The following is a 55,016-nucleotide window of genomic DNA, read 5'->3' as shown; positions in this document are numbered from 1 at the left end:
TTCAACGGCAAGCCCTTCCTGACCAGCGACTTCGGCTACCTGCACTGGCCGCCGCTGGAGGAGTTCGAATGGGCCACCGCCGCGCTCTTTGACCTCGGCGTCTTCCTGGCCGTCGTCGGCGCGGTGCTGCTGGCGCTCGAAAGCCTGTCGCGCTTTGCCTGGCAGCCGGGGATGAGCACCGAACACGCAATGGACATCAACCCGGCACGCGACGAAGCGGCCAAGACCGGGACGGAGGGATAAGCATGGAACTTCTCGTTGCCTCGGCCGTGGGCATTCTGACGGCGGCCGGCATCTACCTGATCCTGCGCCGCCGCAGCTTCCCGGTGATCCTGGGCCTGTCGCTCCTGACCTATGCGGTCAATGTATTCCTGTTTGCCACCGGCAGGCTGGTCACCGGCGCACCGCCGATCCTGAACAAATACGAAGAGGTCGCCTATACCGACCCGCTGCCGCAGGCCTTGGTGCTGACCGCCATCGTGATCTCCTTCGGCATGACCGCCGTGGTGGTGATGATCGCGCTGGGAGCGTATCTGTCGTCCCGCGATGACCGCACTGCCATGCCCGTCGAAGCCGACGGCGCAGAGGAGGACGCATGATGGAACACCTTCTGATTGCGCCAGTGGTGCTGCCTGCCCTTGTTGCGCCCTTCATCATCATGGTGCTGCGCCACCACCTGGACTTGCAGCGGATCTTCTCGCTGGCCAGCGCGGTGCTGCTGGCAGGTGTCACACTGACCCTGGCCGCACAGGCCGCAGACGGCACCGTCAAGGTCTATGAGCTGGGCGACTGGCCCGCGCCCTTTGGCATCGTGCTGGTGCTGGACCGGCTGTCGGCGATGATGATCGTGCTCACGTCCCTCTTGGCGCTGCCGGTTCTGCTTTATGCCATCGGTTCCGGCTGGGACACCCGCGGCAGCAACTTCCACGCGCTGTTCCAGTTCCAGCTGATGGGCATCATGGGCGCCTTCCTGACCGGCGACGCCTTCAACCTGTTTGTCTTCTTCGAGGTGCTGCTGATTGCCTCTTATGGCCTGATGATCCACTCCGGCGGCACCCGCCGGTTTCAGGCCGGGGTGCAGTATGTGGTGTTCAACCTCCTCGGCTCCACCCTGTTCCTGTTTGCGCTCGGCACGCTCTATGCGGTGACCGGCACGCTGAACATGGCCGACCTCGCCGTAAAGGTCGCCCAGATCCCGGCAGAGGACACGGCGCTCCTGCGCGTCGGCGCGGTGATGCTGCTTCTGGTGTTTGCCATCAAGGCATCCCTCCTGCCGCTGCATTTCTGGCTGCCTTCGGCCTATGCCAACGCGCCAATGCCGGTGGCCGCGCTGTTCGCCATCATGACCAAGGTCGGCGCCTATTCGATCCTGCGCATCTACACGCTGGTCTTCGGGCCTGAGGTCGAGGCCACAGCCGGCCTCACCGAAAGCTGGCTGCTGCCCGCTGCTCTCCTGACCCTTGGCGCAGGTGCCATCGGCGTTCTTGGCTCCAAGAAGCTTGGCCGTCTGGCCGCCTTCGGCGCCATCGCCTCCATGGGCACGCTCTTGATCGCCATTTCGCTGTTCACCCAGACCGCCGCCGCGGCTGCGCTCTACTACCTGGTGCATTCCACCCTCGCCGCTGCCCTGCTGTTCCTGGTCGCCGATCTGGTGATGGAGCGTCAGGGCCAGTGGATCCTGCCGCAGCTGCCAATGCCGCAGACCGGGCTGATTTCGGCGCTGTTCTTTGCTGCCGCCATCGCGCTGGCGGGCATGCCGCCGCTGTCGGGTTTCCTGGGCAAACTGCTGGTGCTGGACGCCACCCGCGGCGCTGCTCTGGCGCCCTGGATCTGGGGCGTGATCCTGCTGGGCTCGCTCATCACCATCATCGGCATGGCCCGCGCAGGCTCGCTGCTGTTCTGGAAGGGCCACGGGCTGGAGCCTGAAGAACCCGCCACCATCGAGGAACCGCCCGTGGGCACCCTGCCCGCCAGACCGGCACCGCTGCCCTTCGTGGCCTGCTTCGGCCTCCTTGGCGGTCTGGTGGCGCTCACCGTGTTTGCAGGCCCCGCCACCCGCTATGCAGAGGCGACGGCAGCGCAGCTCTATGCGCCTTCGGCCTATATCGACACAGTTCTGGGGAGGACTGCAGAATGAAAATCGTCTGGCGCCTGTTCCCGCACCCGCTGCTAACCCTTCTACTGACCCTCACCTGGCTATTGATGGTAAACCGCTGGTCGCTGAACTCGCTGCTCTTCGGCTTCATGCTGGGGGTGGTGATCCCCTTCGTGACCCAGCCCTACTGGCCCAACCGGCCCCGGCTGCAGCACCCGCTGAAGATCGCGGAGTACATCCTGGTGGTGCTGCTGGACATCGTGCAGGCCAATATCATCGTCGCCCGCATCGTGCTGTTCAAACCCAACGCCGACCGCCGACCGAACTGGATCACCATCCCGCTGGACCTGAAAACGCCCGAAGCGATCACCGCCCTTGCAGGCACCATCACCATGACCCCCGGCACCCTGTCGGCGGATGTCTCGGATGAGGGCCACGCCCTGCTGGTCCACTGCCTCGATGCCCCCAACCCCGACGCGGTGCGGGATGAGATCAAACAGCGCTACGAGCGCCGGCTGATGGAGATTTTCGAATGATCGAAAGCGCCGCAACCTTCGCCTTTGCCTGCTTTGCGCTTGCCATGCTGATGAACCTCTGGAAGGTCGTCACCGCCCCCGATGTGGCCGACCGCATCCTGGCGCTCGACACCATGTTCATCAACGCCATCGCCCTGATGGTGCTCTACGGCATGGCACTGGGGACCGAGATTTTCTTTGAGGCCGCGATGATCATCGCCATGCTCGGCTTTGTCTCAACCGTGGCCTACGCGCGCTTTATCCTGCGCGGCAACATCATCGAGTGAGGCAGACATATGGAAACCCTGTTTGAATTCCTCGTTGCCGCCTTCCTGGTGATTGCCGGGATCTTCGGCATTGTCGGCTCCTTCGGCCTGATCAAGCTGAACGACCCGATGTCGCGCCTGCATGCGCCGACCAAGGCCACTACTCTCGGCGTCGGCGGCGTGCTGCTCGCCTCGATGCTGCACGCCGCCGCGTTTGAGAAGTACTTCTCCTACCATGAGCTGATGATCACCCTTTTCCTGTTCCTCACCGCTCCGATCACGGCCAATTTCATTGCCAAGGTTCATATCCACCGGCAGGAAACCCGCGACACCATGCCCGAGGCCGGCGGCGACGATCACTGGGCCACCCATGACACGCCCGAGGATGAGGAACGCCGCCACGCGTCCCAAACCCCGCCCGCCGAAGACTGAAACGCACTGCACTCAGGAAGGCATAAACCGTGATCGACACCTCCCGCCTGCCGCTGACCCGTGACCTGGTGCTGGTGGGCGGCGGCCACACCCACGCGCTGATGCTGCGCAAATGGGGGATGAAACCCCTGCCCGGCGCCCGGCTGACCATCATCAACCCAGGCCCCACTGCGCCCTATTCCGGCATGCTGCCGGGTTTTGTCGCAGGCCACTACGGGCGCGAGGAGCTGGACATCGACCTGGTCCGCCTCGCCCGTTTTGCCGGGGCCCGCGTGGTTCTGGGCGCGGCTGAACATATCGACACCGCAGCCCGGCTGGTGCATGTGCCGGACCGCCCGCCGATTGCCTATGACGTCGCCTCCATCGACATCGGCATCACCTCCGCCATGCCGGATCTGCCGGGCTTTGCAGACCACGGCATCCCCGCGAAACCCCTCGGCCGCTTCGCCGCCCGCTGGGCCGCCTTCCGCGAAAACGACGGCCCCGCCCATGTCGCGGTGATCGGCGGCGGCGTTGCTGGGGTGGAGCTGATCCTCGCCATGGCCTATGCGCTGCGCGCCCGCGGCCGCCTCGCCCAGGCAACACTGATTGACAGCGACGAGGCATTGCGCGCAATTGGCACAAAGGCGCGCCAGACCCTGTGCCGCGCCCTGGTGGAACACGGTGTGCGGCTGGAGGAAAACGCCAGAATCGAACGCATTGATGACGGCTACATCACGCTGCAGGACGGCCGCGAGATCCTGTCGGACTTCACCACCGGCGCCGCCGGCGCCCGCCCTTATGACTGGCTGGCGGACAGCGGCCTGGACCTGCAGGACGGCTTTATCCGCGTCGGCGAAACCCTGCAAAGCTCCGCCGCCAATGTCTTTGCCGCCGGCGACTGCGCCCATATGGCGTTTGCCCCGCGCCCCAAGGCGGGCGTCTATGCCGTTAGGCAATCGCCGGTGCTCTATCACAACCTCCGCGCCCTGCTGACCGGCGATCCCCAGCGCAAATACCGTCCGCAGAAGGATTATCTGAAACTGATCTCCATGGGCTCCAAGGAGGCGCTTGGCGAACGTTTCGGCACCACTCTCTCAGGCCCGCTGATGTGGACCTGGAAAGACCGCATCGACCAGGCCTTCATGGACAAGTTCCGCGACCTTCCCGCCATGGACCCGCCGGACCTCCCCGCCGAGCACACCCTCGATATGGTGCAGGCACTGGGGGACAAACCCATGTGCGGCGGCTGCGGCGCCAAGGTCGGGCGCGACGCGCTGCTTGGCACGCTCGCAGGGCTTGGCAGCACGGACCGCAAGGACATAACGCCCTTGCCCGGCGATGACGCGGCGCTGCTGATAACCGGCAACACTAAACAGGTGATCAGCACCGACCATTTACGCAGCTTCACCAACGACCCGGTATTGATGACCCGCATCGCCGCCGTCCACGCGCTCGGCGACATCTGGGCAATGGGGGCAGATCCGCAGGCCGCCACCGCCAACCTGATCCTGCCGCGCATGTCGCCCGAATTGCAGGCCCGCACCCTGCAGGAAATCATGCGCGCCGCCTCGGAGGTCATGCAACAGGCCGGTGCCGCCATCGTTGGCGGCCATACCTCGCTGGGGGATGAGCTGACCATCGGCTTCACCGTCACCGGCCTCTGCCCCCGCCCCGCCATCACCCTTGCCGGCGCCAAACCCGGCGATGCGCTGATCCTGACCAAGCCCCTCGGCTCCGGCGTTCTGATGGCAGCGGAGATGGCCGGCGAAGCCAAGGGAGACTGGGTGGCGGCTGCGCTGGAGCAGATGAGCCAGCCGCAGGGCGCCGCCGCCCGCATCCTGCAGGACGCCCATGCGATGACCGATGTGACCGGCTTTGGCCTGCTCGGCCATCTCCTTGGCATTTGCGAGGCGTCCGGCACAGGGGCAGAGCTGTCCGCCCGCAAGATCCCATTGATGCAGGGTGCCGCAGAGCTTGCCGACCGCGGCATCCGCTCCTCGCTGTTCCCCGCGAATCAGGCCGCCCTGCCCGAGCTCCGCACCACCGGCTGGCAGGACCTGCTGTTCGACCCGCAAACTGCCGGCGGCCTGCTGGCAGCGGTTGCCGCAGATCAGGCTGATGAGGTGCTGGAGCAGCTCACGGCTTCCGGATATCCCGCAGCCAAAATCGGCAAGGTTACAGGAGCTATCGGTACGATCACACTCAGCGCCTGACCCGCTGCGCGCCAGCGCAGCGCCGCGCCCAACGGGAGCGGGGCATCGCAGATGCACCAGCGACGGGCGGGAGATCCCCGCACCGTCCGCCTCAAAGCCTGGTCATAATTTCCGCAACCTGCGCCGCGGCGGCATCCAGTCCGGTCTCATCCAGCGCCCCGGCAGCGACTGTGGCGGCGACCTCAGCCCCGATGGCCGCGCGGGATTTGCGGTAAGCAGGGTCGTAGTGCTGCGCCATCAGCGCCTCGGTCAGCCCCGCCTTGTCTCCAGCCTCGATGCTGGCAAACCAGCCGTCCACCACCGCGCCGGACCGATGGGCGCGCAGCGGACCCAGCTTGTCCCGCAGCTGCTCCGCGTCCGACAGGATATCGTCATAGGCCGCCACCAGATACCGGCAGCGCGCCGCAACCGGCACCTGCAGTTCAATCCGCGGCGCCTGCTTCATCGCGTCCCAGACCGACGGCGGAATGATCCGCTGGCCGATCTTGCTCGATTCCGCCTCCACCAGCACCGGGCGGGCCGGGTCCAGTTTCATCAGTGCGCCCGCCAGGGCCGATTCAAACCCCTTCTGCGCGGGCTGCGGTGTCGGCATGTCCCCCAGAAGCGAGCCGCGGTGATTGGCCAGCCCCTCCAGGTCCAGCACCTGCACGCCCAGCTGCCCGGCCCGTTTCAGCACCTCGGTCTTAGCCGAACCGGTGTAGCCGTCCAGCGCCACCAGCCGGTGCGGCAGCGCGGTCTGATACAGCGCCGCGTTCACCAGCCGCCGGTAGCTCTGATAGCCGCCCTCCACCACCTCGGCGCGCCAGCCGATCTGCTGCAGCATCCAGGTGAACGACCCCGACCGCTGGCCGCCGCGCCAGCAGTAGACCAGCGGCTTCCAGCCGCCCTCGTGATGGCTCAGGCTCTGTTCAATGTGGTTCGCGGCATTGCGGAACACCAGCGCCGCCCCCAGCTTGCGCGCCTTAAAGGGGCTCTCTTGCACATAGATGGTGCCGACCTGCGCCCGCTCCTCGTTGTTCAGCACCGGCAGGCTGATGGCGCCGGGCACATGGTCCTCGGCATGTTCCGCCGGGCTGCGCACGTCGATCACAGTATCGAATCCGTGGGCATAGAACTCTTGCAGGGAGGTGAATGTCAGCGCCATGGCCCATGCCTACCGCGCCCTATGCGCAAGGAAAAGCCGCAATAGCCCTGTTTGCGGCAATATTACTTGCGCGCAATGCGCACGGGGCGCTAAGGCAAACCTTGCAAACAGACCTGCCCGGGCAGACGCCCCGGCGCACTTCAACCGGCAAGGACCGAAAGGCCATGATCAGCGACCCTTTGGACATCCACACCCTGCCCGGCCACCTGATCCGGCGGCTGCACCAGATCTCCGTGGCCCGGTTCATGGACCATATGGCAGCAGAAGGCACCGACCTTACCCCGGTGCAGTTTTCCGCCATGGCCGCCATCCGCCGCCACCCCGGCATCGACCAGGCCTCGGTTGCGGGTCTCATCGCCTATGACCGCGCCACCCTGGGCAAGGTGGTGGACCGGCTGGTCGACAAGGGGCTGGTGGAGCGCCGCGTCTCCCAGGCCGACCGCCGCGCCCGCGAGGTCAGCCTGACCCGGGATGGCGCGGCGCTGCTGGACCGCATTCTGCCCATCGTGCGGGAGTCCCAGCCCGGCATTCTCACGGGCCTCACCGCGGCGGAGCAGGAGACCTTTGTGGCCCTGCTGAAAAAGGCGACCCTGGCCGGAAACGATCTCAGCCGCGCTCCACAGCGCGACCTGCCCGTCCGCCACGCCGCCGAGTAACCCTCAGATCAGCCGCCGCGCGGGATACCATCCTGCCCGAACGGCGCGATCAGCAGCGGTCCGGCGCTCTCGCCCTTGTACCAATGCGGCAGGCCCCCCCAGCGCATGGCGGCCAGCTGCCGCCCCGTATCGCCTGCCTGCACTACATGCACCGGATTGGCCGGGCAGACGTTGTCATCCGGCACCTTGGGCAGATCATTCGCAGGCTGCGCCGCAAACAGCTGCGCCATTGCATCCGTGGGCAGGGTTATGGCAAATCGTCCGCACATGCTGATTTCCAACCCAGCCCCGGGCCGGCTTGCAAAGCGTCCCTTGGCCACCGTATTTCAGCCGCCCCGACAGGATGATAGATAGGCCCAATGACTCTTCAGAACGATCTCCAGTCCGCCTTGGGCTTTCTCAACCAGGGCAAGTTCAAACAGGCGCTGAAACAGTCCAAGGGCGGCATGAAGCGGCACAAGAGCCACCCGGATTTCCCGAATATCGCCGGCATTTCCCTGTCCGGCCTGGGCAAGCACCGCGATGCCGTGCCGTACTTCAAGAAGGCGCTCGCGCTGGCCCCCGGCTTTCACGACGCTCGCAAGAACCTGGCCCAGACGCTGCTGTTCATGCAGCAGGGCGAACAGGCGATGAAGCTGCTGGAGCGGGTGCTGAAGGACCAGCCCGGCGATCAGGCGGCGCTGTATCTGCAGGCGCAGGCGCATCTGGTAATGAACGCGCCGGAGGCCGCGATTGAGACCGCCACCGCAGCACTGGCCCGCGATCCCCGCCAGCCGCGGATGCTGCGCCTGCGCGCCACCGCCTGGAACACGCTAGGCGATGAAAAGGCCACGCTGGCGGATTACCAGGCGGCGCTCAAGGTGAACCCCAACGACGCCGACGCGCTGCAGAACGCCAGCCTGCTGCTGGCCCGGCTGATGCGGCAGGAGGAGGCCACCGCAGCCGCGCAAAAGGCCGTCGCCGTGGCACCGCAGAACGCCGAGGCGCGCAGGCGTCTGGCCAGCCAGCTGATCTCCAACGGCGAAAGCGGCGCGGCGCGCGAACAGTGCCTGGCGCTGCTGGAGCTGGCCCCCAAGGACACCCAGGTGCTGGAAATGCTGGCCCGCATCAGCAGCCGCGAACAGAACGCTGAGCTGCTGCCCGCCGCGCAAAAAGCACTGAAGGCCGCCGCCCCCCGCTCGCTCGACCGCGCCAACGTCAGCTTTGCCCTGGCCCGGATCGCCGATCAGGCGGGCGACAAGGAGGCTTTTGCCGCCCACAATGACGAGGCCAACGCCTGCATGGCGGCGCAGACCCCCTATGACTACGAGGAAAGCGAGCGCCAGTTCAGCCGCCTCATGGCGGCCTTCCCAGAGGTGATCACCCCGGCAGAGACCGCAGCAGACGGCCCGCGCCCGATCTATGTGGTGGGGATGCCGCGCTCCGGCACCACGCTCACCGAAACCGTGATCGGCCTGCACCCCGACGTGTTCCCCTTGGGCGAACGCGGCGTGCCGGCCTTTCTGCTGCATCCCTTTATTGACAAGGATCAGGACTTCACCGCCGAGGCCGCCCGCAATTTCGTGGCAGAGGACATCAGCCGCCTGCCGCAAATGCCCGAAGGCACGGCAGCCTATGTTGACAAGATGCCCGACAACTACCGCCTTTTGGGCCACCTTGGGACCGCCTACCCGGATGCACGGTTTGTTCATCTTTGCCGCGACCCGCGCGATGTGGCGCTGTCGATCTGGCGCGGCTATTTCTCCGGCAGCTCGCTCACCTATGCCTACGACCTCAAGGCGATGGCGCACCGGTTCAACCTCTATGGCCGGCTGATGCAGCACTGGCGCCAGGTGATGCCGGGACGGATCTATGACCTGCGCTACGAAAGCTTCGTTGCCGATATCGAGGGCGAAAGCCGCAAGCTGGCCGCCTTCTGCGGGCTGGACTGGGTTGAGGACATGGCCCACCCGGAACGGCACGAGGGCCAGGTGCTGACGCTGTCGAACACCCAAGTGCGACAGACCGCGCACACACGCTCGATTGGAAAGTGGGAGAAATACGCCGATGTCCTGGCCCCCTTCATCGACGGCCTCAACCCGGAAATCTGGCCGGAAGTCAAAGGGTAACGGGGCCTACTTGGTGTAGGCCTTGCGCGCGATCTCGATCCGCGCGTCCATCATCGACATCTCTTTCAGGATCTCCTGCCGGCGGCTGCGGTCGCCGGCCTCGCGCAGCTCGGCCCGCAGGCGCTGCAGCTCACGCGACAGGCTCACGAACTCCGGCACCCCGCCGCTTTCGCGCACCAGCCGGTTGACCAGCTCATTCTCCGGGTCGTCGCAATGCGGCAACGGCCTGCCGGCGCCAGCTAGATTGTCAAAGGCACCGTCTTTCTCGGCGGCTTCGACGCGGGCATTGATGAGGTCGATCAACGGGTGGTCCATGCCCCGCATTCTGCCATTTGCAAACGGTCGGCGAAAGCCCCTGGCGGCTGTTAACAAACAGGCCGCAAAGCTGAACAAACCCTGAAAATAATGCGGCAGCCTCCCTGTCCGAATGTTTCGCGCGCGAAACATCCGGACAGCAACTCTGACCTATTTCAGCCCGCCTATTTAACCTGCGAAATCCGCCCATCGGTATAGGGCGTATAGGGCCCTTTGGCCGCCAGATACTCCGCCAGCACATCGGCCAGATCGGGGCCGAAATCATAGGCGTTCTTGTCGTCGCCCTCGAACATCGCATAGCCGTCGCCGCCATTGCGGACATAGTCATTTGTGACCACCACATAGGTCTTGGCCGGATCAACCGGCACGAAGCCCGCGCCCTCTGCCACCAGCACCTCGGTGACGCGGCCCGCATTCGGTGCGGCAGAACTGTCCCAGCTGAATTTCAGCCCGGCCACCTGCGGGAAACGGCCCTTGACGTCCTCCACCTGGCTGACGCCGTTTTCCAGCGCCGCAACCAGGGTTTCGCCGTCGATCTGGAATGTAGACAGCGTGTTCTGAAACGGCAGGATGGTCAGCACCTCGCCCATGGTGACCTGGCCTGCATCCAGGCTGGCGCGGATGCCGCCGGAGTTGGCAATGGCAATCGTCACGCCCTGATCCTTCACCCGGTCCAGCATCGCATCAGCCACCAGATTGCCCATCTGGCACTCCTGCACCCGGCACACATCGCGGCTGCCTTCGACGGGTTCAGCCGCCTCTGCCACCACCTTGTTGCGGATCTCATCCAGCGGCTGCGCCAGCTCGGCAATGCGGTCCAGTGTGGCCGCATCCTCGCTGACCGCGGCATCCATGATCAGCGGCTCACCGGTGGCGCTGATAACCTTGCCTGCGTCGTCAAACGTCACGTTCAGCTCGCCCAGAAACTTGCCATAGGCATAGGCCTGCACGATCTGCACCCCATTCACCACGGTCGGATACGGCCCTGCGGCCTTGTCCGAGGTGTTGGACAGATAGGTGTTCGAATGGCCGCCGACGATCACATCCACCCCGGTGGTCTCTGCCGCCACCCGCTGGTCGACGCCATAGCCGGAGTGGCTGAGCACCACGATCTTGTTCACGCCCTCGGCGGTCAGCCGGTCCACCTCCGCCTGCACCGCCGCCACGGGGTCAGAGAAATGCACGTTCTCGCCGGGGCTTGCCAGCTCATGCGTGTCCTCCGGCGTCAGGCCGATCAGACCGATCTTCTCGCCGCCGCGCTCGATCACCGTGGATTTCTTCAGCATATCCGCCAGCGCAGGCTCGGCGGAGACATCCGCGTTGGACATCAGTACCGGAAAGCCCACCGCATCCATGAACCCGCGCAGAACCTCCGGCCCGTCGTCGAATTCGTGGTTGCCGACGGTCATACCGTCATACCCCAGCTTGGTCATAAACGCCGCCGCGGCCTTGCCCTTGTAATAGGTATAAAACAGCGAGCCCTGAAACTGGTCGCCGCCATCCACCAGGATCGCGTTTTCCGCCCGCCCGCGCGCATCGGCGATGGCCGTCACCAGCCGCGCGGTGCCGCCGAAACACTTGCCCTCGGCCTGATCCTCTGCGTCGCAGGTGCTGTCGTATTTGTTGACCGGCTCAAACCGCGAGTGGAAGTCGTTGGTGTGCAGGATGGTCAGCTTGTACTCCGCCGCCGCGGCGCCGGCAGTCAGGGCCAGGGCTGCAACCGATGTGAGAATGCGTGCAATCATGAGGAGCGCTCCCGTTGTTCTGTTTTGAGGAAAGCCTGCGCCCAAACCCCGCGCCGGTCAAAGGGGAAAAGCCGGGCCGCCGCCTCCCCTTGCGTCAGCTTTGCGCGGCCGCATGCTGCCAATCCCCCTTGATTCCTTTGCAAACGCAGGGCATCAGGCGCTCATGCTGATTTACAAGATTTTCCGGGCGGACGAATGGGCCGCGCTGCAGGCCAAGGGCGAGACCCAGGGCGCGCCGATTGATGTGGCGGACGGATACGTCCATTTCTCCACCGCGACACAGGCAGCTGAGACGGCGGCCAAGCATTTTGCTGGGGCCGAGGGGCTAACCCTCCTAGCCTGCGATGCGGACGCGATGAGTGCAGACCTGAAGTGGGAAGTCTCCCGCGGCGGCGCCGAGTTCCCGCATCTTTACCGCAATATCCGCATGGCGGATGTGGTCTGGGCCAAGCCGCTGCCGCTGGTCGGGGGCACCCATCAGTTCCCTGAGGAAATGACATGAAGCTGACCGAGAAACTGGCGCTCGCCGCCATGCACCGGATCGACCCGGAGGCGGCGCATGGGCTGTCCGTGAAGGCGCTGACCATGGGGCTGGCCCCTGCCCCCGGCCCGGTCACCTCTGCCCGGCTGAAAACCTCGCTGGCGGGGATTGAGCTGCCGAACCCCGTGGGACTAGCGGCAGGCTATGACAAAAACGCCGAGGCGCTGGCGCCGCTGGCGAAATCCGGCTTCGGTTTCATCGAGGTCGGCGCCGCCACCCCGCGCCCGCAGCCCGGCAACCCCAAGCCGCGCCTGTTCCGCCTGACAGAGGACAAGGCGGCGATCAACCGCTTTGGCTTCAACAACGAGGGCATGGAGGCGATCGGCGCGCGGCTGGCGCAGCGGCCCCCGGATGCGGTCATCGGCCTGAACCTCGGCGCCAACAAGGACAGCGAGGACCGCGCCGCGGATTTCGCCAAGGTGCTGGCCCATTGCGGCGCGCATCTGGACTTTGCCACCGTCAACGTGTCCTCCCCCAACACCGAAAAACTGCGCGACCTGCAGGGCAAGGCGGCGCTGTCGGCGCTGCTGGCGGGTGTGATCGAAACCCGCGAGGGGCTTGCCCGCCGGGTGCCGGTGTTCCTGAAAATCGCGCCGGATCTGGACCGTGCGGGTATCGAGGATATTGCCGCCGTCGCACTGGAAACCGGCATCGACGCGGTGATTGCCACCAACACCACGCTGTCGCGCGACGGGCTGCAAAGCGCCCATAAGGGCGAGGCCGGCGGGCTGTCCGGTGCGCCGCTGTTTGAAAAATCCACCCGGGTTCTGGCACAGCTGTCGGAGCTTCTGGAGGGCAAGGTGCCGCTGGTCGGCGTCGGCGGCATCAGCACGGCGGAGCAGGCCTATGCCAAGATCTGCGCCGGTGCCAGCGCCGTGCAATTCTACACCGCGATGGTCTATGGCGGGCTGTCGCTGGCGGGTGATATTGCCCGCGGGCTGGACGCGCTGCTGGCACGGGACGGGTTTGAGAACGTCGCGCAAGCGGTTGGAACCAAACGGAAGGATTGGCTGTGATCACCTATTGGCATTACCCGAAATGTTCGAAATCCCGCGCGGGCTTGGCCCTGATCGAGGCTCGCGGCGCAGAGGTTCAGACCCGCGCTTACCTGGAGGATGCGCCCTCCGTTGAAGAGCTGAAGGCGGTGCAGGCTGCGCTTGGTGTCTCCACGGTGGAAATGATGCGGACCGGCGAGACCGTCTTTAAGGAGCTGGGGCTTTCAAAGGACAGCCCTGAGGAAGAGCTGCTGGCGGCGATGGCCGCGCACCCGATCCTGATCGAACGTCCGATTGCCATCAAGGACGGCAAGGCGGTGATCGGCCGCCCGACCGAGGCGATAGAAGCGCTGCTGTGACCGATTGGGGCGGGCCCGCCGGCCCGCCCTGCAAGCTCAAGCGCCCACCTGCGCCTCCAGCCGCGGGTAGCGCAGGCCCAGCGTGATGCCGCGGGCAATGTTCAGCACGATCAGCGCAGCCCACAGGCCGTGATTGCCAAAGGCCGGAACCAGCAGCAGCAGCGCGGCCACATAGATGGCCACCGATTGCAGCATTGCCCACCGCATGTCGCGGGTCCAGGTGGCCCCGATATAGATGCCGTCGAACATATAACTGGCAACACTCAGGACCGGCAGCACAGCCGCCCAGATCAGGAACACCCGGCCGGCCTCACGCACCTCGGGAGAGGTGGACATGAGGTCGATCAGCCAGGGGCCACCGGCTGCAAAGGCGATGCCAAGCAGAACCGCACCGCCCACACCCCATTGCGAGGTGATGACCGACGCGCGGCGGACCCGGTCCCGCGCCTTGGCACCGACGGCACCGCCCACCAGCGCCTCTGCGGAGAAAGCAAAGCCGTCCAGCGCAAAGGCGGTGATCTCGACGAATTGCAGCAGAATCTGATTGGCGGCGAGGTTCACGTCGCCGATGCCGGAGCCGATGAACAGGAAGGTGGTGAAGGAGCCTGTGAGCAGCACCGAACGCACCATGATGTCGCCGTTGACCTGCATCATCCGCCTGAGCCGCGCCGGATCGAACACCCGCGCCCAGTCGCGCCATTGATCGCCGGCAAAGGCATCGCGGCACAGGTACAGCCCCAGCGCCAGCCCGGTCCATTCCGCAATCAGTGTGGCGATGGCTACGCCCTCGACACCCCAGCCAAGGCCGAGCACGAACCACAAATCGAGGATGATGTTCAGCCCGTTCATCCAGACCTGCAACAGGAACACGCCGCGGGTGCGCTCCACCGCGATCAGCCAGCCGGTAACCGCATAAAGCGCGATGGTGGCCGGGGCGCCCCAGATGCGGATCTGCAGGTAATCCCGTGCCAGGCTTTCAACCTCGGCACTGGCGGGTGCCAGCGCAAAGGCGCCCCAGAACACCGCGCCTTGCGCGATGATAAAAACGGCGCCGGCGGCAAAGGCCAGCAGCAGACCGCGCATCAAGAGGGCACCGGTTTCGGCCCAGTCCCCTGCGCCGCGTGCCTGCGCGGCAAGGCCGGTGGTGCCCATGCGCAGGAAACCGAAGATCCAATAGATCGTCGCCAGGATCACCGCGCCGATGCCGACAGCGCCGATGGGCGCGGCCTCGCCCATCTGACCGACCACGCCGGTATCAACGGCACCAAGGATCGGAACCGTTGCGTTCGACAACACAATCGGCAAAGCGATCTTAAGCACCCGTTTGTGGGTGATCCCGGTGTCCGCGCCGGCCATCTGTTCAGCCTTCGCCGTTCTGGTCCTGCGGCATCAGGAAATGCCCCGTGGCCTGGGCAAACAGTTTGTCCTTATGGTCCTGCCAAGCCTCCACATGCACAGAGGCATAGCGGCGCCCTGACCGGTTCACGCGGGCGCGGGCATAGGCATCGCGCGGCAGGCCGGAACGCAGGTAGTCGACGGTGAAGTCGATGGTCTTGGGCTGGCGCGGCAGGTTGCCCTTGGCCATTTCCGCCGGATCCAGATCGCCGTTTTCGATGCGCTGCCACAGGTGCGACCAGTTCAGCGTGATCATCGCGGTGATTTCCAGAAACGCCGCCGTCACCCCGCCGTGGATGGCGGGCAGGAAAGGGTTGCCGATCAGCTTGTCGTCGAAATTCAGCACTGCTGTCAGCTCATCACCGCGGCGCTCGAAGGTCACGTTCAGAAAGCGGATATAAGGCACCGAGTCGACCAGCGCCGACAGGGCTGCATCGCGGCGCTGTTTCACCACCTGGATCGGTTCGGGACGGGGGCGGCTCAAAATTTCTTCTCCACGGTAAAGGCACCGGAGGCGGTGGCGACGGGGCGGTCCGTATCCTCGTCCATTGCCACGGCGCGGACAAAGGCCACGGTGCGGGTGATGTGGTGGCAGGTGGCGCGGGTGGTGATTGCCTGCCCCGGAGTCGCGGGGCGCATATAGTCAATGCGCAGGTCGATGGTGGCGGTGCCGCCGGGGGCGGAAGGATGGCTCATCACCGCTGCACCGCAGCAGGTGTCCATCAGCGCAGAGACCGCGCCCCCGTGAATGACGCCGGTGGCCGGATCGCCGATCAGCTTGGTATCATACCCCATGCGGATCTCGGCGGTGCCATCGCTGATCTCAGTCAGCTTCATTCCCAATTGCTTGGCGTGCGGGATTGCTTCGATGAACTGGCGCGCGAGCTCGGTCTTGTCGGCCATGAGGCTGCCCCTTTGAAATGTTTCTCTCATCTTTGGCCCTGCCCCGGCAAAAGCGCAAGTGTGCCGCCGCGGAGGTTGCACTGTTCGCTGCAAGTGCATAGGTTCCCGGCAAGGGAGATACCGGATGACCGACAACAGATTGTCATTCAAGGAAATGTGCGCTGAGTTCGAAGTCACGCCGCGGACGCTGCGCTACTATGAATACATCGAATTGCTGCAGCCGGACCGCGAAGGCCGGTCACGGTTCTATGGCGCGCGCGAGCGGGCGCGGATGAAGCTGATCCTGCGCGGGCGCAAGTTCGGCTTTCAGCTGGAAGAAATCCGCCAATGGCTGCTGATCTATGAAAAAGAGGGCAACGACGCCCAGAACCATGCGTTCATGGAAATGGCTGACCGCCAGCTGGTCGAACTGGAAAAGCAGCGCGAGCAGATCAATGAGGCCATTGAAGAGCTGAGCGAATTGCGCGAAAGCACCCGGGCGCTGCTGAAATAAGCCCCGCCTGTGTTTTTGGACATGCAACCCCGCCTTTACGGCGGGGTTTTTGCTTACTGAGGATCCGGCTGCTGGATTCGCCTGAATTCGGGGAATTTCCGTAGCGAAAACAGCTATCAGGACCCCAATCGGTATGTAACGTTACGTCATGCCGCGCACGTTTTGCCAACTCGAAACGCCCTGCGAAGTGACGCAACGTACAACTTACGTAAACGTAAAGTCAGTCTTGATCGAAATCCGAACTGCGCACAGCTTGGTCCCGCACCAAGCCGTAAGAGTGACGATGATGACTGAGAAAACCATGAGCATCCGCGAGATGTGCGAGGCCTTTGATGTAACACCCCGCACACTCCGGTTCTACGAAGCCAAGGAACTGCTGTTCCCGATCCGCGACGGCCAGAGGCGGCTGTTCACCAAGCGCGACCGCGCCCGCCTGAAGCTGATCCTGCGCGGCAAGCGGTTCGGGTTCAGCCTGGAGGAAATCCGCCAGCTGCTGGAGCTGTACCATGTCGGCGACCAGCAGGTGACACAGCTCACCAAGACCTATGAGGTCGCGCGTGACCGGCTCGCCGATATGGAGCGCCAGCGCGAGGAGCTGACCGAGGCAATCGAGGACCTGAAGGACCAGCTGGCCTGGGGCGAAAAGATGATCGCCTCGATGAAGGCCAAAAAGGAGGCGGCCGAATAGGCCGCCGCCCCGCCCTTTCCCGCCGGCCTGCCCGGTACTGATTTGAGCAACAAGACCCTGAAGAGGACCGCAATGCCTTCCTATCAAGCCCCCGCCAAAGACGCCCAGTTCATTCTGCACGATGTGCTGAAGGTCTCCGGCCTGGACATCCCCGGATACAACGAACTGGAGCCGGAGTTCACCGGCGCCGTGCTGGAAGAGGCAGGCAAAATCGCCAGCGCGGTTCTGCACCCGCTGAACACGGTGGGCGACCAGGAAGGCTGCCGCCTGGAAAATGGCGTGGTTTACACACCCAAAGGGTTCAAGGAAGCCTTTGAAAAGGTGAAGGAAGGCGGCTGGACCGGGCTGGACATGCCGGAGGAGTTCGGCGGCCAGAACATGCCTTATGTAATGGGCACTGCGGTGGGCGAGTTCTTTTCTGCCGCGAACCAGGCCTTTACCATGTACCAGGGCCTGACCCATGGCGCAGCATCGGCCATCCTGGCGCATGGCACGGATGAGCAGAAGGCCACCTATCTGCCCCACATGATCAGCTGCCAGTGGACCGGCACAATGAACCTGACCGAGCCGCACTGCGGCACCGACCTGGGCCTGATGCGCACCAAGGCGGAACCGCAGGGTGACGGCAGCTTCAAAATTTCCGGGCAGAAGATCTTCATCTCCTCCGGCGATCACGACATGGCAGAGAATATCGTGCATCTTGTGCTGGCCAAGATCCCCGGAGGCCCCGAGGGCATCAAGGGCGTCAGCCTGTTCATCGTGCCCAAGTTTCTGGTGAATTCTGACGGCTCCCTAGGCGAGCGCAACGGCGTTTCGGTCGGCAAGATCGAAGAGAAGATGGGCATTCACGGCAACTCCACCTGCGTGATGAACTATGACGGCGCGACCGGCTGGCTGCTGGGTGAAGAGCACAAGGGCATGCGCGCCATGTTCACCATGATGAACGAGGCCCGCCTGGGCGTCGGCATGCAGGGGCTGGCACAGGCAGAGGCCGCTTATCAGAACGCGGTGGAATACGCCAAGGACCGTCTGCAGGGCCGCGACGTGACCGGTGCCAAAAACCCGGACGGCCCGGCGGACCCGCTGATCGTGCACCCCGACATCCGCCGCTCGCTGATGGATCAGAAGAGCTTTGCCGAAGGCGCCCGCGCGTTCCTTCTGTGGGGCGCCAGCCTGATCGACCAGGCGCACCGCGCGGGCGACAAGGATGCCGACGGTCTGATCTCGCTGATGACCCCGGTGATCAAGGGCTTCCTGACCGATCAGGGCTATGACATGACCGTGCAGGCGCAGCAGGTTTATGGCGGCCACGGCTACATCGAGGAATGGGGCATGTCGCAATACACCCGCGACGCCCGCATCGCAATGATCTACGAAGGCGCCAACGGCGTGCAGGCGCTGGATCTGGTGGGCCGCAAGCTGGGCCAGCACGGCGGCAAATACGTCCTGGCCTTCTTTGATATGGTCAAGACCTTCTGTCAGGAAAACAAAGACATTTCCGACGATTACACCAAGGACTTCATCAAGCCGCTGCAGGCGGCTTCCAAGGATCTGCAGGCAGCCGGCATGTTCTTCATGCAAAGCGGCATGAAAGATCCGAACCAGGCGCTGGCCGGCTCCTACGACTTTATGCATCTGTTCGGCCAGGTCTGCCTGGGCCTGATGTGGGCCAGGATGGGCAAGGCGGCGCAGGAAGCGCTTGACGCCGGGGCCGATGACGCGGCGTTCTATGAGACGAAACTCGCAACCGGCCGGTACTACATGGCACGGCGGCTGCCCGCGACCAAGCTGCACCTCGCCCGCATCGAAAGCGGCGCGGACACGGTGATGGCGCTGGACGCGGACGCCTTCTGATGCCGTTGGGCACCCTCTTGCAGGGTGCCCGCTGCCGCCCCGGCCGGTGCCTTGACATGCAAAGGACCCGACTATGCCGAAACGTTTCCGCCTGACCCGCCGCCTGCCGATCGCGATGACGGAGGACGGCTACCGCAGGCTGAAGAGGTTCGCCCATGAGGCGGGGCTGGATGAGGGAGAAGCGCTGTCATTCCTGTTCGAGAACTTCGACAGCGTGACGGACTACGAGAACCTGAGCCACCGGCTGCGGCTGTTCAACGCCGAGCTGGAGGCGCGCAAAAGATAAGGCCCGCAAACGGGCCGAAGGGAGAAACATGACCAGCACGCGCTCCGCATGGATGACAGAAGAGCACCAGATGCTTGGGGAGATGACGGCCCAGTTCATCACCAATGAATGGGCACCCAAGTTCGAGACCTGGCGCAAGCAAGGTATGATGGACCGCGAGACCTGGAACCAGGCCGGCGGGCTGGGCCTGCTGTGCCCTTCGATCCCCGAAGGCTACGGCGGCGCCGGCGGTGACTTCGGCCATGAGGCGGTGATCCTGATGGAAGGCAGCCGCGCCAATCTGGCCAGCTGGGGCCATGGCATCCATTCCGGCATCGTCGGCCACTACATCCTGGCCTATGGCACCGAGGAGCAGAAACAGCGCTGGCTGCCGAAGATGGTGAGCGGCGAACTGGTGGGCGCGCTGGCGATGACCGAGCCTTCCACCGGCTCCGACGTGCAGGCGATCAAGACCAAGGCCGTGCGCGACGGCAATGCCTACCGGCTGTCGGGGCAGAAGACCTTCATCACCAATGGCCAGCACGCCAACCTTATCCTGGTGGCCGCCAAGACCGACCCCAGCCAAGGCGCCAAGGGCGTGTCGCTGGTGGCGGTGGAAACCGATGGTGCCGAGGGCTTCAGCCGCGGCCGCAACCTCGACAAGATCGGCTGCCACGCGGCGGATACCTCGGAGCTGTTCTTCAGCGATGTGGAGATCCCGCCGGAGAACATCCTGGGCGGCGTTGAAGGCCAGGGCTTCTACCAGATGATGCAGCAGCTGCCGCAGGAACGGCTGATCATCGCCTGCGGCGCGGTTGGCGCAATGGATGGCGCGGTGGAGCGCACCGTGGCCTACTGCAAGGAGCGGGAGGCCTTCGGCGGACCGCTGACGCAGTTCCAGAACACCCGCTTCAAGCTGGCCGAGTGCCTGACCAAGACCAAGGTCGCGCGCGCCTTCCTGGACGACTGCATCGCAGAGCATCTGGAGGGCAAACTGACCGTCGAAAAGGCCGCGATGGCGAAATACTGGATCACTGACACCCAAGGCGAGGTGCTGGACGAATGCCTGCAGCTGCACGGCGGTTATGGCTACATGCAGGAATACGCCGTCGGGGAAATGTGGGCCGATGCGCGGGTGCAGCGGATTTACGGCGGCACCAATGAGATCATGAAGGAGCTTATTGCGCGGGCGCTGTAGCCGCAGGGGCCGCGGCGGGTCCGCAGGAGGCTGGTAATGGGATTTGAGTATTTGGGGAAAGATGAAAACAAGGTTGAGCCCCTGCCCCCAGGCCTTCGCCGAATGGGCAGGGACGTCTTCACCTTTCACGGCCATCGGCTCTCCAGCCTGTACCGCAGGCCCAAAATAGCAAACAGCCGGGTGAGGCGGGTTAACGCTGCATCATCTTTCCAAAAATACTCCACGGGGGTGCGGGGGTGTGAAACCCCCGCTCCGCCAGCAGACACAGGGAGCAACAGATGACAATCAAACTGCACTGCTTCGGCGAAAGCGGACATTCCTACAAGGCAGCGCTGGCGCTGGAGCTGTCAGGCCTCGCCTGGGAGCCGGTCTTTGTCGATTTCTTCAGCGGCGCGCACCGCGGCGACGATTACCGCGGCCTCAATGTGATGGCTGAGGCGCCGGTGCTGGTGGACGGCGATGTGCGCCTGTCGCAGTCCGGCGTGATCCAGCAGTACATCAGCGACAAGACCGGCAAGTTCGCAGGCCGCCCGGAAGACAAATACGAGATCCTGCGCTGGATCCTGTGGGACAACCACAAACTGTCCAGCCAGATTGGCATGACGCGCTTCCTGATGAATTTCATCCCCGAGGACAAACGCCCGCAGGAAGTGATCGCCTTCATGCAGGGGCGCCTGAAGGCTGCCTTCACCACCTTGAACACCCATCTGCAGGGCCGCGAGTGGATCGTGGGCGGTGATCTCACCAACGCCGATCTGACCTGCTGCGGCTACCTGTTTTACCCGGAGCCCTTCGGCTTTGACCGGGCCGACTGGCCCCATATCAGCGCCTGGCTGGACCGCATCAGCGCCCTGCCCGGCTGGAAACACCCCTATGATTTGATGCCCGGCAAACCGTCGGACCGGGCCTGAGGAGAGCAAGATGACAGACGCATATATCTATGACGCGCTGCGCACCCCGCGCGGCAAAGGACGCAAGGACGGCTCCTTGCATGAGGTGACCTCGGTCCGCCTCTCTGCTCTGACGCTGAACGCGATCAAGGAGCGCAACAATCTGGAAGGCCACGCGGTCGAGGACGTGATCTGGGGCAACGTCACCCAAGTGATGGAACAGGGCGGCTGCCTGGCGCGCTCCGCCGTGCTGGCCTCCGATCTGGACGAACGCATCCCGGGCCTGGCCATCAACCGCTTCTGCGCTTCCGGCATGGAGGCGGTGAACCTGGCGGCGAACCAGGTGAAGGGCGGCGCAGGCGATGGCTACATCGCGGGCGGTGTTGAGATGATGGGCCGGGTTGCCATGGGCTCGGACGGCGCGGCGATTGCGGTGGACCCGAGCCTCGCCATGGAGACCTATTTCGTGCCGCAGGGCATCTCTGCCGACATCATCGCCACCGAATACGGCTTTACCCGCGATCAGGCGGACGCTTTGGCAATGGAGAGCCAGCGCCGGGCCGCCAAAGCCTGGGAAGAGAAGCGGTTCGAGAAGTCGGTGATCACCGTGCGTGACCAGAACGGCCTGCCGATCCTGAGCCACGACGAATATATGCGCCCCGGCACCGACATGCAGGCGCTGGGGTCGCTGAACCCCGCGTTCCAGCAGATGGGCGAAGTGATGCCCGGCTTCGACAAGGTGGCGATGCTGAAGTACCCGCATCTGGAGCGGATCAACCACATCCACCATGCGGGCAACTCCTCTGGCATCGTGGACGGCGCAGCTGCGCTGCTGATCGGCAACAAGGAGTTTGGCGAACGCCATGGCCTGAAGCCGCGCGCCCGGATCAAGGCCACCGCTAAGATCGGCACCGATCCGACCATCATGCTGACCGGCCCGGTGCCGGTGACCGAGAAGATCCTGGCCGACACTGGCATGAAGATCGGCGACCTGGACCTGTTTGAGGTGAACGAGGCCTTTGCCTCTGTCGTGATGCGCTTCCAGCAGGCGTTCGACGTAGATCCGGAGCTGGTCAACGTCAACGGCGGGTCCATCGCCATGGGCCACCCGCTGGGCGCCACCGGGGCGATCATCATCGGCACCCTGCTGGATGAGCTGGAGCGGCAGGACAAGGAATGCGGCCTGGCAACCTTGTGCATCGCCTCGGGCATGGGCGCGGCAACGATCATCGAGCGCGTCTGATGCCGAAGCTGGACCTTTCCCAACTGCCCTGGCGCAGCGGATCGGGCTACCCCGGCAAGCTGGCCGAGGCCTGCGAAGGCCGCAGCGTGCAGCCGCTGGGAGATCCGGGCGGGCTGACGCAATACGGTGTCAACATCGTGCGGCTGGAGCCCGGCGCGGCCTCCTCCCTGCGCCATTACCACATGGAGCAGGACGAGTTCGTGATGGTAACCGAGGGCATCTGTACCCTGATCGACGATCAGGGCGCGCATGAAATGATGCCAGGCGACTGCGCCGCCTTTCCGGCGGGAGAGGAAAACGGCCACCACCTGGTGAACCGTTCGGACAAGCCTGCCGCCTTTCTGGTGGTGGGCACCCGCACCCCGACAGAGACCGGCTATTACAGCGATCTGGACATGATGGTGAAATTCGCAAGGAGCGAGTTCACATTTACCCGTAAGGACGGCAGCCCGCTGACGGCTGACCAGACCGGAGAAGACACATGAGCGATTTCAAATACAACGTGGACGCAGACGGCGTCGCAATCATCACCTGGGATGCGGAAGGTAAATCCATGAACGTCCTCACCCGCGAGGCCTTTGGCCTGGTGGAGGAATACGTTGACCGTGCACTGGAAGACGAGGCCGTAAAGGGCATCGTGATCACCAGCGGCAAGAAGGACTTTGCCGGCGGCATGGATCTGAACGTGCTGGCCACCATCCGCGAGGAATCGGGCGACAACCCGGCCCAGGGCCTGTTCGACTTCACCATGGGCGGCCACCGCATCCTGCGCAAGCTGGAGCTGGCGGGCATGGACCCCAAGACCAAGAAAGGCGGCAAGCCGGTGGCCTGCGCCATCAACGGCACCTGCGCCGGGATCGGCACCGAGATTGCGCTGGCCTGCCACCACCGGGTGATGACCTCCAACCCCAAGGCCAGGATCGGCCTGCCGGAAATCATGATCGGCATCTTCCCCGGCGGCGGCGGCACCACCCGTTATTCCCGCATGGTGGGCGCAATGGCGGCGGCCCCTGTCCTGCTGGAAGGCAAGATGATGGACCCGAAGAAGGCCAAGGGTGCGCAGCTGATCGACGCCGTGGCCGATGATGCGCTGGCCGCGGCCAAGGAATGGGTGCTGAACGCCAAGGACGCAGACCTGGTCAAACCCTGGGACGCCAAGGGCTACAAGATGCCGGGCGGCGCGCCTTATCACCCCGCAGGGTTCATGACCTTTGTCGGCGCCTCGGCGATGGTGCACGGCAAGACCCAAGGCGCCTTCCCGGCGGCCAAGGCGCTGCTTAGCTCCATCTACGAGGGCGCTCTGGTCGATTTCGACACCGCGCTGAAGATCGAGGCGCGCTGGTTCACCAACGTGCTGATGAACCCGTCGTCCTCTGCCATGATCCGCAGCCTGTTCCTGAACAAGCAGGCGCTGGAAAAAGGCGCAGTGCGGCCCAAGGACGTGCCGGATCAGTCCGTGAAGAAAATCGGCGTGCTGGGTGCCGGCATGATGGGTGCAGGCATCGCGCTGGTGTCGGCCCAGGCCGGCATGGAGGTTGTGCTGATCGACCGAGATCAGGACGCCGCCGACAAGGGCAAGGCCTATTCCGCCGCCTACATGGACAAGGGCATCAAACGCGGCAAGGCAACCGAGGAGAAGAAAGAGGCGCTGCTGGCGCAGATCACCGCCACCCCGGACCTGGAGGCGCTGAAGGGCTGCGATCTGATCATCGAGGCGGTGTTCGAGGACCCGGGCGTCAAGGCCGAGATGACCCAAAAGGTCGAGGCGATCATTCCCGAGGACTGCATCTTTGCCTCCAACACCTCCACCTTGCCGATCACCGAGCTGGCCAAAGCATCGAGCCGCCAGGATCAGTTCATCGGCATCCACTTCTTCTCGCCGGTCGAGAAGATGTTCCTGGTGGAGATCATCAAGGGCAAGGAAACCGGCGACCGCGCGGTAGCCAAGGCGCTGGATTATGTGCGCCAGATCCGCAAGACGCCGATTGTGGTCAATGACGCGCGCTTCTTCTACGCCAACCGCTGCATCCTGCCCTATATCAACGAAGGCCTGCGGATGATCACCGAGGGTGTCAGCCCGGTGCTGATCGACAACGCCGCACGCCAGCTTGGCTTCCCGGTGGGGCCGGTGCAGCTGACCGACGAGACCTCGATCGATCTGGGCGCCAAGATTGCCCGCGCCACCAAGGCGGCGATGGGCGATGCCTATCCGGAAAGCCCGGCGGATGACCTGATCTTCTGGATGGAAGAACTGGGCCGTCTGGGCCGCAAGTCGAACGCGGGCTTCTTTGAGTACGACGACAAGGGCAAGCGCGTCGAATACTGGACAGGCCTGCAGGAGAAATATCCGCTGGCGGCTGAACAGCCTGACCTGATCGAGGTGCAGGAACGGCTGATGTTCGCGCAGGTGCTCGAGGCTGTGCGGGCGCTGGAGGAAGGCGTGCTGATGGACATCCGCGAGGGCGACGTCGGCGCCATCCTGGCCTGGGGATTTGCGCCCTGGTCCGGCGGTCCGCTCAGCTGGCTGGACATTCTCGGCACGCCCTATGCGGCAGAACGCTGCGACAGCCTGACCGAACAATTCGGCGACCGCTTCGCCTGCCCGGCGCTGCTGCGCGAGATGGCGGAGAAAGGCCAGAGCTTCTATACCCGCTTTGCGCCGGAGGCCTCTGCAGCGGCCTGAGGGTAAGCACAGTACGAGAAAAGGCCAGCGCCCCACGCGCTGGCCTTATTATTTTTTGTCAGCGGGCTGGACGCCGGAGTTTACACCCTGGCCTCGGGCTGCGCCGCGCCGGCAGCGGCGCCTGCGGTCCAGAACTTTTCCTCAGCCATCATGGCCAGAACCAGGCCGCGGGCCTCGTCCGGATCCAAAACACGGTAGGCACCCTGCTCCGCAAACACCCGCCCGCACATCAGGTTTGCCGGGGCCGCCGAATACCCCAGCATCCCGGCTTCCAGATAGATCACCTGATCCTCGGCAAAGCGCGGCGTCACCAGCTCCAGCTGGGCACCAGGGTGCATCCGTCGGATGCCGCGGTAGCCTTCCAGCGTGCAGGCCGGAACGATGGCAAAGGGGTCGCCTTGGGCGTCCTCCACCAGCTCGCTTTCCAAGAGCACGCCCTGGTCCGGCATCAGCCACATCGGCACCCGGTTCATCAGCGCGTCGCGCGGCACGAACAGCGGGCAGCGGGGGGGGTGAAGACCGCCCTCCACCGGGATCATCGCTTCGCGCTGCAGCTCCACGACAGTTTGCATGCCGTGATCAAAAGTCAGTACTTTGTCGCCGGGCGTCAACGCCTCCACCGGGCGCCAACCCAGGTTGGACGCCACATGAGTTCCGGCCAGAAACCCGCCCTGGCCCACAGAAGCCAGCGGGAAGCCGCTGTTCATCACCCGGTCCGCCGGAATGTTTGTGCGTTTCAGTAGCCAGTCCAGCATCTGCGATCCTCTCCTGCAGCCGCGGCAGCCACCCCGCAGGCCATCCCGATCTTTTTCTTTGATCCTTGCCACTTATGGGCCGGAACTAAGGCAACAAACGGGCATTGTTCACTCCGCCGCGCCAATCAGTCCGCCCGAGGCCGGATAAGGTCCCGGACAGGCGCTCCCAACGCAGCACTCTGTCACTTGGATAGGAGAGAATCGTTAAAAGAGTATTCAAATTGCGCGATATCCTGTGCGCAGGCGGCGGCAATGGCCTCGGCTGCAGCGGTGTCGTAATAGCTCCGCCAGTCCTGCCGCCGGCCGCTTTCGTTGACCACAGGCAGCTCAAGGGAAAACCCGAGGTGATCAAAGAGCGGCTGCGCGTCAGATAGGAAATGCTCCAGCCGGATGTAAAGCTGGCACTGCTCCCCCCCGTCTGCATGGCGCATATAGGAGGACGCCGGGCTGCCGCGGAACGCTGCGATGATCTCCGGGTGCTGCACGAAGGCGCGGAATCCCAGCGCTTGCGCCAGGCCGATGGCCGGATGATTGAAGCCCTGGCCGCGCAGCCAATGGTAATAGCTTACCGCCCGGTCCCAAGGGTTGCGCACCAGGGTGAAGGCAAACAGCCCGCGCAGAGTTTCCTTTGGCACCAGCCCTTCGATATCGGCCAGGGTGGAGTGTTTCCATAGCCGCCCGCGCGCCTCAGCACCTTTCAGGCGGCGGCGGCGTTTCAGCGCCTTCGGGGTATCCCCCAGCATCATGTCATCCGCCATCGCACGTGCCTCCAGCGCCAGCGCCAGTGCGGTGCCGCCGGTCTTGGGGATGTGAATAAAAACGTACCGGCGGCCTTGGGACAGGATCATGTGCCGACCCTAGGATATTGATCTGCGCAAGGAAATGACGGAATTGCGCCTGCTGCTGCGCGCCTCCCAGCCTCTTTCACCTTTGCGAAAATACTCCGGGGTGAATTGGCCCCCCGGGGCCAAGAGGGGCAGAGCCCCTTCGCTGTTATCTGGAGCGCAGCGCGATTGTCGTGCCGGCGGCAATAATCAGCGCGATCCCCAGCATCTGCCAGATGTTCAGCACCTGTCCCCAATAGGCCCAGGCGACGCCCGGGCCGACAATCATCACCGAGTATTCAAACACAGCGACATAAGATGCCTCGCCCAGCTGGTAGGCCTTGGTGATCAGAAACACCCCGCCCACCGCCGCACAGCCCTGCAGCAGGATCAGGTGCGAGATCTCCCACAGCGGCCAGACCCAGCCGCGAACCGCAAAACCGTCCGCACCGGCAGGCACGTCCTGCGGCCAGATCTCCAGCCCGGACAGCAGCATCGCACCCAGCACGCCTTGTACCAGCAGATAGATGAACAGCATCGCCACCGTGCTTTCGCCCTGGCAGTAGAGGCCGGTTGCCAAAGAGCCGAGCGCATAGAACAGCCCGCCTGCCACCGGCACCAGGATCAGCCAGTTGAAGGCCGCGGGATCAGGCTGCAACACCATCATGACGCCGGCAAAGCCGCCAAGCACCGCAGCAATCCGGATCCAGCCGATCCGCATCCTGAGGAACAGGACGGAAATCACCACGATCAGGATCGGCGAGGTGAACAGCCCGGCCAGCGCCTGGGCAATCGGCATCAGCGCGACGGCGGTGAAATAGAACACCATAGACACCGCCACCAGCACCGCCCGCAAGAGCACCGCCCCGAAGTTGCGGCAGCTGAGGCCGCCCAGCCCTGCCCGCGCCATCAGCAACAGGAACGGCAGTGCGACAAATGTGCGCAACAGGTAGAACTGGCCCAGTCCGATAGTCTCAGCCATCAGCGGCACGGCATTGTCTGTGATGCCGATAATCAGCATGGCCGCGAGCATGGACTGGGCAGCGGCGGGCTGGCTGCCGGCAACGGGGGCGAGGGTTGCTGTTTGTTTCATCCCCTTCCCATTGGCAGCAACTTTCCGCAATATCTGTTCTCTAAGCGACACCAAAGTGATTCAGGGGAGGAAACTGATGGGGTGGATGGCGGATGAAACCGGTCTGGAGAAGACCGCCGCGAATTATGTGCCGCTGTCGCCGCTCAGCCATCTGCAGCGGGCGGTGCAAGTGTTTCCGGACCGTTTGGCGGTCAGCTATGGCAAGCACCGCAAGACCTATGCGGAGTATCACGAACGCTGCACCCGCCTGGCCTCCGGCCTGGTCAAACTGGGGGTGAAGTCCGGCGATGTGGTGGCGACCCTCCTGCCGAACATCCCCGCCCAGGCAGAAGCGCATTTCGGCGTGCCCGCCTGCGGCGCAGTGCTGAACACCATCAACACCCGGCTGGATATGGGCACGGTCGCCTATATATTCGAGCACGGCGAAGCCAAAGCGGTGCTGGTCGATCCGCAGTTCATTGAGTTGGCAGAGGCAGCCGCCGAGGAGATGGACGGCCCTGCCCCCATCCTGATCGAAGTGGCCGACGATCAGGCAACCTGGCACGCCACCGGCCGCCACATGGAATACGAGGCGCTGTTGGCCGGCGGCGACCCGGAGTTCCAGTGGATCTTGCCCGAGGATGAATGGGAAAGCCTGGCGCTGAACTATACCTCCGGCACCACCGGGCGGCCCAAGGGCGTGGTTTACCACCACCGCGGCGCCTACCTGATGACCATGGGCACAGTGGTGTCCTGGCGGATGGTGCTGCACCCGGTTTATCTGACCATCGTGCCGCTGTTTCATTGCAACGGCTGGAACCACACCTGGATGATGCCGCTGGTCGGCGGCACCCTTGTGTGCTGCCGCGATATCAGTGCGCAGAACATCTACAATGCCATCCACTACGAGGGCGTCACCCATTTCGGCGGTGCGCCGATCGTGCTGAACATGATCGTCAATGCGCTGGACGAGGAACGCCGCACCTTTGACCACACAGTGGAGGTTTTCACCGCCGGCGCCCCGCCCGCCCCTGCAACCCTGTCGAAGATCGAAAACCTTGGCTTCAACATCACCCATGTCTACGGGCTGACGGAAACCTTCGGCCATGTTACCGAATGCTACTGGAAGGCGGAGGACTGGGACGATCTGGACAAGGCCGGGATTGCCGCCAAGAAATCCCGGCAGGGTGTCGCGATGCCGATGCTGGAACCTGTGGTGGTGCGTGACAGCGCGCATAAGGTGCTGCCCAGGGACGGCCAGAGCCAGGGGGAGATTGCGCTGCGCGGCAATGTGGTGATGAAGGGCTATCTGAAGAATCCGGAAGCCACCGCGGAGGCCTTCAAGGGCGGCTACTTCAACTCTGGCGATCTGGCGGTGCAGCACCCGGACGGCTACATCCAGATTGCCGACAGGGCCAAGGACATCATCATCTCCGGCGGCGAGAATATCTCCTCTGTCGAGGTGGAGGGCGTACTGATGGCGCACCCCGATGTGCTGCTGGCCGCCGTTGCGGCGATGCCGGACGAGAAATGGGGCGAGGTGCCCTGCGCCTTTGTCGAGCTGAAGCCCGGCGCCGAGGAGGACGCGGCGGCACTGATCAGCTTCACCCGCGAAACCCTGGCAGGCTTTAAGGCCCCCAAGAAAGTGGTGTTTCAGGAGCTGCCCAAGACCTCCACCGGTAAGATCCAGAAGTTCGAATTGAGGAAAATCGCCAAAAACCTGTGACAATTCACGGGGAAACTGCATCCGGGGCGGCAAAGCAAATTGCCGCCCCTGTTTTATGTGATTATTCTGGCACCAACGATAAGCATGGGGGCCGGGGCGGGCTGCATGACAGCATTGAAGGAATTCGAGCGGCTGGAGGCCGCGGGCCTGTGGCGCGCTGATGCGCAGGCGCAAAGGCGCGATGTGATTGTTTCACTGGGCGACGCGACGCTGACGATTGCCAGCATGAACGACCGGCCGCTGGCGCATTGGTCGCTGGCAGCGGTGGAGCGTGCCAATCCGGGTGTATTTCCTGCCCTGTTCCACCCTGACGGCGATCCCGGCGAAACGCTGGAACTGGCGGAGGATGAAACCGCGATGCTGGATGCCATCGCAAAAGTTCAAAATGCCATTGGCAGGTCGCGGGCACGGCCCGGGCGGCTGCGGGCGGTCAGCATCCTGGGCACCTTGGCGCTGGTGCTGGCGCTGCTGGTGCTGTGGCTGCCGGGTGCTGTGACCCGCCATGCGGTCAGCGTGGTGCCGGATGTCAAGCGCAAGGCCATTGGCCAGGCTCTCTTGGGGCGGATCGAGCGGGTTTCCGGCCCGGCCTGCGCGACGCCGGAGGCTGTGCCGATCCTGAAGAAGCTGGCACAGCGCACCGGCGTCCGGCAGCTGGCCATATTGCGGTCCGGCATCCCCGGCAGCCTGAACCTGCCCGGCGGCATCGTACTGCTGAACCGCTCCTTCGTGGAAGATTTTGAGGATCCCGCGGTTGCCGCAGGCGCCATTCTGGCAGAACGTGTCCGTTCCGATACCCATGACCCTATGTCTGAGCTTCTGGAGGCCGGTAGCTTCCTGTCCACAATCAAGTTCCTGACCACTGGCGAGTTGGACCGTACCTCGGTCGATGCCTATTCCGAGGCGACGCTGGCCAGCCCCCGTCTTCAGCTGCCCGATGAGGTGCTGCTGGCGGAGTTTGCCCGGGCGGCCCTGCCCTCCTCCCCTTATGCCTATGCGCTCGACATCACCGGTGAATCGGTGCTGGGGCTGATCGAGGCAGATCCGATGGCCGGCCGCGAGCTGGAGCCTGTGCTGAACGACCGCGACTGGGTGCAGTTGCAGAACATTTGCGGCTAAGCCCGCCCCCCCGGTCGCCTGCTTGGGCTGGCCGCGGGCACGGGACAGCCTCGAAAAGGTAAAAGGCCAGGCTGCAACCCGGCCTTTCCGCGCCTGCCGTGCCGGCTGTGTTACTTGCTGAGACGAGCGCCGCTGAACCCCGCGGCCTGCGTTTTGGCTAAGGCGGCCGCCGCCTGAGTGCTATCGCGGTAGGGTCCTGCCAGAACCACCTTGTAAGGCCGCCCCCTGCGGCTGACAGTGCCCAGCCGGACTGTCAGGCCTGTGGCGGCCAGCCTGCGGGCCGCGGCCATTGCCTGGCTTGCATCCGCATAGGTGGCAGCGCGCACATAGCGCCGTGCCGAGGCGGGTTGCGCAGGCGCTGCGGCCCCGGGCGCGGAGCGGGTGGACAGTTGCAAGCCCATGGGCCGCGCCTCAGCCGGACTGCGGCGCGCCTCGCGCGGCAGTTTGACAACCCTGCGGTCCAGCGGAAGCTGCACCAGTTTGCGCGGCACGCCATTGCTCCAGATCCGCGCCATCTGCGCCTCCCCTTCTGCAGTGCGGCCTCCGCGCAGCGGGTTCATGCGCCCGTCTTCGCGTTCCACCGCCTCATATCCTGCGGGTGCCTTGGCAAAGCCGGTCACCGCAGCGGGCCGCGCCGTCCGCACCGCCCGCTGCGGATTCAGCCGCCCGTCGGTCCAGACCGGGCGGTAGCCCTTGGGCACGGTGAAACTGTTGCTGAGGCGGCGGTCCTGGTAGATGTGCTTTTGCACCACGCGGGTGTTCGGTGTCAGCTTTACCGAGGATTGCGGCCCGCCATAGCTGACAGGCGCCTCGTCCTGCGGGCCGCAGCGCACGCCGGAGGAATTGGTATACTGGCGGCTGATGTCGGAAAGGCCTTTGCAGGCCTCACCGCCTGCCGGTTTCTGCACGGCAGCAGCAGGGGCCGGCGCGGGTTTCGGCGCCACCCGCAAGGTTTTTTGGGGAGCGGGCCTGGGTGCTGCAGGAACTGCCGCAACGGCGGCAGGATTGGCAGAGGCGGCTTGCGGAGTGCGGCGCGGCTTGGCGGTTGTGACGGTTTTGGGCGGTACGCTGGCAGCGGGTGCCGAAGCCGCAGACCGGGGTGCCGGCTTGGCTGCCGCGGATTGGCCGGGCTGCTGGCCGGGTTCCAGCGTGATCAGTTCCGGGGCCGCGGCTGCGGGTGGCTGCCGGGTGGTGCCGGAAAGCCTGGTCGGTGCGAAGCCGCAGAGCTGCTTGCGGGACCGGGTGACCCGCGGAACCCACGCGACATTTCCGTCAATCCCTGCACGGATAAAAACACAGCCGCGGCTGTCAACGTATTGCTTGCCCTTGAACGAGGCAGGCGGGTATTCCGCGGGTGGTCTGGTGTCACGCAGGGTTTGTGCCTGTATCCCTGCAGTGCCTGCAGTCCCCGCGATGATGGCCAGTGCAATAATTCTAGTTATTTTCATTCCTGAGCCCCACAACATATGGCTGCAGGATGCCCGAAGCTGGCCAGCGAGTAAAGATTCCGCGGCAACAATAAGTCCTCAGCCCAGCAAATTTTGCGCGAATTGGGGCCAATTCACTGACGGTCCGGCTAAGAGCGGGCCAAGGCGGTTCTGCTCCGCCTTGGCGCCTGGGAAATCACTTGGTGCCGAACATACGGTCGCCCGCATCGCCGAGGCCGGGCAGGATATACCCCTTTTTGTTCAGTTCCCGGTCCAGAGAGGCCGTAACGATCGGCACATCCGGATGCGTTTCCTTCATCCGCGCCACACCCTCGGGCGAGGCCAGCAGGCACAGGAAACGGATGTTGTTGGCGCCGGCCTCTTTCAGAAGATCAATCGCAGCGGCGGAGCTGTTGCCGGTGGCCAGCATCGGGTCCACGGCAATCACCAGCCGGTCCTTCAATCCTTCCGGCGCCTTGAAGTAATACTGAACCGGCTCCAGGGTTTCCTCGTCGCGGTAGAGGCCGACAAAGCCGACACGGGCCGACGGGATCAGTTCCAGCACACCGTCCAGCATGCCGTTGCCCGCACGCAGGATCGACACCAGCGCCAGTTTCTTGCCCGCAAGGATCGGCGCGTCCATTTCCTCCATCGGGGTTTCGATATTGGTCGTGGTCAGCGGCATTTCGCGGGTGATTTCATAGGCCAGCAGCTGGGTAATCTCGCGCAGCAGGCGGCGGAACCCCGCGGTGGAGGTGCCCTTGTCCCGCATCAAGGTCAGCTTGTGCTGAACAAGCGGGTGATCAACAACGGTCAGGTGGTCGGTCATGGGGCACTCCTATGGTTTGGCTTTCCGCGCTTTTACGGGCTTGGCCGCGGCAGGCAAGCGTGTTTTGACCATGGAGTCAAAGAAAGCTCTTGCCGGGGCCGTGGGCCGGGACGTCCAGATGGGCAGCGATGGAGGCCGCCACATCGGCGAATTTGATCTGCCCGATGGTGCCCGCGTCAAGCCCGGCGATCAGCACCGGCACCTGCTCGCGGGTGTGGTCGGTGCCGGGCCAGCTGGGATCATTGCCGTGATCGGCGGTCAGCAGCAGCATGTCATCCGGGCGCAGTTGCGGCAGCAGGCGGCCCAGTTCCGCGTCGAACCATTCCAGCGCCCGGGCATAGCCGGAGATGTCGCGGGTGTGGCCGTGCATGGTGTCGAACTCGACGAAATTGGCGAAGGTCAGGCTGCCGTCCTCCGCCGTTTCAACCGCATCGAACAGATGCTGCATCAGCTTGGCATCAGAGCCTTTTTTCAGGGTATCGATACCGGTCATGGAGAAGATGTCGCCGATTTTACCAATGGCGTGGACCTTGCCGCCAGCGTCCTGCACCCAGTTGGTCAGAACCGGCGCCGGAGGTGTGATTGCGAAATCACGGCGGTTGGTGGTGCGGGTAAAGCCCTCCTCTGCCGAGCCCAGGAACGGGCGCGCGATGACCCGGCCCACTTTCATGGCGTGCAGCCGCGGAGCAATGGCCTCGCACAGGGCCAGCAGGCGGTCGAGGCCAAAGGTCTCCTCATGCGCGGCGATCTGGAAGACACTGTCTGCGGAGGTATAGCAGATCGGCCGTCCGGTGCGCATGTGTTCGGCGCCCAGATCATCGAGGATCACCGTGCCGGAGGCGTGGCAATTGCCAAGGATGCCGCCGGTACCCGCCTGCTCCGCGACAAAGGCGGCCAGGTCATCGGGAAAGGACGGCGCCTGATCGGGGAAGTAGTGCCAGTCCCAGGGCACCGGCAGGCCTGCCAGCTCCCAATGGCCCGACGGCGTGTCCTTGCCGCGGCTGAGCTCGCGGGCGCAGCCCCAGCGGCCCTGCGGTTTCGTGTCCAATCCCGGGAACGGGACAGAGGACGCCAGCCGCATGGCGGCACCTAGGCCAAGGCGCTCCATGTTCGGGACATGCAACGGACCGCTGCGGCCGTCCTCCGCCTGCCCGGCAGCACAGGCTTGGGTGATATGGGCCAGCGTGTTGGCACCCAGGTCCGGCAGATCGCCGTTGAAGAAAGTGCCGGCATCCGGCGCGCCGCCGATACCGGCGGAGTCCATCACCACAAGGAAGGCACGGGGCATCAGGAGATCCTTTCGTGAACCAGCGGCGGCAGAGTGTCCGGCGCTTCGCCGATGGCGATGGCTGCCAGGAAGGCGGCCTCTGCCATGTCTGCTGCATCATCGCTGGCGGCGTGGATACGGGCAAGAGCGTCCCCTGCCCCGACCTGCCGGCCCAGGCGGACAATGCCAGAGATGCCGACACCGGGATGGATCTTGTCGCTCTCAACCATCCGGCCGCCGCCGAGGGCGACAACCGCCAGGCCAAGCGCCTCGCCGTTCATGGCGGAGACATACCCCCCTGAGGGCGCCCTCACCTCCCGCACCACTTCCGCGCCGGGCAGGTGATCCGGCCATTTCTTGGCAAAGTCCGCAGGTCCGCCCATGGCCGCGATCATCTTGGCAAAGCGCTCAGCCGCGCGGCCATCGGTGAGGGTTGCGGTAATCTTTGCCGCGCCGTCATCTGCATCCGCGGCAAGGCCCGCGTGGGCAAGGAGTTCGCCGCCCAGAATTGCGGTGATCTCTGCCAGCGGTCCGGATGCGCCGCGGGTCAGCACCCGCATCACCTCAGCCACTTCCAGCGCGTTGCCGAGGGCTGGTGCCAGCGGCTGGTTCATGTCGGTGATCAGCGCGGAGGTCTTGCAGCCCGCGGCATTGGCCGTATCGCACAGCGACTGCGCCAGCGCGCGGGCGTCATCGGCGGTCTTCATGAAGGCGCCGGAGCCGATCTTGACGTCCAGCACCAGCGCATCCGGGGAGGCGGCCAGTTTCTTGGAGAGGATCGAGGCAGTGATAAGGTCGAGGCTTTCCACCGTCGCGGTCACGTCGCGGATCGCATAGAGCCGCTTGTCCGCAGGCGCAATCTGCGCGGTGGCACCAACGATGGCACACCCCATGTCCCGCATCATCCGGCGCAGGTGGTCTTCACTGACGCTGGTGGAGACACCGGGGATTGCCTCAAGCTTGTCCAGCGTGCCGCCGGTGTGGCCGAGCCCGCGGCCGGAAATCATCGGCACATAGGCGCCGCAGGCCGCCAGCGCCGGCGCCAGCAGCAGCGACACGCAATCGCCCACACCGCCGGTCGAGTGCTTGTCCAGCACCGGGCCGTCCAGATCCCAGGTCAGCACCTCGCCGGTGTCGCGCATGGCCAGCGTCAGGGCGCGGCGGCCCTCAACGCTCAGGCCCTGCAAGCAGACCGCCATGGCAAAAGCCCCGGCCTGGGCGTCCGACACTGCGCCGCTGGCCAGGCCTTCGGCAAACCAGCGCAGCGCGTCCTCGCCGGGTGTTTCACCGCGCCTGAGCGTTGCATTGATGGCGCGGGCGTCCATCAGGTACGCTCCATATGGTCCGCGTCAAAAGCGCCGGGCAGCAGGTCACCGACGGTGGTTTCCTGTTCATCGCCATCGGTGGTGGCCATGATGACCTTCACATCGCTGCCGGCGAATTCCTTGATCTTCTGGCGGCAGCCGCCGCAGGGCGTGATCGGGGTCGGGCAGTCGGCGATCACATAGACCTCCGCCAGTTCTTTCTCCCCCGCAGCCACCATGGAGGCGATGGCGCCGGCCTCGGCACAGGTGCCTTCTGGATAAGCGACGTTTTCGACGTTGCAACCCACATAGATCTGGCCGGAAGCGGAACGTATAGCGGCGCCGACCTTGAAGTTGGAATAAGGCGCGTGGGCGTTTTCGCGAACGGCGGCGGCGGCGGTTCTGAGGCTCATGGCGATTCCCCGATTTTTGATCATTTGGTCAAGATGCCGCAGGATAGCTGAATTGCTCCGGGGAGCGGAAGCCCCCGGGATGCAGTTCTTTGCTCAGGCCAATGTGGTGTTAAACACCCCCGGAAGCGTCACCTCCAGCAACTCCACATCATCAGACGGCGCGTTGAGGCGCGTCTTCATGCCCGGTGGGATCACAAAGGCGTCGCCTTGCTCCAGCCTGCAGGGTTCGCGCCCCTCGCCCTCCAGCGTCACCTCGCCGTTCATCACAAAGGTGAAGTGAATGTCGGTGTCATGCGCGGCCCATTGCGGATCGCCCTCCCCCCGGCGCACCACCTGCACGCCCGCGACACCCTTGGTGTTATCCGCAATCGTGGTGTCACGGCAGATGTAGCCCGGCAGGCGGAACGGCACCCATTCTGCCCCCTCCGCCTTATTGTAGACAAACCGCTGGCCCTGCCATTCCCGTTCAGGGCGGCAGTGCGGCGTGGGCAGCGTCATCTCGTGGTCGATCTCGGTCACATGCTCGGCCGGGACGCCGATCTCGATCACCTGCACGTTGTCGCTGGCCTCCAGCACCCGGTGGCGGATTTCCGGCGGCTGGATGAAACAGTCGCCCGCGGTCAGACGCATCTTTTCGCCCTGATCCTCGTAAACCACATCGACCCAGCCGTGAATGCAGAAGATCAGCTGGAACCCGACCCGGTGGAAATGCACCATGTCCGGCACCGGGCCGCCGTCGGGGATGCGGATGTGGCTGGCGATGATCGACCCGCCCAGCCGGTCCGGCACCAGGTCGCGGTAGTGCATGCCTGCGCGGCCGATGATCCACGGGGCCTGATCCTTGAGACGGCGGACCACGAAGCTGTGCACCGTCTCCGGCATCACCATTGGCGGATGGCGCTCCTCAATCTCGATCTTCGTGCCGTTGGGCGCGGTCAGGCGGCGCTGGCCTTCGGCAAATCCATCAGGATCTTCAGTCAGAATGCGGATTGTGCCGGGGCTTTCCTGCGCCCCTTTTTCAACCCGCAGCCGCAGGCCGTGGCCGGAAAACACCGCAACACTCGGATCATCCGCCGGATAGATCATATCCATCTTCATACCCAAGACCTTGGTATAAAATGGAATATCATTACGCAGTTCATCCGTTGGCAGACGGAACTCGGCGACTGTCTCGCTCATCTTGCACTCCCTGTTCTATTGGCAGGAGAGTGAGCCTGCGGCAGGGTTTATGCAAGAACCCGCCGCCCGCACTGCCGCCGCGTCCGTTTGCGTCAGTTTGGGCTATGTTTCCGGCAGAAAAAATGGTTTAACACTAAACAATACCCTTCCCGAGGAGCGCCAGATGTCCGATTCACAGAACCTGCGCCAAGCCGCACTCAACTATCACGAGTTTCCCCGCCCCGGTAAGCTGGAGATCCGTGCGACCAAGCCGATGGCAAACGGGCGCGATCTGGCCCGCGCTTATTCGCCCGGCGTGGCGGAGGCCTGCACCGAGATCAAAGCGGATGCGGCCAACGCCGCCCGTTATACCTCCCGCGGGAATCTGGTTGCGGTTGTGTCCAACGGCTCTGCGGTTCTGGGACTGGGCAACATCGGCGCGCTGGCATCCAAGCCGGTGATGGAGGGCAAAGCGGTCCTTTTCAAGAATTTTGCAGGCATCGATTGTTTCGACATCGAGGTGAACGAAAGCGATCCGGAGAAGCTGGCTGATATCGTCTGCTCGCTGGAGCCGACGTTCGGCGCCATTAATCTGGAAGACATCAAGGCGCCGGACTGCTTTGTGGTCGAGAAGCTGTGCCGCGAACGGATGAACATCCCGGTCTTCCACGACGACCAGCACGGCACTGCAATTGTCGTGGGTGCTGCGGCCAAGAACGCCCTGCATGTGGCCGGAAAGTCGTTTGAGGAGATCAAAATCGTCTCCACCGGCGGCGGCGCGGCGGGCATTGCTTGCCTCAACATGCTGGTGAAGCTGGGCGTGAAGCGCGAAAACATCTGGCTGTGCGACATCCACGGACTGGTTTATGAGGGCCGCGAAGAGGACATGAACCCGCAGAAGGCGGCGTTTGCCCAGGCCTCTGAACTGCGCGCGCTGGATGAGGTGATGGACGGCGCCGATCTGTTCCTGGGCCTGTCCGGCCCCAATGTGCTGAAGCCGGAAATGGTGGCCAAGATGGCGGAGCGTCCGATCATCTTTGCACTCGCCAACCCGACGCCGGAGATCATGCCGGAGGCCGCGCGAAAAGTGGCGCCCGAGGCGATCATCGCCACCGGCCGCAGCGATTTCCCCAATCAGGTCAACAACGTGCTGTGCTTCCCGTTCATCTTTCGCGGGGCCCTGGATGTGGGCGCGACCGAGATCAATGACGAGATGCAAATCGCCTGCGTCGACGGCATTGCGGAGCTGGCCCGCGCCACCACCTCGGCCGAGGCCGCGGCGGCCTACAAGGGCGAGCAGCTGACCTTCGGCGCCGACTACCTGATCCCGAAACCGTTTGATCCGCGGCTGGTGGCCGTGGTGTCTTCGGCCGTGGCGCAGGCGGCGATGGAAAGCGGCGTGGCAACCCGGCCGATCGAGAATATCGAGGCCTATAAGCAGAAGCTGAACCAGACCGTGTTCAAGTCGGCGCTGCTGATGAAACCGGTGTTCGAAGCCGCGCGCGCCGCCGCCCGCCGGATCGTATTCAGCGAGGGCGAGGATGAGCGGGTGCTGCGCGCCGCACAGGCCATCCTTGAGGAAACCACCGAGACTCCGATCCTGATCGGCCGCCCCGAGGTGATCGAACGGCGTTGCGAGCGGCTGGGGCTGGACGTGCGCCCGGGCCGCGATTTCCAGCTGGTGAACCCGGAAAACGATCCGCGCTATTACGACTATTGGAACAGCTATCACAAGGTGATGCAGCGCCGCGGGGTAACCCCGGACCTGGCCAAGGCGATCATGCGCACAAACACCACCGCGATCGGTGCCATCATGGTGCACCGCGGCGAGGCGGACAGCCTAATCTGCGGCACCTTCGGCGAATACCGCTGGCACCTGAACTATGTGCAGCAGGTTCTGGGCGGCAACAGCTATTCCCCGCACGGGGCGCTGTCGATGATGATCCTGGAGGACGGCCCCCTGTTCATTGCCGACACCCATGTGCGGATCGAACCGGCGCCGGAGCAGATTGCCGAAACCGTAATCGGTGCGGCCCGCCACGTGCGCCGTTTCGGGATCGAGCCGAAGATTGCGCTGTGCTCGCAGTCGCAGTTCGGCAATATCGCCTGCGACACCGGCAGCCGCCTGCGGGACGCGCTGCAGATCCTCGACGACAAGCGCCGCGACTTTGCCTACGAGGGTGAGATGAACATCGACACCGCGCTGGACCCGGAACTGCGGGCGCGGATCTTCCCCAATTCGCGGCTGGAGGGCTCGGCGAATGTGCTGATCTTCGCCCATGCCGATGCGGCCTCAGGTGTGCGCAACATTCTCAAGATGCGGGCCGGCGGGCTGGAGGTCGGGCCGATCCTGATGGGCATGGGCAACCGCGCCCATATCGTCTCCCCCTCAATCACCGCCCGCGGGCTGCTGAACATGGCTGCCATTGCCGGCACGCCGGTGGCGCACTACGGTTAACCCCGGCGGCCCCATTTGCTGGCCGCCCGTCCAGGGAGGCCGGATATGAGAGGGCATTGCCACTGCGGCGCAGTGCATTGGGAGAGCCAGGCCGAGGCGGCCTGGAGCTGCTACTGCCACTGCGCCGATTGCCGCCGCAATTGCGCGGCACCTGTCACCGCGTTTTTCGGGCTGCCGCATGAGGCGGTGGAATGGTCCGGTGCGGAACCGAAGGTCTACAATTCGTCTGAGGGGGTACAGCGGTTGTTCTGCGGCGCCTGCGGCACCCAGATGGCCTATCGCACGGCCCGCGATCCGGTGAACATCCACCTTTATACCGCGACGCTGGAAAGCCCCAGCCAGATGCCGCCCAAATTCCATGTGTTCCATTCCGACCATGTGAGCTGGCTGGAGCTGAAAGACAGCCTGCCCCGCTATGCCAAATCCTCAGGCGGGTGATTCCCGGCGGCTGACCCGGACACGCTGCGCGTGGATTTGCAAGTTTGCAATCCCGTGGCGGCTTTCCGGAATATTCTGCAGCAAACACCACTTTGCAAAGCGGGCGGAGTGCAAACCGGCCCAGGCCTGTAAATCCGGTAAATCATCCGCGAAAATCCGGCCAAAACCTGTAAATTCCTTGACGAACCTTGCGTGAAGACGCGGCAAAACTTGCCCGGCCGCCGCTTTGTCGCCTACGCAAAAGGCAGGAGGAGATGAACACCATGGGATATCAGGATATTTACGCCGCCTGGAAACAGGATCCGGAAGGCTTCTGGATGGAGGCCGCCCAGTCGATCAGCTGGGACGAAGCCCCGAAGCAGGCCCTTTTTGACAACGGTGGAGATCTTTACGAGTGGTTTGCCGATGCCAAGGTGAACACCTGCTACAACGCCGTTGACCGCCATGTCGAACAGGGCCGCGGCGAGCAGACCGCGATCATCTATGACAGCCCGGTTACCCATACCAAGCGCGAAATCTCCTATGTTGAATTGCGCAACCGCGTCGCCACCCTGGCCGGTGCACTGCGCGCCAAGGGCGTGGAGAAAGGCGACCGGGTCATCATCTACATGCCGATGATCCCAGAGGCGCTGGAGGCTATGCTGGCCTGCGCCCGCATTGGTGCTGTGCATTCGGTGGTGTTCGGCGGCTTTGCGTCCAACGAGTTGGCTGTGCGGATCGACGATGCCAAGCCCAAGGCGATCATCGCCGCCTCCTGCGGGATCGAGCCGGGCCGGATCGTGCATTACAAGCCGCTCTTGGACGGCGCTATCGACATGGCCGCGCACAAGCCTGATTTCTGTGTGATTTTCCAGCGCGAGCAGGAAGTGGCTGATCTGGTGCCAGGCCGTGATGTGAACTGGCATGGTTTTCAGTACGGCGTGGAGCCGGCCGAATGTGTGCCGGTTGAGGGCAACCATCCCTCCTATATCCTTTATACCTCCGGCACCACTGGCCAGCCCAAGGGGGTGATCCGCCACACCGCAGGTCAGCTGGTTGCGCTGAACTGGACGATGAAAAACATCTACAATGTAGAGCCGGGTGATGTGTTCTGGGCAGCCTCGGACGTGGGCTGGGTCGTGGGCCACAGCTACATTTGCTACGGGCCGCTGATCCACGGCAACACCACCATCGTGTTCGAAGGCAAGCCGGTCGGCACGCCGGATGCGGGCACCTTCTGGCGGGTGATCTCGGAGCACAAGGTCAAGAGCTTCTTCACCGCCCCCACCGCCTTCCGCGCGGTAAAGCGGGAGGATCCGAAGGGCGAGTTCGTCAAGAAGTACGACCTGAGCTGCCTCAGCCAAGTCTATTTGGCTGGTGAGCGTGCTGATCCCGACACCATTACCTGGGCGCAGGAACAGCTGAAGGTTCCGGTGGTCGATCACTGGTGGCAGACCGAAACCGGCTGGTCAATTGCCGCGAACCCCCTCGGCGTAGAGGAATTGCCGACCAAGCTCGGCTCCCCCGCCGTTCCGATGCCCGGATATGACGTTGAGATTCTGGATGAAGGCGGCAACCCGGTTGCCCCGGGAGAGCTGGGCGCGATTGCGGTGAAACTGCCGCTGCCGCCGGGCACTCTGCCGACCCTGTGGAATGCTGAGGACCGCTTCAAGAAAAGCTACCTGACCACTTTCCCCGGCTTTTACGAGACCGGCGATGCCGGCATGAAGGACGAGGACGGCTACCTCTACATCATGGCGCGCACCGATGATGTCATCAACGTAGCGGGCCACCGGCTGTCGACCGGCGGTATGGAAGAAGTGCTGGCAGGCCACCCGGATGTCGCTGAATGCGCGGTGATCGGCGTGGCGGACAGCCTCAAGGGCCAGATGCCGGTCGGCTTCCTCTGCCTCAACTCAGGCGCGGGCCGCGACCATGGCGAAGTGGCGGCTGAGGTTGTGAAGCTGGTGCGCGAAAAGATCGGCCCGGTGGCCGCCTTCAAGCTGGCTGTTGTGGTGGACCGGCTGCCCAAGACCCGGTCCGGCAAAATCCTGCGCGGCACCATGGTGAACATCGCCGATGGCACACCGTGGAAGATGCCCGCCACCATCGACGACCCAGCGGTGCTGGACGAAATCACCGCGGCGCTGCAGTCCATCGGCTACGCCAAATAGCCGTCGCACTTCCCGGCACAGGAGGCAGCCCGGAGCCCTCTCAGGATTCCGGCTGCCTGCCGTCCGGTTTCGCTTGCAACTCCGCCCTGCCCGCCTAGGCTGCAGCCAGGGAGGCTGGAGCATGACACAACCGGACATCTGGCAGCTGAGCGCCACGGAGCTCACCTCACTGACCCGCACGGGCGGGCTGAGCGCGGAGGCCGCAGTCCAGGCCGCCATTGATCGGATGAATGCGGTCAATCCGGCCTTGAATGCAGTGGTCGAGGACCTGAGCACCGAGGCGCTGGAACGCGCCTGCGCCCTGGACAAGGCGCGCGCAGATGGCGCGGAACCTGGCCCGCTGCACGGAGTGCCGGTCACCATCAAGATCAACGTGGACCAAGCGGGCCACGCCACCTCCAACGGCGTCACCGCGCTGAAAGACCTGATCGCCCCGGCAGATGCGCCAGTAGTGGAGAACCTTCACAAGGCCGGTGCGGTGGTGATCGGGCGCACCAACACGCCAGAGTTCTCGTTCCGGGCTGATACCGACAACCCGCTGCATGGCCGCACCCATAACCCCTGGGGGCAGCACATCTCTCCAGGCGGCTCGTCCGGCGGCGCGGGCGCTGCGGTGATGGCCGGAATCGGGGCGCTGGCCCATGGAAACGACATCGGTGGCTCCCTGCGCTTTCCAGCCGCTGCCAATGGCGCGGTCACGGTAAAGCCGGGTCTGGGCCGGGTACCGGCCTGGAACCCCAGCCAGACGGCGGAACGCGGGCTGCTGGCGCAGCTGATGTCCGTGCAGGGGCTGATCGCCCGCAGCGCTGAAGACTTGCACCTTTCGATGCCATCGCTGATTGCCCCGGACCCGCGCGACCCGTTCCATGTGCCGATGGCCTGGCGCGGTGCAGCTCTGGATGGCCCCATCAAGGTCGCCCTTACCAAGAACACACACGGCTATGATCTGCACCCCGAGGTGGAAGCGGCGCTGAATTTCGCCCGCGATGCGCTGAGCGATGCGGGTTATCTGGTCGAAGAAGTTGAACCCCCCAGTGTTTTTGACGCTGGGCGCACCGGCTACCGGGCGCTGATGGGCGAGATCTATGCGCTGATGAAGGATGACGTGGATACCGCCGGATCGCAAACCGTGCGCGATATCTTTGCCGTCTATTTCCAGGAGTTCCCGCCTTTTGCCGGGGATGAACTGCTGCAGGTGATGGCCAAGCGCACCCATTACGCACGGGCCTGGTCACTGTTCATGGAGGACTACCCGCTGGTGTTGTCGCCTTTCCTGCCGCAGCCGTTTTTTAAGCCTGACCGCGACACCGAAGGCGCAGAGGGCGTGCATGAGGTGCTGGGCTGCGCGGTCTATTCCTATGCGATGAACTTTCTGGGCCTGCCTGCGGCGTCGGTCCCGGCCCGGCTGGCCGCGCTGCCCAAGGGTGAGCAGCCGATCAATGTGCAGATCGCTGCCCGGCGCTGGCGCGAGGACCTGGCAGTGGATGCCTGCGCCGCTATTGAGGCCCGCGCCGGCCGCATGTGCGTGCCGCTGTGGCAGAAAATGGCTGCAAACAGCACCGCCTGACACGGCTGACCGGCACGGGCAGGCTGCCGTGGCGGCCTTAGGGTCCATTCTGTGATTGCAACACCGGTGATAGCCAGGCCGGGCTTGACCCGGATCGCCTCTGGACACATTCCGCCGGCGGTTTAGCCGTCACAAGGCGCCGGCTGCCGTCCTGCTGCCCGTGGACGGCACGGCCGGGTCCGGCGCCCGGGAACGGTTTGGACCGCTCCCGGGGGACTTGTTTACCCAAGCCACTCGCTACATCCGGCGCTTGACCAGCCGCACCCGGGCGCCCCGCGCACAGGCGCAGAGAGACCGGGCGTGTCCGGCGGGAACAACAAAACTGGAACGCACTAAAACTGCCGGTACGGCACCCGGGCCTCGCAGCCCGGGGGCAAACGCCGATCACACTTGCCTGTGGGTAAATCTTTGCACTGAAATCTTACCGGGAAGTTCACAAAGGCGTAAACACACCATTAAACGATCACGTAAACTGCTCGGAAATAAGTCTTTCCTCCAGCCCATGACCAGGATCGAACAGGATTTTGTGCCGAATTTGCGTATCGGTTCGGATTTCGACCCAATCAATATCGGCTACGGAAATCGAGTCCGCATCTGCCATCACCGGACGCTTGTCCGCCTCCAGCACGTCAAACCGCACCATCGCGTTGCTGGGCAGCAGCGCCCCGCGCCAGCGCCGGGGGCGGAAGGCGGCAATGGCGGTCAGCGCCAGCACATCGGACCCGATCGGCAGGATCGGGCCATGGGCGGAGTAGTTGTAGGCGGTGGAACCTGCCGGGGTGGAGACCAGCGCGCCGTCGCAGACCAGCTCCTCCATCCGGATGCGCCCATCCACCGAAATCCGCAGCCGCGCCGCTTGCGGGCCTGCGCGCAGCAGCGAGACCTCGTTGATGGCCAGCGCCTTGTGCACCTCGCCGCGGCGGTCCATCGCAGTCATCGACAACGGGTTGATGATTTCCTGTACGGCTTCTTCCAGCCGCTCGATCAACCCCTCTGCACGGTATTCGTTCATCAGGAACCCGACCGTGCCGCGGTTCATGCCATAGACCGGCGCCGGGTGATCCACCATCGTGTGCAGGGTGCGCAGCATAAAACCGTCACCGCCAAGGGCTACGATCACATCAGCCTGTTCCGGGGGGACATGGCCATAGCGGCGGCTCAGTTCGTTCAGCGCTTCCTGAGCGACGCCGGCCTCGCTGGCCAGAAAGGCGATTCTCAAACTCATGAAATCTGTTTCCGGTATTAGGCATCTGGTTCCGAAACAATCACAGCTTTCCGCCGATGGCCATAGTTGCCGTTCTGTCGCAGGGAAATGTCGCTTTACAGTCTTCCTGCGCAAGGATGTTTCCTATAGGAAATCTCTCAATTCTGATCCCTACTCCAACGGAGCCACCATGACTGAAGCGACCCGTGACACCGGCTTTTTCACCCAATCCCTCTCTGAGCGCGATCCTGAACTTTATGCCTCGATCACGGCGGAGCTGGGCCGCCAGCGCGACGAGATCGAGCTGATTGCGTCTGAGAACATCGTCTCTGCCGCAGTGATGGAAGCGCAAGGATCCGTGCTGACCAACAAGTATGCCGAAGGCTACCCGGGACGGCGCTACTATGGCGGCTGCCAGTATGTCGACGTGGCCGAAAACCTGGCCATCGACCGCGCCAAGGCGCTGTTCGGCTGTGAGTTCGCCAACGTGCAGCCGAACTCCGGCAGCCAGGCCAACCAGGGCGTGTTCCAGGCGCTGATCCAGCCCGGCGACACCATCCTCGGCATGGATCTGGCCTCCGGCGGCCACCTGACCCATGGTGCGCGCCCCAACCAGTCCGGCAAATGGTTCAACGCGGTGCATTACGGTGTGCGCGAAAGCGACAACCTGATCGATTACGACCAGATCCAGGCGCTGGCAAACGAGCACCAGCCGAAGCTGATCATCGCCGGCGGCTCCGCCATCCCGCGCCAGATCGACTTTGCCAAATTCCGTGAAATCGCGGACAGCGTCGGCGCCTATTTCATGGTCGACATGGCCCATATCGCAGGCCTGATCGCCGCGGGCGAGCATCCCTCGCCGTTCCCGCATGCGCATGTGGCCACCACCACCACCCACAAGACCCTGCGCGGGCCCCGCGGCGGCATGATCGTGACCAACGACGAAGCCATCGCCAAGAAGGTGAACTCGGCGATCTTCCCGGGCATCCAGGGCGGCCCGCTGATGCATGTGATCGCGGGCAAGGCCGCGGCCTTCGGCGAGGCGCTGAAGCCGGAGTTCAAGGCCTACCAGAAGCAGGTCAAGGCCAACGCAGCGGCGCTGGCGGACCAGCTGATCCAGGGCGGCCTGGACATCGTCACCGGCGGCACCGACACCCATGTCATGCTGGTCGACCTGCGCCCCAAGGGCGTCACCGGCAACATCGCCGACAAGGCACTGGGCCGGGCCCATATCACCACCAACAAGAACGGCATCCCGTTCGACCCGGAAAAGCCCACCGTGACCTCCGGCCTGCGCCTGGGCACGCCCGCCGGCACCACCCGCGGCTTCGGCGAAGGTGAGTTCCGCCAGATCGCCGACCTGATCATCGAGGTGATCGACGGGCTGGCCGCCAACGGTGAAGAGGGCAACGCGGATGTGGAAGCCTCCGTCCGCGCCAAGGTCGCGGATCTCTGCGCCAGGTTCCCGCTCTATCCGAACCTGTAAGAGCCCGACGAATTGAAGAAATCCAACCGCCGCAGCTTGAATGGTTGCGGCGGTTTTGTTTTGACAGCCTTCTGTTCGGCGATCAGAACTCCGCCCTCGCGCGTGTCAGGCCAAGGGGCGGAACGATGGAGAACGGATGGGATACTTCTGCCAGTGCCTGGATCAGGCTGATGGGAGAGGATGGAGACTTCAGCCGCCAGCATGTTCTGGACAAGCCGATGCTGGAAAGGGTGCAGCGGCGGGACAATCCGCGTGTTCTGGACGTTGGCTGCGGCGAGGGGCGGTTTTGCAGACTGGTTGCCCCCCTATTCGTCTCGGGTTACCGGAGTGGACCCGACAGAGGCACTGCTGACCCGCGCACGGTCTCTTTCGGACGGCACTTTTGTTAAGGGTGCGGCCGAGGCGCTGCCATTCGAAAACGCCAGTTTCGATATTGCCGTCAGCTACTTGACTTTGATCGACATCGCGGACGCCAGCACGGCAATTTCCGAGATGGCACGGGTCCTGGCACCTGGCGGGCATTTGCTGATTGCAAACCTGAACGGCTGGATCACGGCATCACAGACGAAGGGAGATGGCTGGACCCGCGATCAGGATGGTGCCGCGCACATGTGCGTTGACCGCTATTTCGAAGAGCATTCCCATTGGGGCGAATGGAAAGGCATGCGGATCAGGAACTGGCACCGCCCACAGGGTTTTTACATGCAAGCCCTGCTTGCCGAAGGGCTGGCCCTGACGCATTTCGACGAACCTCTGGCAACAGGCGGAGCGCGTGCGGCCAGCTACAACCGGGCGCCCTACCTGTACCTCATGGAGTGGCAGAAACCACTGCGGCCGGTTTGAACGCAAAACCGCTCCGGCCGGACACCGGAGCGGTCTGCCTGCTGGTTCTGCAGATCAGCAGGAGGAGCCCTGATCCTTCAGCGCGTCTTCCAGCAGTTTTTCATTGCGGGCGTCCTCGATCTTGCGGATGCGGTCCTCGCTGGAGCGGTGGTCGAAACGGTATTTCACCACATTGATCAGGCTGAGCGTCAGCAGCAGGACGCCCATCGCCCAGTAACCCTTGGTGGCCAGCGGCACCTCGGTAGAGAGCCAGAGGGAAACACCCAGCATCCCATAGGCGAGGCCAACGCCGGCCAGATTCAGAAAAATGATCAGTTTGTTGTCGGTGTTGTCGTTCAGCATTGAAAATCTCCAGGTTTGAAATTGGCTTGGCAGGTTTGCAGTTCAGGTGCCGCAAGTGCCGGATGCGGCTCAGCCTTTGTTTTGCAAGCGGCTCAGCACATCGGCGGCGGTGCTGCGGTTTCGGGGGCCGAAGCCCGCGTCGGCGAGGTCATCGGCAATGGTGCTGTTGCTCAGGTCGCCGTCGATCTCACGCAGGATCTCGCCCTGCTCGAACGGGTCGTCGCGCTGCAGCACGTCCCGGATCAGCGCCTCGGCTTCCTCAGCCGGGCTGTCGCCGCCGGTATGGCGGCGCAAGCGGCGCTGGATATCCTGCTCGCGGCGGGTGGCACGGGCGGCAATGGCACCCTGCTTCAGATCAGTGATGCGGCGGCTGGCGGTTTCCACCGACTGGCGCAGCTGCAGGATACGGGTGTCGAGCCGGCCCAGGGTCTGGCGGCGCACCACCAGCTCGTTCTCCATTTCGGCCACCGCCTGGGCAGCGCTTTGGGCGAGATCCTCGCGCCCCGCCTCCAGCGCCTCGCCTGCCCGGGCCATCAGGTCGCGGACCCGCTCCTCCAGGGTTTCCACCTGGCGCTGCTCTGCCCGCTGGCGCTGGATCATGCTGGCCAGCGTCAGCTTGGCTGCCTTCAGGTTTCCCTCCGCCTCGCGGATCTTCTGGGTGATCAGCTCGATCGAATAGGTCTCGCGCAGCTGCTCTTCTGCCCGGGCATTGGCACCGGTGATCAGGGTCTTCAGAGTGTTGAACATCATTTCCTCCGCAAACATGAACATCGTTCACAGGGAATCATTTAGCAGCTGCATGAACAACGTTCAAGAAAATTCTTGAACGTTGTTCATTTATTTTTTGCCGATTTCCTCCAGCACCTGGGCGATCATCTGTTCGATACGTTCCGGCGGCACGCCGGAGATGCGCTGTTCCAGGCCCAGGAGCACAATGCCGTGCACCGCCGAGAACAGCGCCCGCACCATCAGCGCCGCCTCGCCTGCGTCCTTTTCCGGGAACAGCTCACTCACGGGGCGGGCGATGTTGGAGAAAAGGTCATCCAGCGCGGTCAGGTACCATTCCGGCACCGCATCGCCAGCCGCCATCCGCAAGTCGAACATCGCCCGCCACAGGTTGGTGTTTTCCACCGCGAAATGCAGGTAGGCGTTGCTCATCAGGACCAGGCGGCGGGTGGGCGGGCAAGCCGCGGCGCCCGCGACCGAGCCCTCGACCGCAGCGCCCAGCTTCTGGAAAGTGCGGCCATTCACCGCCATAATGATCGCGGTCAGGTCGTCATAGGCGTTGTAGATCGCCCCCAGGGCGCAGCCCGCATCCTGCGCCAGGTCGCGAGCACGCAGTGCCTCTGCCCCGTCGCGCGCAATGCGCACCTCTGCCGCTTCCACCAGTCTCTGCCGCAGCGCTGCCTTGCGCGCTTCCACCTTGCCTGCCATGGCACCCTGCCTTTGTCTTGAACCGCGTTCAAAATAGCGCCGGCAGCCGCGGCGTAAAGCGGGAAATCAGATCAGGCCGCGCCAGCGCAGCACCACCACCAGCAGGATCAGCACGCAGAGGATGGAGAACGCCACGCTGCCAAGCACGCCCAGCCAGAAGCCCTTGCGCCGCTCGGCCAGGTCGATCTTTTGCAAATGCGCCTTGACCTCGCGGGCGGCGCCGCGCAACGGTTTTTCATCAACGGTGAGCCGCAGTTTGGGGTGGTCCAGCAGCGGCAGCGCGGAGGCGAGCCTCATGCCCTGCTTGTAGACCCGGCGGGGAATACGGCGGCGGGCGCGCTTCAGCGCCGCGGCCAGGTCGCCGGAGGCGTGCTCGCGCTCCCTCAGAAGGGTACGGATGTCCTCAATGTCCTGGTCCAGGCTGGCGGCCATTCCGGCGCTCTCCCCTTGCTGCGGTGCATGGCCACCCTAGCCCGCCGCCGCGGCTGCCTCAATGGGGGGTGGCAAGGCTCCGCCTGCACCGTTATCAAGGCCGCATGCTGAACACGATCACTCATGGCTCTGCCACCGGACCCCCCCCGCTTCTGATTGCCCACGGGTTGTATGGCTCCGCCCGCAACTGGGGCGTTATCGCCAAGCGTCTGTCGGATGAGCGGCAGGTAGTTGCGGTGGACATGCGCAACCACGGCGACAGTCCGCGCAAGGGCAGCCATACCTATCCGGAGCTGGCGGAAGACCTGGCCGGGGTGATCGCCGCCCATGGCGGGCAGATGGATGTGATCGGCCATTCGATGGGCGGCAAGGCGGCAATGATGCTGGCGCTGAACCACGCTGAGACTGTGCGCAAACTGGTGGTGGCGGACATCGCCCCGGTCGCCTATGGCCACACCCAGATCCAGTATATTCACGCGATGAAGTCGCTGGACCTGGAGAAAATCGAGCGCCGCCCTGAGGCCGCTGCACAGCTGGCCGAGGCCGGGGTGGAGCCTGCGCTGCAAAGCTTCTTCACCCAGTCGCTGGACCTGCCGAATAAGCGATGGAAGCTGAATCTGGATACGCTGGCAGACCAGATGCCGAACATCATGTCCTTCCCCCGGACAGAGGCCGCTTGGGACGGTCCCGCCCTGTTCCTGTCAGGGTCCGAGTCGGAATATGTGCTTCCGGAACACCGTGAGGAGATCCGCGCGCGCTTTCCAAATGCCCGCTTTGCCAAGCTGCCCGGCGCGGGCCACTGGCTGCACGCCGAGAAGCCGCGGGAGTTCGAGGCCGCCGCGCGCGTCTTCCTGAACGCCTGACCCGGGTCAGGCTCCGCGGGCATAAAGCTGTTTCGCCACCAGCCATGCCACCGGCATCCCCAGCGCCGCACCCGCGGCTGCGGCCGCAAGAATTGCCTGTGTGGTGACCAGCCCGGCCGCCAGTACCGCGATAACCCCGGCCCCTGCCAGGCTGCTGCCGATCAGCGAGTACAGGATGGATGCAAGGCGCAACATGGGCTTTCTCCTTTGCCTTTGACTGTCCTGCAGTCAGGCATAGGGAATCGCGAATATGTACGCCTTGATCCTGATCAGAATCCGGAAACCTCAATTCTAGCGGGTGTACATCTGCTTCTTGAAAGCCCGGGTCCGCTCTGTAGCTGAGGCAGAGCCGTCGTGGTAGGTGCCGAACCACTTGTCAAAGGGGATTTCAGAGGTGCCGTAGTTGCACTCGAAATAGCGGTGGTGCAGCTGGTGGAAGAAATCGCCTGCCTTGGCGGCCTCTGTTTCCTTGGCAATCACCCGCTCGAAGCCGGAGTGCGACAGAACCGGGCTGATCTGCTGGAACATCGCGTGAAACGCCAGATGCAGCGGGTGCGACGGCACAATCAGGTGGATGAAGTAGGTGGTGAAGTAGAGCAGGTTTTCATACCAGTGGTTGGAGATCCCCGACCACGGACCGGTATTGACGTTGCGGTGATGCACCGCGTGGACATGTTTGTAGAGACGCGGGTGATGCTCCAGCCGGTGCACCCAATAAAAATGAAGGCCGGACCACATCGGGATGAACAGCATCCAGACCACGCACCACACCGGCGCCTCGGCAAATGTCACCACCAGCACCCAGCCATTGGCCATCAGCCAGTAGATGCCCCATTGATAGACGGTTGCCACGGTGATGGCGCTGCCGAGCGTCCACCAGATGTTGTCCAGAACCTGGTTCTTGAAGGTGAAGGTGCCGTTGCCGCGGGACAGGTCGCGCTTGTCGAACTTCTTCTGCATGCCCTGGCCCTTGCGCATGTAGAGCCACCAGTGCAGGCCGCCGGCGACTGCGGCCTGCGGCAACAGGTTGGCGAGCCAGACCTGCAGCATCCAGCCGGGGCGGAAGGCGGCCATGTCTGCCAGCGGCGGCAGCAGCCAGGCATAGATCGCCAGCGCCAGCAGGAGGCAGACCGTCAGCGCCGTAACTTCCATCCAGGCGCCGCGGTACCAGGCCAGGACCGCTGCCGGACGCGGCGGCCAGCTGAACAGCGGGTTGAGCGGCACAGGCCCCTTGGGGTGGTAGTGCCAGCGTTCGGCTTCGCGGTCGGGGAATGTGCCGTGCATCGGGCCGCCTCCTGCTAATGTTCTGGCTCTGGGGCCTCAGGTTGCGTAGTTCGCGCCTTCGTCGTCGAGAATCGCCTTCAGCTCCGCCAGGTGGCGTTCGGCCTGATCCGGGTAATCCTCCAGCTCCTGAGCGGTTTTCTCGGCAACCTCGTCGCTCAGCACCCGCAGCTTCTGGCCGGTTTGCATGGCCCGGATATAGGTCTCGGCGGCGCGCTCGAAGTAATACAGCCGGTTGAACGTGTCCGCGACACTGTCACCGATCACCAGCACGCCGTGGTTGCCCATGATCATCACCTTGACCTTGGGATCGGTCAGCATCGCGGCACAGCGGGCGCCTTCATCCTCAAACGCCAGCCCGCCGAATTCGCCATCCACCACATAGCGGTTGTAGAAAGTGGCGGTGTTCTGGTCGATCGGCGGCAGGGTGCTGTCGGCGAGGCAGGCCAGCACCGTGGCGTGGATCGAATGCACATGCATCACGCAGCGCGCGTGCGGGCACTGCCGGTGGATGGAGCCGTGCAGCCCCCAGGCCGTCGGGTCCGGCGCATCGGGGCGTTCCATCGTCTTGGGGTCGTTTGCATCCAGCAGCAAGAGGTCCGAGGCCTTCACCCGCGCGAAATGCACCTGGTTCGGGTTCATCAGAAACTGACTTCCATCCTCATTCACCGCCAGGCTGAAATGATTGGCAACCCCTTCGTGCATGTCCAGCCGCGCGGTCCAGCGGAAGGCTGCAGCCATGTTCACGCGCTCCTGCCAATGGGTGAGGTTCGGGTTTAGTTCCGCTTGCTTGTTCATTCTGGCGCCTCAAAGTTCACTTACCCTAGTGGTGCCAGCCGCATTCCCTGCTGACAAACGATTGATTCAGGCGCTATGCATTAATTGAACTAATGCATAGGTCTTACATCCATGCCGCCAGCCGCATCCCCCTCCTCCTCCTTGCCCCCGCTCACCTGGCTGCGCGCCTTTGAGGCCAGCGCCAGGCACCTGTCCTTCACCCGCGCCGCTGCAGAACTGAATCTCACCCAATCCGCGATCAGCCAGCATGTGCGCAGCCTGGAGAATTTTCTGGGCCGCGAGCTGTTCATCCGCAAAACCCGCGCGCTGGATCTGTCGGAGGCCGGAGCGAACTACATGCCGATCGTGCGGGAGGCCTTTGACCTGATTGCAGCCGGCACCCAGGCCTTTACCGGCGGTGATCAGGGCAGGCATCTGGTGTTGCAGTGCAACATGGCCTTTTCGGTATTCTGGCTGTCGCCGCGCCTGCCGCGGCTGTACGAGAAGTTCCCATGGCTGGTGCTGAACATCGTGACGCCGATCTGGGACCCCGAACGCCATGCCAGTTCCGCCGGGACCGAAATCCGCTTTGGCCGGCCCAATGACATGTCGGCAGCAGCCGTGCGGCTGACGCGGGACCGTTTTTTCCCGGTCTGCGCGCCGGGTTATCAGAGCGGCGAAATTGATTTCAGCACCGCCACGCTGCTGGATTGTGCAGGCGTCACAGGCTCTTGGGGGGCGTGGTTCAAGTCGCAAGACCTGCCGTTCGCGCGCAATCACGAGATCAACCTGGCGTCCACCTATGTGATTGCGATGACCGCGGCTGTAAACGGCGCAGGAATGGCAATGTCGCATGACACGCTGGCGGGCGGCTTGCTGCAGAGCGGGCAGCTGGTCCGGGCCAGCGAATATTCGGCGGAGCTGCTGGAAAACTACTTCCTGATGCCGCCGCCGAGCCATGCCAGCACCCCGGGATCAAGGGCGTTTCTGGAGTGGCTGGAAGGGGAACTGCCGCCGGTTTAGTTGGGTTCCGCCCGGCCAGGCAGCCACAACTTTCAACTTTCCCCAACAAGTCCTGCCGCATGTTCGCAATACGCCCGCGGCTTGCGCCGTCCCGACCATGCTGCTAGATGCGCGGAACCGGTCGCAGCCTACCCGGTCACCAAAACAAGGGTTCAAAAATGAAGACTATCGTTATCTGCTCGGGCGGGCTGGATTCCGTTTCACTTGCCCATATGGTCGCTGAAGAGCATCAGCTGACCCGTCTTGTCTCCTTCGATTACGGCCAGCGCCACCGAAAGGAACTCGACTATGCCGCCGCCGCCGCCAAACGGCTGGGGGTGCCGCATGACATCATCGACATGCGCAATATCGGCGCCGCGCTCTCCGGCTCGGCCCTGACCGACGACATCGACGTGCCGGACGGCCACTACGAGGAAGAGACCATGAAGGTCACCGTGGTGCCGAACCGCAACGCGATTATGCTGACCATCGCCTATGGCATTGCTGCCGCAAACGGTGATGACGCGGTGGCCGCAGCGGTGCATGGCGGCGACCACTTCATCTATCCGGACTGCCGCCCGGCCTTCACCGAGGCGTTTGACGCCATGCAGCGCGCGGCGCTGGATGGTTATGCGGACGTGCGGCTCTATACCCCGTTTGTGCACCGCACCAAGGGCGACATCGTCACCGCAGGTGCTGCGCACAACACCCCCTTTGCCGAGACCTGGTCCTGCTACAAGGGTGGCGAGACGCATTGCGGGCGCTGCGGCACCTGTGTGGAGCGGCGCGAGGCCTTCCATCTGGCAGGCGTCGAGGATCCGACCGAATATGCCGACCCGGATTTCTGGAAAGCTGCCATTGCTGGCAAGGACGGCACCTGATGTTCAGGATCACAAAGGAATTCCACTTTTCTGCGTCGCACCAGCTGACCCATCTGCCACCGGATCATCAATGCGCCCGGCTGCACGGGCACAACTATGTCGTGGTGGTGGAGCTGGCCTCGAAGGAGTTGAACAGCGACGGGTTCGTTCGTGACTACCACGAGCTGAAGCCGCTGAAGGACTATATCGACGAAACCTTCGACCACCGGCACCTGAATGACGTGCTGGAGGGATACTCGACGGCCGAAAACATGGCGAAGCATTTCTACGACTGGTGCCATGCGCGCTGGCCGGAAGTGGCTGCTGTAAAGGTCTCGGAAACCCCCAAGACCTGGGCGGAGTACCGGCCATGACCCTGCGCATTGCGGAAATCTTCGGCCCAACCATTCAGGGCGAAGGCGCCCTGATCGGGGAACCGACGGTGTTTGTACGTGCGGGCGGCTGCGACTACCGCTGTTCGTGGTGCGACAGCCTGCATGCGGTAGACAGCGCCAACCGCCATGACTGGGCAGTGATGGCGCCGGAACAGGTCATGGCCGAGGTGCGCCGCCTGTCTGGCGGCAGGCCGCTGACCGTCTCAATCTCCGGCGGGAACCCGGCGATCCAGGACTTTGCTCCGGTCATTGCCTATGGCAAGGCTGAAGGCTACCGCTTTGCCTGCGAGACCCAAGGATCGGTCAGCAAGCCCTGGTTTGCGGACCTTGATACGCTGGTGCTGAGCCCCAAGCCGCCCTCCAGCGGTGAAACAGTGGACTGGAAAGCCTTTGACCGATGCCTTGAGGCGGCACAGGGCTGCGGCCAGGCGGTGATGAAAATCGTGATCTTCGATGACAAGGATTACGCCTGGGCCAAGGCCGCGGCAGAGCGTCACCCGGAGCTGCCGCTGTATCTTCAGCCCGGCAACCCGGAAGTTGATCCGGACCTGCCGGTCGACCTGAACCAGGCCACCGAGCGCCTTTTGTGGCTGATTGAAAAAGTGACCGGCG

General features: G+C 64.0%; 57 protein-coding genes and 1 pseudogene (2 of these 58 running past the window's edge). 34 read left to right on the top strand and 24 right to left on the bottom strand.

Going from position 1 to position 55,016, the window contains the following annotated elements; genetic code table 11:
* The 7 genes in view from AC5STB_RS15265 to selD are tightly spaced (at most 32 nt apart) and all read left to right on the top strand, a layout consistent with a single transcriptional unit that may run on beyond the window.
* A protein-coding gene (locus AC5STB_RS15265) for a monovalent cation/H+ antiporter subunit A (RefSeq protein WP_495443656.1) crosses the window boundary here: on the top strand, positions 1–243 show its 3' end. The gene continues 2,619 nt to the left of window position 1, outside the view; the window shows 243 of its 2,862 coding nt (coding positions 2,620–2,862); its start codon lies beyond the left edge, outside the window; it ends in the stop codon at positions 241–243.
* A 2-nt stretch (positions 244–245) separates the two neighbouring features.
* Positions 246–599 carry a Na+/H+ antiporter subunit C gene (locus AC5STB_RS15260; protein WP_495443655.1) on the top strand — a complete coding sequence of 118 codons (354 nt, stop codon included), beginning with the start codon at positions 246–248 and terminating at the stop codon, positions 597–599.
* Entirely contained in the window at positions 599–2,137 is a 1,539-nt protein-coding gene (locus AC5STB_RS15255) for a monovalent cation/H+ antiporter subunit D (protein WP_495443654.1), read from the top strand. Before AC5STB_RS15260 ends, AC5STB_RS15255 begins: the two co-directional genes overlap by 1 nt.
* Positions 2,134–2,631, top strand: coding sequence for a Na+/H+ antiporter subunit E (locus AC5STB_RS15250; RefSeq protein ID WP_495443653.1), 498 nt, complete (start codon positions 2,134–2,136; stop codon positions 2,629–2,631). Before AC5STB_RS15255 ends, AC5STB_RS15250 begins: the two co-directional genes overlap by 4 nt.
* Complete coding sequence (locus AC5STB_RS15245; RefSeq protein ID WP_019295814.1) at positions 2,628–2,897, top strand: K+/H+ antiporter subunit F; 270 nt, start codon at positions 2,628–2,630, stop codon at positions 2,895–2,897. The genes AC5STB_RS15250 and AC5STB_RS15245 overlap by 4 nt, the downstream gene beginning before the upstream one ends.
* Positions 2,898–2,906: 9 nt before the next feature.
* Positions 2,907–3,308: a Na+/H+ antiporter subunit G gene (locus AC5STB_RS15240; protein ID WP_495443652.1), complete on the top strand. Its 402-nt coding sequence runs from the start codon at positions 2,907–2,909 to the stop codon at positions 3,306–3,308.
* A gap of 32 nt (positions 3,309–3,340) precedes the next feature.
* The gene (gene selD / locus AC5STB_RS15235) at positions 3,341–5,503 is read left to right on the top strand and encodes a selenide, water dikinase SelD (protein ID WP_495444612.1); all 2,163 of its coding nucleotides are present in this window, start codon (positions 3,341–3,343) and stop codon (positions 5,501–5,503) included.
* 91 nt (positions 5,504–5,594) lie between these two features.
* Here the strand turns inward: selD and mnmH are convergent, their stop codons facing one another.
* Complete coding sequence (gene mnmH / locus AC5STB_RS15230) at positions 5,595–6,647, bottom strand: tRNA 2-selenouridine(34) synthase MnmH (protein WP_495443651.1); 1,053 nt, start codon at positions 6,645–6,647, stop codon at positions 5,595–5,597.
* 164 nt (positions 6,648–6,811) lie between these two features.
* On the opposite strand from mnmH, the gene AC5STB_RS15225 reads away from it, so the two are divergent.
* Entirely contained in the window at positions 6,812–7,303 is a 492-nt protein-coding gene (locus tag AC5STB_RS15225; RefSeq protein WP_495443650.1) for a MarR family winged helix-turn-helix transcriptional regulator, read from the top strand.
* Between the two features lie 47 nt (positions 7,304–7,350).
* Here the strand turns inward: AC5STB_RS15225 and AC5STB_RS15220 are convergent.
* Positions 7,351–7,572 (bottom strand): annotated as a pseudogene (locus AC5STB_RS15220) (SOS response-associated peptidase family protein); the annotation flags it as partial.
* 90 nt (positions 7,573–7,662) lie between these two features.
* Here AC5STB_RS15220 and AC5STB_RS15215 point away from each other — a divergent pair.
* Positions 7,663–9,411, top strand: a complete 1,749-nt coding sequence (locus tag AC5STB_RS15215; RefSeq protein ID WP_495443649.1) for a tetratricopeptide repeat-containing sulfotransferase family protein — start codon at positions 7,663–7,665, stop codon at positions 9,409–9,411.
* Between the two features lie 6 nt (positions 9,412–9,417).
* On the opposite strand, the gene AC5STB_RS15210 is transcribed toward AC5STB_RS15215, so the two are convergent.
* Both AC5STB_RS15210 and AC5STB_RS15205 read right to left on the bottom strand, forming a co-directional pair.
* Positions 9,418–9,726 carry a DnaJ family domain-containing protein gene (locus AC5STB_RS15210; RefSeq protein WP_495443648.1) on the bottom strand — a complete coding sequence of 103 codons (309 nt, stop codon included), beginning with the start codon at positions 9,724–9,726 and terminating at the stop codon, positions 9,418–9,420.
* Positions 9,727–9,890: 164 nt separating this feature from the next.
* A complete protein-coding gene (locus tag AC5STB_RS15205) occupies positions 9,891–11,471 on the bottom strand; it encodes a bifunctional metallophosphatase/5'-nucleotidase (protein ID WP_495443647.1) in 1,581 nt (526 codons plus the stop codon).
* 163 nt (positions 11,472–11,634) lie between these two features.
* On the opposite strand from AC5STB_RS15205, the gene AC5STB_RS15200 reads away from it, so the two are divergent.
* From AC5STB_RS15200 to arsC, 3 genes are read left to right on the top strand one after another with little or no spacing between them, the layout of a single operon-like run.
* Positions 11,635–11,973: a DUF952 domain-containing protein gene (locus tag AC5STB_RS15200; protein ID WP_495443646.1), complete on the top strand. Its 339-nt coding sequence runs from the start codon at positions 11,635–11,637 to the stop codon at positions 11,971–11,973.
* On the top strand, positions 11,970–13,028 hold the full coding sequence (locus AC5STB_RS15195; RefSeq protein ID WP_495443645.1) for a quinone-dependent dihydroorotate dehydrogenase: 1,059 nt from the start codon (positions 11,970–11,972) through the stop codon (positions 13,026–13,028). The genes AC5STB_RS15200 and AC5STB_RS15195 overlap by 4 nt, the downstream gene beginning before the upstream one ends.
* On the top strand, positions 13,025–13,366 hold the full coding sequence (gene arsC / locus AC5STB_RS15190) for an arsenate reductase (glutaredoxin) (protein ID WP_495443644.1): 342 nt from the start codon (positions 13,025–13,027) through the stop codon (positions 13,364–13,366). The genes AC5STB_RS15195 and arsC overlap by 4 nt, the downstream gene beginning before the upstream one ends.
* A gap of 36 nt (positions 13,367–13,402) precedes the next feature.
* Here arsC and AC5STB_RS15185 read toward each other — a convergent pair whose 3' ends face one another.
* From AC5STB_RS15185 to AC5STB_RS15175, 3 genes are read right to left on the bottom strand one after another with little or no spacing between them, the layout of a single operon-like run.
* Complete coding sequence (locus tag AC5STB_RS15185) at positions 13,403–14,722, bottom strand: MATE family efflux transporter (RefSeq protein ID WP_495443643.1); 1,320 nt, start codon at positions 14,720–14,722, stop codon at positions 13,403–13,405.
* Between the two features lie 4 nt (positions 14,723–14,726).
* Positions 14,727–15,245 carry a PaaI family thioesterase gene (locus AC5STB_RS15180; protein WP_260015262.1) on the bottom strand — a complete coding sequence of 173 codons (519 nt, stop codon included), beginning with the start codon at positions 15,243–15,245 and terminating at the stop codon, positions 14,727–14,729.
* Positions 15,242–15,664: a PaaI family thioesterase gene (locus AC5STB_RS15175; protein ID WP_495443642.1), complete on the bottom strand. Its 423-nt coding sequence runs from the start codon at positions 15,662–15,664 to the stop codon at positions 15,242–15,244. The genes AC5STB_RS15180 and AC5STB_RS15175 overlap by 4 nt, the downstream gene beginning before the upstream one ends.
* A gap of 124 nt (positions 15,665–15,788) precedes the next feature.
* Here AC5STB_RS15175 and AC5STB_RS15170 point away from each other — a divergent pair, with 124 nt between their 5' ends.
* From AC5STB_RS15170 to AC5STB_RS15130, 9 genes are all read left to right on the top strand, one after another.
* On the top strand, positions 15,789–16,157 hold the full coding sequence (locus tag AC5STB_RS15170; RefSeq protein WP_222476223.1) for a MerR family transcriptional regulator: 369 nt from the start codon (positions 15,789–15,791) through the stop codon (positions 16,155–16,157).
* A 286-nt stretch (positions 16,158–16,443) separates the two neighbouring features.
* A complete protein-coding gene (locus AC5STB_RS15165; RefSeq protein ID WP_495443641.1) occupies positions 16,444–16,845 on the top strand; it encodes a MerR family transcriptional regulator in 402 nt (133 codons plus the stop codon).
* 72 nt (positions 16,846–16,917) lie between these two features.
* Positions 16,918–18,699, top strand: a complete 1,782-nt coding sequence (locus AC5STB_RS15160; RefSeq protein WP_495443640.1) for an acyl-CoA dehydrogenase C-terminal domain-containing protein — start codon at positions 16,918–16,920, stop codon at positions 18,697–18,699.
* A gap of 73 nt (positions 18,700–18,772) precedes the next feature.
* Positions 18,773–18,985, top strand: a complete 213-nt coding sequence (locus AC5STB_RS15155; protein ID WP_260015268.1) for a hypothetical protein — start codon at positions 18,773–18,775, stop codon at positions 18,983–18,985.
* A 28-nt stretch (positions 18,986–19,013) separates the two neighbouring features.
* Complete coding sequence (locus tag AC5STB_RS15150) at positions 19,014–20,162, top strand: acyl-CoA dehydrogenase family protein (RefSeq protein WP_495443639.1); 1,149 nt, start codon at positions 19,014–19,016, stop codon at positions 20,160–20,162.
* A gap of 278 nt (positions 20,163–20,440) precedes the next feature.
* Positions 20,441–21,073, top strand: a complete 633-nt coding sequence (locus tag AC5STB_RS15145; protein WP_495443638.1) for a glutathione S-transferase family protein — start codon at positions 20,441–20,443, stop codon at positions 21,071–21,073.
* Positions 21,074–21,083: 10 nt separating this feature from the next.
* On the top strand, positions 21,084–22,295 hold the full coding sequence (locus AC5STB_RS15140) for an acetyl-CoA C-acetyltransferase (protein ID WP_495443637.1): 1,212 nt from the start codon (positions 21,084–21,086) through the stop codon (positions 22,293–22,295).
* The gene (locus AC5STB_RS15135) at positions 22,295–22,780 is read left to right on the top strand and encodes a cupin domain-containing protein (RefSeq protein ID WP_495443636.1); all 486 of its coding nucleotides are present in this window, start codon (positions 22,295–22,297) and stop codon (positions 22,778–22,780) included. The genes AC5STB_RS15140 and AC5STB_RS15135 overlap by 1 nt, the downstream gene beginning before the upstream one ends.
* Positions 22,777–24,978, top strand: a complete 2,202-nt coding sequence (locus AC5STB_RS15130) for a 3-hydroxyacyl-CoA dehydrogenase NAD-binding domain-containing protein (RefSeq protein ID WP_495443635.1) — start codon at positions 22,777–22,779, stop codon at positions 24,976–24,978. The genes AC5STB_RS15135 and AC5STB_RS15130 overlap by 4 nt, the downstream gene beginning before the upstream one ends.
* An 80-nt stretch (positions 24,979–25,058) precedes the next feature.
* On the opposite strand, the gene AC5STB_RS15125 is transcribed toward AC5STB_RS15130, so the two are convergent.
* From AC5STB_RS15125 to AC5STB_RS15115, 3 genes are all read right to left on the bottom strand, one after another.
* The gene (locus AC5STB_RS15125) at positions 25,059–25,733 is read right to left on the bottom strand and encodes a Hint domain-containing protein (RefSeq protein WP_495443634.1); all 675 of its coding nucleotides are present in this window, start codon (positions 25,731–25,733) and stop codon (positions 25,059–25,061) included.
* A 182-nt stretch (positions 25,734–25,915) separates the two neighbouring features.
* Positions 25,916–26,581: a sulfotransferase family 2 domain-containing protein gene (locus AC5STB_RS15120; protein WP_495443633.1), complete on the bottom strand. Its 666-nt coding sequence runs from the start codon at positions 26,579–26,581 to the stop codon at positions 25,916–25,918.
* A gap of 145 nt (positions 26,582–26,726) precedes the next feature.
* Positions 26,727–27,650: a DMT family transporter gene (locus tag AC5STB_RS15115; RefSeq protein ID WP_495443632.1), complete on the bottom strand. Its 924-nt coding sequence runs from the start codon at positions 27,648–27,650 to the stop codon at positions 26,727–26,729.
* Positions 27,651–27,726: 76 nt separating this feature from the next.
* Between AC5STB_RS15115 and AC5STB_RS15110 the strand changes: the two genes are divergently transcribed.
* Together AC5STB_RS15110 and AC5STB_RS15105 are read left to right on the top strand one after the other, a co-directional pair.
* Positions 27,727–29,355, top strand: a complete 1,629-nt coding sequence (locus AC5STB_RS15110; protein WP_495443631.1) for an AMP-binding protein — start codon at positions 27,727–27,729, stop codon at positions 29,353–29,355.
* 105 nt (positions 29,356–29,460) lie between these two features.
* Complete coding sequence (locus tag AC5STB_RS15105) at positions 29,461–30,471, top strand: hypothetical protein (protein WP_495443630.1); 1,011 nt, start codon at positions 29,461–29,463, stop codon at positions 30,469–30,471.
* Positions 30,472–30,581: 110 nt separating this feature from the next.
* Here AC5STB_RS15105 and AC5STB_RS15100 read toward each other — a convergent pair whose 3' ends face one another.
* From AC5STB_RS15100 to AC5STB_RS15075, 6 genes are all read right to left on the bottom strand, one after another.
* Positions 30,582–31,379, bottom strand: coding sequence for an SPOR domain-containing protein (locus tag AC5STB_RS15100; RefSeq protein ID WP_495443629.1), 798 nt, complete (start codon positions 31,377–31,379; stop codon positions 30,582–30,584).
* Positions 31,380–32,094: 715 nt separating this feature from the next.
* Positions 32,095–32,727 (bottom strand): uracil phosphoribosyltransferase, encoded by a 633-nt coding sequence (gene upp / locus AC5STB_RS15095; protein WP_495443628.1) that lies wholly within the window; start codon positions 32,725–32,727, stop codon positions 32,095–32,097.
* A gap of 76 nt (positions 32,728–32,803) precedes the next feature.
* Positions 32,804–34,015, bottom strand: coding sequence for a phosphopentomutase (locus AC5STB_RS15090; RefSeq protein ID WP_495443627.1), 1,212 nt, complete (start codon positions 34,013–34,015; stop codon positions 32,804–32,806).
* Positions 34,015–35,319 carry a thymidine phosphorylase gene (locus tag AC5STB_RS15085; protein WP_495443626.1) on the bottom strand — a complete coding sequence of 435 codons (1,305 nt, stop codon included), beginning with the start codon at positions 35,317–35,319 and terminating at the stop codon, positions 34,015–34,017. Before AC5STB_RS15085 ends, AC5STB_RS15090 begins: the two co-directional genes overlap by 1 nt.
* Positions 35,319–35,756, bottom strand: coding sequence for a cytidine deaminase (locus AC5STB_RS15080; protein ID WP_495444611.1), 438 nt, complete (start codon positions 35,754–35,756; stop codon positions 35,319–35,321). The genes AC5STB_RS15085 and AC5STB_RS15080 overlap by 1 nt, the downstream gene beginning before the upstream one ends.
* Positions 35,757–35,804: 48 nt before the next feature.
* Complete coding sequence (locus AC5STB_RS15075; RefSeq protein ID WP_495443625.1) at positions 35,805–36,890, bottom strand: cupin domain-containing protein; 1,086 nt, start codon at positions 36,888–36,890, stop codon at positions 35,805–35,807.
* Between the two features lie 163 nt (positions 36,891–37,053).
* Here AC5STB_RS15075 and AC5STB_RS15070 point away from each other — a divergent pair, with 163 nt between their 5' ends.
* The 4 genes from AC5STB_RS15070 (at position 37,054) to AC5STB_RS15055 (ending at position 43,485) form a co-directional block, all read left to right on the top strand.
* Positions 37,054–39,327: an NADP-dependent malic enzyme gene (locus AC5STB_RS15070; RefSeq protein WP_495443624.1), complete on the top strand. Its 2,274-nt coding sequence runs from the start codon at positions 37,054–37,056 to the stop codon at positions 39,325–39,327.
* Positions 39,328–39,372: 45 nt separating this feature from the next.
* Entirely contained in the window at positions 39,373–39,765 is a 393-nt protein-coding gene (locus AC5STB_RS15065) for a GFA family protein (RefSeq protein ID WP_495443623.1), read from the top strand.
* A 263-nt stretch (positions 39,766–40,028) separates the two neighbouring features.
* Positions 40,029–41,918: a propionate-CoA ligase PrpE gene (gene prpE, locus AC5STB_RS15060; protein ID WP_495443622.1), complete on the top strand. Its 1,890-nt coding sequence runs from the start codon at positions 40,029–40,031 to the stop codon at positions 41,916–41,918.
* 121 nt (positions 41,919–42,039) lie between these two features.
* Entirely contained in the window at positions 42,040–43,485 is a 1,446-nt protein-coding gene (locus tag AC5STB_RS15055; protein WP_495443621.1) for an amidase family protein, read from the top strand.
* 463 nt (positions 43,486–43,948) lie between these two features.
* On the opposite strand, the gene AC5STB_RS15050 is transcribed toward AC5STB_RS15055, so the two are convergent.
* On the bottom strand, positions 43,949–44,710 hold the full coding sequence (locus AC5STB_RS15050) for an NAD kinase (RefSeq protein WP_495443620.1): 762 nt from the start codon (positions 44,708–44,710) through the stop codon (positions 43,949–43,951).
* A gap of 169 nt (positions 44,711–44,879) precedes the next feature.
* Here AC5STB_RS15050 and glyA point away from each other — a divergent pair, with 169 nt between their 5' ends.
* On the top strand, positions 44,880–46,175 hold the full coding sequence (gene glyA, locus AC5STB_RS15045; RefSeq protein WP_495443619.1) for a serine hydroxymethyltransferase: 1,296 nt from the start codon (positions 44,880–44,882) through the stop codon (positions 46,173–46,175).
* A 180-nt stretch (positions 46,176–46,355) separates the two neighbouring features.
* Complete coding sequence (locus tag AC5STB_RS15040; protein ID WP_495443618.1) at positions 46,356–47,018, top strand: class I SAM-dependent methyltransferase; 663 nt, start codon at positions 46,356–46,358, stop codon at positions 47,016–47,018.
* A 54-nt stretch (positions 47,019–47,072) separates the two neighbouring features.
* Here AC5STB_RS15040 and AC5STB_RS15035 read toward each other — a convergent pair whose 3' ends face one another.
* From AC5STB_RS15035 to AC5STB_RS15020, 4 genes are all read right to left on the bottom strand, one after another.
* Complete coding sequence (locus AC5STB_RS15035) at positions 47,073–47,360, bottom strand: YiaA/YiaB family inner membrane protein (protein WP_495443617.1); 288 nt, start codon at positions 47,358–47,360, stop codon at positions 47,073–47,075.
* A 69-nt stretch (positions 47,361–47,429) separates the two neighbouring features.
* Positions 47,430–48,107: a PspA/IM30 family protein gene (locus AC5STB_RS15030; protein WP_495443616.1), complete on the bottom strand. Its 678-nt coding sequence runs from the start codon at positions 48,105–48,107 to the stop codon at positions 47,430–47,432.
* Between the two features lie 90 nt (positions 48,108–48,197).
* Positions 48,198–48,794 (bottom strand): TetR/AcrR family transcriptional regulator, encoded by a 597-nt coding sequence (locus AC5STB_RS15025; protein WP_495443615.1) that lies wholly within the window; start codon positions 48,792–48,794, stop codon positions 48,198–48,200.
* A 66-nt stretch (positions 48,795–48,860) separates the two neighbouring features.
* Positions 48,861–49,226 carry a hypothetical protein gene (locus tag AC5STB_RS15020; RefSeq protein ID WP_495443614.1) on the bottom strand — a complete coding sequence of 122 codons (366 nt, stop codon included), beginning with the start codon at positions 49,224–49,226 and terminating at the stop codon, positions 48,861–48,863.
* Positions 49,227–49,330: 104 nt separating this feature from the next.
* On the opposite strand from AC5STB_RS15020, the gene AC5STB_RS15015 reads away from it, so the two are divergent.
* A complete protein-coding gene (locus AC5STB_RS15015; protein WP_495443613.1) occupies positions 49,331–50,089 on the top strand; it encodes an alpha/beta fold hydrolase in 759 nt (252 codons plus the stop codon).
* Between the two features lie 6 nt (positions 50,090–50,095).
* Here the strand turns inward: AC5STB_RS15015 and AC5STB_RS15010 are convergent, their stop codons facing one another.
* The 3 genes from AC5STB_RS15010 to AC5STB_RS15000 all read right to left on the bottom strand — a co-directional run bounded on the left by AC5STB_RS15010 (position 50,096) and on the right by AC5STB_RS15000 (position 52,168).
* Entirely contained in the window at positions 50,096–50,284 is a 189-nt protein-coding gene (locus AC5STB_RS15010; protein ID WP_495443612.1) for a hypothetical protein, read from the bottom strand.
* Positions 50,285–50,380: 96 nt separating this feature from the next.
* The gene (locus AC5STB_RS15005) at positions 50,381–51,373 is read right to left on the bottom strand and encodes a sterol desaturase family protein (RefSeq protein ID WP_495443611.1); all 993 of its coding nucleotides are present in this window, start codon (positions 51,371–51,373) and stop codon (positions 50,381–50,383) included.
* A 36-nt stretch (positions 51,374–51,409) separates the two neighbouring features.
* The gene (locus AC5STB_RS15000) at positions 51,410–52,168 is read right to left on the bottom strand and encodes a class II aldolase and adducin N-terminal domain-containing protein (RefSeq protein ID WP_495443610.1); all 759 of its coding nucleotides are present in this window, start codon (positions 52,166–52,168) and stop codon (positions 51,410–51,412) included.
* A 111-nt stretch (positions 52,169–52,279) separates the two neighbouring features.
* Here AC5STB_RS15000 and AC5STB_RS14995 point away from each other — a divergent pair, with 111 nt between their 5' ends.
* The 4 genes from AC5STB_RS14995 to queE form a co-directional block, all read left to right on the top strand.
* Positions 52,280–53,170, top strand: a complete 891-nt coding sequence (locus AC5STB_RS14995) for a LysR family transcriptional regulator (protein ID WP_495443609.1) — start codon at positions 52,280–52,282, stop codon at positions 53,168–53,170.
* 158 nt (positions 53,171–53,328) lie between these two features.
* Positions 53,329–54,030: a 7-cyano-7-deazaguanine synthase QueC gene (queC, locus tag AC5STB_RS14990; RefSeq protein ID WP_495443608.1), complete on the top strand. Its 702-nt coding sequence runs from the start codon at positions 53,329–53,331 to the stop codon at positions 54,028–54,030.
* Positions 54,030–54,383: a 6-carboxytetrahydropterin synthase QueD gene (queD, locus tag AC5STB_RS14985; protein WP_495443607.1), complete on the top strand. Its 354-nt coding sequence runs from the start codon at positions 54,030–54,032 to the stop codon at positions 54,381–54,383. Before queC ends, queD begins: the two co-directional genes overlap by 1 nt.
* Positions 54,380–55,016, top strand: partial view of a 7-carboxy-7-deazaguanine synthase QueE gene (queE, locus tag AC5STB_RS14980; RefSeq protein WP_495443606.1) — the 5' portion only. 71 nt of this gene lie beyond the right edge of the window; 637 of the gene's 708 nt are visible here — the first part of the coding sequence; its start codon is at positions 54,380–54,382; its stop codon lies beyond the right edge, outside the window. The genes queD and queE overlap by 4 nt, the downstream gene beginning before the upstream one ends.

The organism is Leisingera sp. CC-HEC093 (genome assembly GCF_059429195.1).
This window is presented reverse-complemented; position numbering and strand designations above follow the sequence as displayed.

Excerpts from the sequence above, each read along its gene's own strand:
- AC5STB_RS15260 (WP_495443655.1), top strand. The coding sequence starts at position 246 with ATGGAACTTCTCGTTGCCTCGGCCGTGGGCATTCTGACGGCGGCCGGC.
- AC5STB_RS15255 (WP_495443654.1), top strand. The coding sequence starts at position 599 with ATGGAACACCTTCTGATTGCGCCAGTGGTGCTGCCTGCCCTTGTTGCG.
- AC5STB_RS15250 (WP_495443653.1), top strand. The coding sequence starts at position 2,134 with ATGAAAATCGTCTGGCGCCTGTTCCCGCACCCGCTGCTAACCCTTCTA.
- AC5STB_RS15245 (WP_019295814.1), top strand. The coding sequence starts at position 2,628 with ATGATCGAAAGCGCCGCAACCTTCGCCTTTGCCTGCTTTGCGCTTGCC.
- AC5STB_RS15240 (WP_495443652.1), top strand. The coding sequence starts at position 2,907 with ATGGAAACCCTGTTTGAATTCCTCGTTGCCGCCTTCCTGGTGATTGCC.
- mnmH (WP_495443651.1), bottom strand. The coding sequence starts at position 6,647 with ATGGCGCTGACATTCACCTCCCTGCAAGAGTTCTATGCCCACGGATTC.
- AC5STB_RS15225 (WP_495443650.1), top strand. The coding sequence starts at position 6,812 with ATGATCAGCGACCCTTTGGACATCCACACCCTGCCCGGCCACCTGATC.
- AC5STB_RS15215 (WP_495443649.1), top strand. The coding sequence starts at position 7,663 with ATGACTCTTCAGAACGATCTCCAGTCCGCCTTGGGCTTTCTCAACCAG.
- AC5STB_RS15210 (WP_495443648.1), bottom strand. The coding sequence starts at position 9,726 with ATGGACCACCCGTTGATCGACCTCATCAATGCCCGCGTCGAAGCCGCC.
- AC5STB_RS15205 (WP_495443647.1), bottom strand. The coding sequence starts at position 11,471 with ATGATTGCACGCATTCTCACATCGGTTGCAGCCCTGGCCCTGACTGCC.
- AC5STB_RS15200 (WP_495443646.1), top strand. The coding sequence starts at position 11,635 with ATGCTGATTTACAAGATTTTCCGGGCGGACGAATGGGCCGCGCTGCAG.
- AC5STB_RS15195 (WP_495443645.1), top strand. The coding sequence starts at position 11,970 with ATGAAGCTGACCGAGAAACTGGCGCTCGCCGCCATGCACCGGATCGAC.
- AC5STB_RS15185 (WP_495443643.1), bottom strand. The coding sequence starts at position 14,722 with ATGGCCGGCGCGGACACCGGGATCACCCACAAACGGGTGCTTAAGATC.
- AC5STB_RS15175 (WP_495443642.1), bottom strand. The coding sequence starts at position 15,664 with ATGGCCGACAAGACCGAGCTCGCGCGCCAGTTCATCGAAGCAATCCCG.
- AC5STB_RS15170 (WP_222476223.1), top strand. The coding sequence starts at position 15,789 with ATGACCGACAACAGATTGTCATTCAAGGAAATGTGCGCTGAGTTCGAA.
- AC5STB_RS15165 (WP_495443641.1), top strand. The coding sequence starts at position 16,444 with ATGACTGAGAAAACCATGAGCATCCGCGAGATGTGCGAGGCCTTTGAT.
- AC5STB_RS15160 (WP_495443640.1), top strand. The coding sequence starts at position 16,918 with ATGCCTTCCTATCAAGCCCCCGCCAAAGACGCCCAGTTCATTCTGCAC.
- AC5STB_RS15155 (WP_260015268.1), top strand. The coding sequence starts at position 18,773 with ATGCCGAAACGTTTCCGCCTGACCCGCCGCCTGCCGATCGCGATGACG.
- AC5STB_RS15150 (WP_495443639.1), top strand. The coding sequence starts at position 19,014 with ATGACCAGCACGCGCTCCGCATGGATGACAGAAGAGCACCAGATGCTT.
- AC5STB_RS15145 (WP_495443638.1), top strand. The coding sequence starts at position 20,441 with ATGACAATCAAACTGCACTGCTTCGGCGAAAGCGGACATTCCTACAAG.
- AC5STB_RS15140 (WP_495443637.1), top strand. The coding sequence starts at position 21,084 with ATGACAGACGCATATATCTATGACGCGCTGCGCACCCCGCGCGGCAAA.
- AC5STB_RS15135 (WP_495443636.1), top strand. The coding sequence starts at position 22,295 with ATGCCGAAGCTGGACCTTTCCCAACTGCCCTGGCGCAGCGGATCGGGC.
- AC5STB_RS15130 (WP_495443635.1), top strand. The coding sequence starts at position 22,777 with ATGAGCGATTTCAAATACAACGTGGACGCAGACGGCGTCGCAATCATC.
- AC5STB_RS15125 (WP_495443634.1), bottom strand. The coding sequence starts at position 25,733 with ATGCTGGACTGGCTACTGAAACGCACAAACATTCCGGCGGACCGGGTG.
- AC5STB_RS15120 (WP_495443633.1), bottom strand. The coding sequence starts at position 26,581 with ATGATCCTGTCCCAAGGCCGCCGGTACGTTTTTATTCACATCCCCAAG.
- AC5STB_RS15115 (WP_495443632.1), bottom strand. The coding sequence starts at position 27,650 with ATGAAACAAACAGCAACCCTCGCCCCCGTTGCCGGCAGCCAGCCCGCC.
- AC5STB_RS15110 (WP_495443631.1), top strand. The coding sequence starts at position 27,727 with ATGGGGTGGATGGCGGATGAAACCGGTCTGGAGAAGACCGCCGCGAAT.
- AC5STB_RS15105 (WP_495443630.1), top strand. The coding sequence starts at position 29,461 with ATGACAGCATTGAAGGAATTCGAGCGGCTGGAGGCCGCGGGCCTGTGG.
- upp (WP_495443628.1), bottom strand. The coding sequence starts at position 32,727 with ATGACCGACCACCTGACCGTTGTTGATCACCCGCTTGTTCAGCACAAG.
- AC5STB_RS15090 (WP_495443627.1), bottom strand. The coding sequence starts at position 34,015 with ATGCCCCGTGCCTTCCTTGTGGTGATGGACTCCGCCGGTATCGGCGGC.
- AC5STB_RS15085 (WP_495443626.1), bottom strand. The coding sequence starts at position 35,319 with ATGGACGCCCGCGCCATCAATGCAACGCTCAGGCGCGGTGAAACACCC.
- AC5STB_RS15075 (WP_495443625.1), bottom strand. The coding sequence starts at position 36,890 with ATGAGCGAGACAGTCGCCGAGTTCCGTCTGCCAACGGATGAACTGCGT.
- AC5STB_RS15070 (WP_495443624.1), top strand. The coding sequence starts at position 37,054 with ATGTCCGATTCACAGAACCTGCGCCAAGCCGCACTCAACTATCACGAG.
- AC5STB_RS15065 (WP_495443623.1), top strand. The coding sequence starts at position 39,373 with ATGAGAGGGCATTGCCACTGCGGCGCAGTGCATTGGGAGAGCCAGGCC.
- prpE (WP_495443622.1), top strand. The coding sequence starts at position 40,029 with ATGGGATATCAGGATATTTACGCCGCCTGGAAACAGGATCCGGAAGGC.
- AC5STB_RS15055 (WP_495443621.1), top strand. The coding sequence starts at position 42,040 with ATGACACAACCGGACATCTGGCAGCTGAGCGCCACGGAGCTCACCTCA.
- AC5STB_RS15050 (WP_495443620.1), bottom strand. The coding sequence starts at position 44,710 with ATGAGTTTGAGAATCGCCTTTCTGGCCAGCGAGGCCGGCGTCGCTCAG.
- glyA (WP_495443619.1), top strand. The coding sequence starts at position 44,880 with ATGACTGAAGCGACCCGTGACACCGGCTTTTTCACCCAATCCCTCTCT.
- AC5STB_RS15040 (WP_495443618.1), top strand. The coding sequence starts at position 46,356 with ATGGAGACTTCAGCCGCCAGCATGTTCTGGACAAGCCGATGCTGGAAA.
- AC5STB_RS15035 (WP_495443617.1), bottom strand. The coding sequence starts at position 47,360 with ATGCTGAACGACAACACCGACAACAAACTGATCATTTTTCTGAATCTG.
- AC5STB_RS15030 (WP_495443616.1), bottom strand. The coding sequence starts at position 48,107 with ATGTTCAACACTCTGAAGACCCTGATCACCGGTGCCAATGCCCGGGCA.
- AC5STB_RS15025 (WP_495443615.1), bottom strand. The coding sequence starts at position 48,794 with ATGGCAGGCAAGGTGGAAGCGCGCAAGGCAGCGCTGCGGCAGAGACTG.
- AC5STB_RS15020 (WP_495443614.1), bottom strand. The coding sequence starts at position 49,226 with ATGGCCGCCAGCCTGGACCAGGACATTGAGGACATCCGTACCCTTCTG.
- AC5STB_RS15015 (WP_495443613.1), top strand. The coding sequence starts at position 49,331 with ATGCTGAACACGATCACTCATGGCTCTGCCACCGGACCCCCCCCGCTT.
- AC5STB_RS15010 (WP_495443612.1), bottom strand. The coding sequence starts at position 50,284 with ATGTTGCGCCTTGCATCCATCCTGTACTCGCTGATCGGCAGCAGCCTG.
- AC5STB_RS15005 (WP_495443611.1), bottom strand. The coding sequence starts at position 51,373 with ATGCACGGCACATTCCCCGACCGCGAAGCCGAACGCTGGCACTACCAC.
- AC5STB_RS15000 (WP_495443610.1), bottom strand. The coding sequence starts at position 52,168 with ATGAACAAGCAAGCGGAACTAAACCCGAACCTCACCCATTGGCAGGAG.
- AC5STB_RS14995 (WP_495443609.1), top strand. The coding sequence starts at position 52,280 with ATGCCGCCAGCCGCATCCCCCTCCTCCTCCTTGCCCCCGCTCACCTGG.
- queC (WP_495443608.1), top strand. The coding sequence starts at position 53,329 with ATGAAGACTATCGTTATCTGCTCGGGCGGGCTGGATTCCGTTTCACTT.
- queD (WP_495443607.1), top strand. The coding sequence starts at position 54,030 with ATGTTCAGGATCACAAAGGAATTCCACTTTTCTGCGTCGCACCAGCTG.